Annotated in this window: 52 protein-coding genes, 4 tRNA genes, 1 pseudogene and 1 other annotated feature (2 of these 58 only partly in view); of the genes and pseudogenes, 10 read left to right on the top strand and 47 right to left on the bottom strand. The window is 39.4% G+C overall.

Features of this window, described 5'->3' with window-relative positions; translation table 11 throughout:
- From KFQ09_RS10200 to KFQ09_RS10190, 3 genes are all read left to right on the top strand, one after another.
- Window positions 1–440: the 3' portion of a LacI family DNA-binding transcriptional regulator gene (locus tag KFQ09_RS10200; protein WP_035390058.1), read on the top strand. Its footprint begins 577 nt before the window's first position; 440 of the gene's 1017 nt are visible here — the last part of the coding sequence; its start codon lies beyond the left edge, outside the window; its stop codon occupies window positions 438–440.
- Window positions 441–1088: 648 nt separating this feature from the next.
- Entirely contained in the window at window positions 1089–2270 is a 1182-nt protein-coding gene (locus KFQ09_RS10195) for an MFS transporter (RefSeq protein ID WP_007497314.1), read from the top strand.
- Between the two features lie 18 nt (window positions 2271–2288).
- Window positions 2289–3191 carry a shikimate 5-dehydrogenase gene (locus KFQ09_RS10190; RefSeq protein ID WP_008344408.1) on the top strand — a complete coding sequence of 301 codons (903 nt, stop codon included), beginning with the start codon at window positions 2289–2291 and terminating at the stop codon, window positions 3189–3191.
- A gap of 47 nt (window positions 3192–3238) precedes the next feature.
- On the opposite strand, the gene KFQ09_RS10185 is transcribed toward KFQ09_RS10190, so the two are convergent.
- The 10 genes from KFQ09_RS10185 to KFQ09_RS10135 form a co-directional block, all read right to left on the bottom strand.
- The gene (locus tag KFQ09_RS10185) at window positions 3239–4432 is read right to left on the bottom strand and encodes an MFS transporter (RefSeq protein ID WP_249476663.1); all 1194 of its coding nucleotides are present in this window, start codon (window positions 4430–4432) and stop codon (window positions 3239–3241) included.
- Window positions 4433–4768: 336 nt separating this feature from the next.
- A complete protein-coding gene (locus KFQ09_RS10180) occupies window positions 4769–6238 on the bottom strand; it encodes a glycoside hydrolase family 1 protein (protein WP_255835641.1) in 1470 nt (489 codons plus the stop codon).
- A gap of 13 nt (window positions 6239–6251) precedes the next feature.
- On the bottom strand, window positions 6252–7100 hold the full coding sequence (gene licT / locus KFQ09_RS10175) for a BglG family transcription antiterminator LicT (protein WP_017359941.1): 849 nt from the start codon (window positions 7098–7100) through the stop codon (window positions 6252–6254).
- A 35-nt stretch (window positions 7101–7135) separates the two neighbouring features.
- Entirely contained in the window at window positions 7136–9010 is a 1875-nt protein-coding gene (locus KFQ09_RS10170; protein WP_148779893.1) for a beta-glucoside-specific PTS transporter subunit IIABC, read from the bottom strand.
- Window positions 9011–9423: 413 nt separating this feature from the next.
- On the bottom strand, window positions 9424–9918 hold the full coding sequence (locus KFQ09_RS10165; protein WP_017359943.1) for a YxiF family protein: 495 nt from the start codon (window positions 9916–9918) through the stop codon (window positions 9424–9426).
- Between the two features lie 862 nt (window positions 9919–10780).
- On the bottom strand, window positions 10781–11143 hold the full coding sequence (locus tag KFQ09_RS10160) for a hypothetical protein (protein ID WP_046527526.1): 363 nt from the start codon (window positions 11141–11143) through the stop codon (window positions 10781–10783).
- 30 nt (window positions 11144–11173) lie between these two features.
- Window positions 11174–12793, bottom strand: a complete 1620-nt coding sequence (locus KFQ09_RS10155; RefSeq protein WP_230680563.1) for a ribonuclease YeeF family protein — start codon at window positions 12791–12793, stop codon at window positions 11174–11176.
- Window positions 12794–13033: 240 nt separating this feature from the next.
- Window positions 13034–14269, bottom strand: a complete 1236-nt coding sequence (locus KFQ09_RS10150) for a TerD family protein (RefSeq protein WP_255835640.1) — start codon at window positions 14267–14269, stop codon at window positions 13034–13036.
- A 373-nt stretch (window positions 14270–14642) separates the two neighbouring features.
- Window positions 14643–16082, bottom strand: coding sequence for a 6-phospho-beta-glucosidase BglA (gene bglA, locus KFQ09_RS10140; protein WP_255836242.1), 1440 nt, complete (start codon window positions 16080–16082; stop codon window positions 14643–14645).
- Window positions 16083–16091: 9 nt separating this feature from the next.
- Window positions 16092–17990 carry a beta-glucoside-specific PTS transporter subunit IIABC gene (locus KFQ09_RS10135; protein WP_255835639.1) on the bottom strand — a complete coding sequence of 633 codons (1899 nt, stop codon included), beginning with the start codon at window positions 17988–17990 and terminating at the stop codon, window positions 16092–16094.
- A 153-nt stretch (window positions 17991–18143) separates the two neighbouring features.
- Here KFQ09_RS10135 and KFQ09_RS10130 point away from each other — a divergent pair, with 153 nt between their 5' ends.
- Window positions 18144–18854: a GntR family transcriptional regulator gene (locus tag KFQ09_RS10130; RefSeq protein WP_255835638.1), complete on the top strand. Its 711-nt coding sequence runs from the start codon at window positions 18144–18146 to the stop codon at window positions 18852–18854.
- 49 nt (window positions 18855–18903) lie between these two features.
- Here the strand turns inward: KFQ09_RS10130 and KFQ09_RS10125 are convergent, their stop codons facing one another.
- Both KFQ09_RS10125 and KFQ09_RS10120 read right to left on the bottom strand, forming a co-directional pair.
- Window positions 18904–19773, bottom strand: a complete 870-nt coding sequence (locus KFQ09_RS10125) for a hypothetical protein (protein WP_045034925.1) — start codon at window positions 19771–19773, stop codon at window positions 18904–18906.
- Between the two features lie 259 nt (window positions 19774–20032).
- Window positions 20033–22216, bottom strand: a complete 2184-nt coding sequence (locus tag KFQ09_RS10120; protein WP_255835637.1) for an Ig-like domain-containing protein — start codon at window positions 22214–22216, stop codon at window positions 20033–20035.
- A 253-nt stretch (window positions 22217–22469) separates the two neighbouring features.
- Between KFQ09_RS10120 and KFQ09_RS10115 the strand changes: the two genes are divergently transcribed.
- Complete coding sequence (locus KFQ09_RS10115) at window positions 22470–23366, top strand: PhzF family phenazine biosynthesis protein (RefSeq protein WP_255835636.1); 897 nt, start codon at window positions 22470–22472, stop codon at window positions 23364–23366.
- Between the two features lie 39 nt (window positions 23367–23405).
- On the opposite strand, the gene KFQ09_RS10110 is transcribed toward KFQ09_RS10115, so the two are convergent.
- The 5 genes and pseudogenes from KFQ09_RS10110 to KFQ09_RS10090 form a co-directional block, all read right to left on the bottom strand.
- On the bottom strand, window positions 23406–24266 hold the full coding sequence (locus tag KFQ09_RS10110; RefSeq protein ID WP_255835635.1) for a LysR family transcriptional regulator: 861 nt from the start codon (window positions 24264–24266) through the stop codon (window positions 23406–23408).
- A gap of 13 nt (window positions 24267–24279) precedes the next feature.
- On the bottom strand, window positions 24280–24786 hold the full coding sequence (locus tag KFQ09_RS10105; RefSeq protein WP_142153380.1) for a hypothetical protein: 507 nt from the start codon (window positions 24784–24786) through the stop codon (window positions 24280–24282).
- A gap of 17 nt (window positions 24787–24803) precedes the next feature.
- Window positions 24804–25312, bottom strand: a pseudogene (locus tag KFQ09_RS10100) (LURP-one-related/scramblase family protein).
- A gap of 105 nt (window positions 25313–25417) precedes the next feature.
- Window positions 25418–25759 carry a darcynin family protein gene (locus KFQ09_RS10095; RefSeq protein WP_039165381.1) on the bottom strand — a complete coding sequence of 114 codons (342 nt, stop codon included), beginning with the start codon at window positions 25757–25759 and terminating at the stop codon, window positions 25418–25420.
- A 71-nt stretch (window positions 25760–25830) separates the two neighbouring features.
- Window positions 25831–26421, bottom strand: a complete 591-nt coding sequence (locus KFQ09_RS10090; RefSeq protein WP_255835634.1) for a Crp/Fnr family transcriptional regulator — start codon at window positions 26419–26421, stop codon at window positions 25831–25833.
- A 100-nt stretch (window positions 26422–26521) separates the two neighbouring features.
- Here KFQ09_RS10090 and KFQ09_RS10085 point away from each other — a divergent pair, with 100 nt between their 5' ends.
- Entirely contained in the window at window positions 26522–26770 is a 249-nt protein-coding gene (locus KFQ09_RS10085) for a hypothetical protein (RefSeq protein WP_255835633.1), read from the top strand.
- 14 nt (window positions 26771–26784) lie between these two features.
- Window positions 26785–27027, top strand: coding sequence for a hypothetical protein (locus KFQ09_RS10080; protein ID WP_039164832.1), 243 nt, complete (start codon window positions 26785–26787; stop codon window positions 27025–27027).
- Between the two features lie 54 nt (window positions 27028–27081).
- On the opposite strand, the gene KFQ09_RS10075 is transcribed toward KFQ09_RS10080, so the two are convergent.
- The 16 genes from KFQ09_RS10075 to KFQ09_RS10000 form a co-directional block, all read right to left on the bottom strand.
- A complete protein-coding gene (locus KFQ09_RS10075) occupies window positions 27082–28455 on the bottom strand; it encodes a sensor histidine kinase (RefSeq protein WP_255835632.1) in 1374 nt (457 codons plus the stop codon).
- Window positions 28452–29123, bottom strand: coding sequence for a response regulator transcription factor (locus KFQ09_RS10070; protein WP_024718480.1), 672 nt, complete (start codon window positions 29121–29123; stop codon window positions 28452–28454). Before KFQ09_RS10070 ends, KFQ09_RS10075 begins: the two co-directional genes overlap by 4 nt.
- Entirely contained in the window at window positions 29124–31238 is a 2115-nt protein-coding gene (locus KFQ09_RS10065; protein WP_255835631.1) for an MMPL family transporter, read from the bottom strand.
- A 106-nt stretch (window positions 31239–31344) separates the two neighbouring features.
- A complete protein-coding gene (locus KFQ09_RS10060) occupies window positions 31345–32211 on the bottom strand; it encodes an MBL fold metallo-hydrolase (RefSeq protein WP_047947092.1) in 867 nt (288 codons plus the stop codon).
- Window positions 32212–32270: 59 nt separating this feature from the next.
- On the bottom strand, window positions 32271–34100 hold the full coding sequence (locus KFQ09_RS10055; protein WP_047947091.1) for a hypothetical protein: 1830 nt from the start codon (window positions 34098–34100) through the stop codon (window positions 32271–32273).
- Between the two features lie 138 nt (window positions 34101–34238).
- Window positions 34239–36122, bottom strand: a complete 1884-nt coding sequence (locus KFQ09_RS10050) for a 3'-5' exonuclease (RefSeq protein ID WP_255835630.1) — start codon at window positions 36120–36122, stop codon at window positions 34239–34241.
- A gap of 204 nt (window positions 36123–36326) precedes the next feature.
- A complete protein-coding gene (locus tag KFQ09_RS10045) occupies window positions 36327–36566 on the bottom strand; it encodes a hypothetical protein (RefSeq protein WP_065461447.1) in 240 nt (79 codons plus the stop codon).
- A gap of 40 nt (window positions 36567–36606) precedes the next feature.
- Entirely contained in the window at window positions 36607–37248 is a 642-nt protein-coding gene (locus KFQ09_RS10040) for a hypothetical protein (RefSeq protein ID WP_255835629.1), read from the bottom strand.
- Between the two features lie 314 nt (window positions 37249–37562).
- Entirely contained in the window at window positions 37563–38735 is a 1173-nt protein-coding gene (locus tag KFQ09_RS10035; protein ID WP_144741082.1) for a DUF262 domain-containing protein, read from the bottom strand.
- A gap of 14 nt (window positions 38736–38749) precedes the next feature.
- Complete coding sequence (locus tag KFQ09_RS10030; RefSeq protein ID WP_144741079.1) at window positions 38750–39952, bottom strand: FRG domain-containing protein; 1203 nt, start codon at window positions 39950–39952, stop codon at window positions 38750–38752.
- A 133-nt stretch (window positions 39953–40085) separates the two neighbouring features.
- A complete protein-coding gene (gene rlmH / locus KFQ09_RS10025; RefSeq protein ID WP_144741076.1) occupies window positions 40086–40565 on the bottom strand; it encodes a 23S rRNA (pseudouridine(1915)-N(3))-methyltransferase RlmH in 480 nt (159 codons plus the stop codon).
- An 80-nt stretch (window positions 40566–40645) separates the two neighbouring features.
- Window positions 40646–40816, bottom strand: a complete 171-nt coding sequence (locus tag KFQ09_RS10020; protein WP_008360116.1) for a CxxH/CxxC protein — start codon at window positions 40814–40816, stop codon at window positions 40646–40648.
- Between the two features lie 164 nt (window positions 40817–40980).
- Window positions 40981–41808 (bottom strand): energy-coupling factor transporter transmembrane component T family protein, encoded by an 828-nt coding sequence (locus KFQ09_RS10015; RefSeq protein WP_144741073.1) that lies wholly within the window; start codon window positions 41806–41808, stop codon window positions 40981–40983.
- Window positions 41799–43514, bottom strand: coding sequence for an ABC transporter ATP-binding protein (locus KFQ09_RS10010; RefSeq protein WP_017368436.1), 1716 nt, complete (start codon window positions 43512–43514; stop codon window positions 41799–41801). Before KFQ09_RS10010 ends, KFQ09_RS10015 begins: the two co-directional genes overlap by 10 nt.
- 19 nt (window positions 43515–43533) lie before the next feature.
- Window positions 43534–44091 carry an ECF-type riboflavin transporter substrate-binding protein gene (locus KFQ09_RS10005; protein ID WP_041508071.1) on the bottom strand — a complete coding sequence of 186 codons (558 nt, stop codon included), beginning with the start codon at window positions 44089–44091 and terminating at the stop codon, window positions 43534–43536.
- Between the two features lie 14 nt (window positions 44092–44105).
- Entirely contained in the window at window positions 44106–44966 is an 861-nt protein-coding gene (locus KFQ09_RS10000) for an SAM hydrolase/SAM-dependent halogenase family protein (RefSeq protein ID WP_017368438.1), read from the bottom strand.
- Window positions 44967–45077: 111 nt separating this feature from the next.
- Window positions 45078–45348: a binding site (T-box leader), on the bottom strand.
- Window positions 45349–45540: 192 nt separating this feature from the next.
- Here KFQ09_RS10000 and KFQ09_RS09995 point away from each other — a divergent pair.
- A complete protein-coding gene (locus KFQ09_RS09995; RefSeq protein ID WP_008347476.1) occupies window positions 45541–46230 on the top strand; it encodes an ABC transporter permease in 690 nt (229 codons plus the stop codon).
- The gene (locus tag KFQ09_RS09990) at window positions 46231–47112 is read left to right on the top strand and encodes an ABC transporter ATP-binding protein (RefSeq protein WP_061420779.1); all 882 of its coding nucleotides are present in this window, start codon (window positions 46231–46233) and stop codon (window positions 47110–47112) included.
- Between the two features lie 39 nt (window positions 47113–47151).
- On the opposite strand, the gene KFQ09_RS09985 is transcribed toward KFQ09_RS09990, so the two are convergent.
- From KFQ09_RS09985 to KFQ09_RS09935, 11 genes are all read right to left on the bottom strand, one after another.
- The gene (locus KFQ09_RS09985) at window positions 47152–47616 is read right to left on the bottom strand and encodes a GNAT family N-acetyltransferase (RefSeq protein WP_212357702.1); all 465 of its coding nucleotides are present in this window, start codon (window positions 47614–47616) and stop codon (window positions 47152–47154) included.
- A gap of 68 nt (window positions 47617–47684) precedes the next feature.
- Window positions 47685–48872 (bottom strand): S1C family serine protease, encoded by a 1188-nt coding sequence (locus tag KFQ09_RS09980; protein ID WP_035704177.1) that lies wholly within the window; start codon window positions 48870–48872, stop codon window positions 47685–47687.
- A gap of 81 nt (window positions 48873–48953) precedes the next feature.
- On the bottom strand, window positions 48954–49748 hold the full coding sequence (locus KFQ09_RS09975) for an MBL fold metallo-hydrolase (RefSeq protein ID WP_007497388.1): 795 nt from the start codon (window positions 49746–49748) through the stop codon (window positions 48954–48956).
- A 6-nt stretch (window positions 49749–49754) separates the two neighbouring features.
- A complete protein-coding gene (locus KFQ09_RS09970; protein WP_024718467.1) occupies window positions 49755–50618 on the bottom strand; it encodes a two-component system regulatory protein YycI in 864 nt (287 codons plus the stop codon).
- Entirely contained in the window at window positions 50605–51984 is a 1380-nt protein-coding gene (yycH, locus tag KFQ09_RS09965; protein WP_017359976.1) for a two-component system activity regulator YycH, read from the bottom strand. The genes KFQ09_RS09970 and yycH overlap by 14 nt, the downstream gene beginning before the upstream one ends.
- The gene (walK, locus tag KFQ09_RS09960; protein WP_007497390.1) at window positions 51974–53812 is read right to left on the bottom strand and encodes a cell wall metabolism sensor histidine kinase WalK; all 1839 of its coding nucleotides are present in this window, start codon (window positions 53810–53812) and stop codon (window positions 51974–51976) included. The genes yycH and walK overlap by 11 nt, the downstream gene beginning before the upstream one ends.
- A gap of 7 nt (window positions 53813–53819) precedes the next feature.
- Window positions 53820–54527, bottom strand: coding sequence for a response regulator YycF (yycF, locus tag KFQ09_RS09955; protein WP_017359978.1), 708 nt, complete (start codon window positions 54525–54527; stop codon window positions 53820–53822).
- 347 nt (window positions 54528–54874) lie between these two features.
- A tRNA-Phe gene (locus tag KFQ09_RS09950) sits at window positions 54875–54947 on the bottom strand.
- A gap of 26 nt (window positions 54948–54973) precedes the next feature.
- Window positions 54974–55050 (bottom strand) — tRNA-Asp (locus KFQ09_RS09945).
- Between the two features lie 81 nt (window positions 55051–55131).
- Window positions 55132–55203 (bottom strand) — tRNA-Glu (locus KFQ09_RS09940).
- Between the two features lie 6 nt (window positions 55204–55209).
- A tRNA-Lys gene (locus KFQ09_RS09935) sits at window positions 55210–55285 on the bottom strand.
- Between the two features lie 332 nt (window positions 55286–55617).
- On the opposite strand from KFQ09_RS09935, the gene KFQ09_RS09930 reads away from it, so the two are divergent.
- Window positions 55618–56142: a peroxiredoxin family protein gene (locus KFQ09_RS09930; protein WP_039170410.1), complete on the top strand. Its 525-nt coding sequence runs from the start codon at window positions 55618–55620 to the stop codon at window positions 56140–56142.
- Between the two features lie 29 nt (window positions 56143–56171).
- On the opposite strand, the gene KFQ09_RS09925 is transcribed toward KFQ09_RS09930, so the two are convergent.
- The 3 genes from KFQ09_RS09925 to KFQ09_RS09915 all read right to left on the bottom strand — a co-directional run.
- Window positions 56172–56381 carry a hypothetical protein gene (locus tag KFQ09_RS09925; RefSeq protein ID WP_025208323.1) on the bottom strand — a complete coding sequence of 70 codons (210 nt, stop codon included), beginning with the start codon at window positions 56379–56381 and terminating at the stop codon, window positions 56172–56174.
- 14 nt (window positions 56382–56395) lie between these two features.
- Window positions 56396–57529, bottom strand: coding sequence for a DUF418 domain-containing protein (locus tag KFQ09_RS09920; RefSeq protein WP_255835628.1), 1134 nt, complete (start codon window positions 57527–57529; stop codon window positions 56396–56398).
- Window positions 57530–57661: 132 nt separating this feature from the next.
- Window positions 57662–57671 carry the 3' portion of an adenylosuccinate synthase gene (locus KFQ09_RS09915; RefSeq protein ID WP_007497400.1) on the bottom strand. The gene runs 1286 nt beyond the window's last position, so 10 of the gene's 1296 nt are visible here — the last part of the coding sequence; its start codon lies beyond the right edge, outside the window — the gene reads right to left on this strand; its stop codon occupies window positions 57662–57664.

The following is a 57671-nucleotide window of genomic DNA, read 5'->3' as shown; positions in this document are numbered from 1 at the left end:
TCAAATCCTCCTCAACTTGGATTGAACGGATGAAAGGGTTCAAAAGAGCCCATGATGATGAAGACATAACGATGGATGAATCTCTTATTATTGATATGGTGCCTACCCGTGAAGGCGGGAAAGAAGCCCTTGCCCAAGTGATTGACCTTCCCGAACCACCTACTGCTATTTTTTGCTTCAGTGATTTAGTGGCGTTTGGGGTGATTCAAGAATTGGCAGCGCGTGACATCAAGCCTGGTGAAGACATTGATGTAGTTGGGTTCGATAACATCCCTGAAGCGGAGATGTATCACCCGCCGCTCACCACAGTCTCATCATTTCCACGATCCATTGGAGTCAAAGCAGCCAACCTTTTGTATCATAAAATGAACGAGCAGGATGAAGAACTGCAGCGATTGATATTAAAGCCTCAACTTCATATTCGAGAAACCTCGACATGATCATGAAAAGGAGAATTGCAAAGCGATTTTCCTTTCAGATTGTTGACAAAGGGCTAAAATGAACTTTATTTTAGCCCTTTGTCTTCTTTTCAGCGTGATAGAAAACCTTTGCAGTCTAGGAAGGACGAGCACCGGAGCAGAGCGAATTTGACATTCGTGAGCACCGGAGCGCAGGACTGACAAAGAATGCGAGGGTTTGTCTACACGCTGAAAGGAGAATTGCAAAGCGATTCTCCTTTTTTTATTGAGCAAGTCAACTATTTCTTTATTACATTTTTCTTTTTTTAAATCGCAAAGTCATAAACTTGACACATTTTAAACGCAGGAGTATATTTATCTCGTTGCTTCTTTTAGTATATCGTTATACCTTTTGTGAACATATCGTTATTTATGATATCAACTACAGTTAAAGATGGATCTTTTGATTCTGATCAAATCGAGGAAGTCCATCAACTTATGATAACTGTTATTATTTTTAATTATTTAGTAGAACGATGTACTTATTTGAAGAACAGATGAATATTCATTATTTTTTCATCAATCACACAAGGGGTGTTGTGATGGACTTAATATTATTTACGTTTAAGGAAATAACAAAGGGTAACAAGAATTTGGCCCGAACAGGGTTTCAAATATAGGAGTGGGAACATGAAAAATCCATACATTAAATCATCACTTGGCATGTACTTAAACTATTTCATGCTAGGCATGATCAATATTATTGTGGCATCAAACATGGAAAGCTTATCTGAACGCTACCATGTAGATATTCCAAAAATCAGCTTGCTTGTATCAGCAATCGGTATCGGTAAATTAATTGCTCTCTTTTTCTCTGGCCGGCTGGCAGACAGCTGGGGGCGAAAACCTGTCATTATTACAGGTAACTTTCTCTACTTATTATTCTTAATTGGGATTCCAACGACGACCAATTATACATTGGCTTTCATTTTTGCCATTTCCGCAGGGATTGCAAACTCATTGCTTGATTCAGGGACATATCCTGCTTTGACAGAGTCATTTCCTAAAAAAGCAAGTTCAGCTTCTGTATTAGTGAAGGCGTCTGTATCAATTGGTGCGACTGTTCTTCCATTTATCTTGGCATTCCTTATCGCACATGACATCTTCTGGGGCTGGGCATTCTTTGGTCTAGGACTTCTTTATTTACTTGTAGGCATTTACTTGATCTTTATGCCGTTCCCAAATCATAAGCAAACGGCTTCTCAAAACGATCTTCCCGTTCAAGAGCAAATGAAGGAAGAACCGAAAATGTTTGGTGAAGGTTTAGCTGTTGTACTTATGGGATTCACGTCTACTGCATTATTTGTCGTATGGCAAACTTGGCTTCCACAGCTCGGGTTGAAATTGATTGGGCTTGGCTCAGGACAAGCGACACAGCTTCTTTCTTATTTTAGTATTGGTGCACTCGTATCTGTTCTATTGCTTTCAATCGTATTAGATAAATTCATTTCACCAATTATGGTCGCTATTATTTACCCAATCGGGGCATTCCTTGCCATGCTTTCACTATTTCAAATCGAAACATACGGCATTGTCATTGTTAGTACCTTTTTCTTAGGATTATTTACAGCCGGCATTTTCCAGTTGGCGATGAGTATTATGATGAAATTATTCCCTACAAACAAAGCAACAGCTTCATCATATGTCAACATTGCGGCAAGCTCAGCGTTTATCCTTGTTCCGCTTATTACAAGCGGACTCGTTAGCACGTACGATATTAAAATGACTTTATTCTTCGATATGATCATTGCGGTCATCAGCGTATTGTTAGCAGTCTTTGTTTTACGACGCATGAAAAAATTGTTTAGATAATTAAAGGAGATGTCAATCATGACAAACATACATGAACGTAATATTGATGGAAAAACAAAATTAGTCGGTCTTCTTGCAACACCAATCGGGCACAGCCTGTCACCACGGATGCACAACCTTGGCTATACACTAACAGGAATCAACTATGCTTACCTTGCTTTTGAGGTAGGAAATGATGAACTAGAAGCAGCAGTAAACGGGATGAAAGCAATGGGTGCAGCTGGATTTAACGTATCCATGCCGAACAAAATGAAAGTGCTCGATTACTTAGATGAACTAGATGATTCTGCAAAATATACTCGCGCAAGCAACACAGTTGTGAACAAAGATGGCAAGCTGGTTGGCTACAACACAGATGGTCTTGGTTACGTAAGAAACTTAATTGAACATGGCGTTGAATTAGCTGGACAAAAGGTTACACTTGTTGGATCTGGCGGCGCTGCAACTCCGATTGCCATTCAGCTTGCACAATCAGGTATTCGTGAAATTAGTATTTTTGCTCGTAATGACCAATACTTTGTTCAAGCAGAAGAAAATGTAAATTACATCAACAACGAAATGAAATCATTCGGTGTCAAAGCGAATATCTTCCCACTTGAAGACAAAGACGCTTTCCGTCGTGAAGTAGCTGAAAGTGCGATCTTAGCAAACGGGACAAGCCTTGGCATGAAACCATTAGATGAGCTCAGCATTATTGACGATACCCTTGATGTATTACGCAAAGACTTAATCGTGACAGATGTCGTCTACAACCCGCAAAAAACAAAACTTCTTGCTCAAGCACAAGAAGCTGGTGCCAAAACGATTAACGGTCTTGGCATGATGCTATGGCAAGGTGCCCTTGCGTACAAACTGTTTACTGGCGAGGATATGCCAGTTGAACAAGTGAAACAAATTCTATTTGAAAATGACCGTTTCTAAACGAAACACAGAAAAAAGACGACCTCCGCTTTGGAAGTCGTCTTTTTTTATTCGTGTATCATAATCCGGCGATATCGATTGAGGATATACATCGCCCCGATGATCGCAACAACAGCGACACCCGCATCAAATATAAAGATTTGCAAAATCGTAGCGTGGGTTTCGATCAAACCAGTGACAACCGGAATCACAATGGCGGACACTCCGCCTGCAGTTGAGATAATTCCTGTCATCGTCCCTTTGTTTTTCCAGAAGAACTCAGCCATTACGGTTAACGTCAGCTGAAAGACACCAGCTGTTGAAAAGCCCAATACAAATGCATTGACGGTTCCGATGACTGGAGACTTCACGACCAATAGCACACAGATAGAGGCTAATGTAATGATCGGATAGAGTAGCAGCACGGTGACCGGACGAACAATGCGGCGCAAAAGAAATGCGAGCAATAAGACAGACAGCAAACCGCCCATGCTATAGTAACTAAGCAGCTTCACAGCACTGCCAGAAGCCATCCCCAAAATTTCCTCACCGTACGTAGGCAGCCAAATCTGTGGCAAGGCGTACAGACCATTTGATGTAAAACTGATCACAATCAGTGCGACCCCTTCTCTCCATAACGTAGGCTCTGATGAGAAACGTGGAAGTCCATCATGCTCCGTCACCTGAACTTGCTCCACCTTGCGATGATTCGGAAATGGCAATGTCCACAGCATGATCACATTCACTAAATAGATAAAAGCAGGTACAAAAAACGCAAATCCATAAAACAGATCATGCTCTGCTAAAAAGAAAATAGCGAGCGGCAGAATGGTCGCCCCAATCGAAATAAACGCCTTCACCATCACATTTGCAGATCCCGAGTTTTGAGGAAAAGCTTCCATTAAAGCCGGATACGTCCCTGCATCCATCGCCGAATTCGCCACCCCTGCCAAAATCGCAAACGCAAACGCGATTTGATAATTCGGAGACAATGGGATTCCGATGAGGAACACCGCCATCAGCACCCCCGAAACCAAAATGACCGGCTTTCGTCCAAAACGATCTGACAGTACGCCCGATAAACCATACGTGAGCACCCTGCCAATACCGAGTGCAGATATCATATAACTTATCCCCGCACTATTTGTATCTAATTGTTTGATCAAAAATGGCATATTAGAAGCCAAAATAATATTGACCATACCTAATAAAAAATAATTGATATAAAGACTAGAAGCCGTTCTCAAATACGGATTCCTCATGCTGACACACCCTCAACACATTGCAATGAAGTGACAAATAATGGTTACGCTTACAAGATTCATGCGTGAGGAGAAACAGCTTTGCAACCTTCACGTACTTGAAACATCTCATCATTTCATGCGGCTCACAGCTTACATGCCCTTCATTTATCAAGCATCTCTTCAAATTTTCACTAGCTCTTATTTTATATGAATGTGAAAGGTAATGATAGTGAATTGCTTAAATTTGAGGGAAATGCATATCCATATGCATATCTTTTCTTTTACGAGCTGAAACATTCATCAATAAAAAATAGGAGTGGGTATACACCACTCCTTAAAAGATTTCTGACACATCTATTCGTTCATTTCCAGTCCATTTTGACGAATCACATTCTGGTACCAGTAAAAACTTTTCTTAGGTGTGCGATTTAATGTTCCATTTCCATCGTTATCTTGATCAACATGGATAAACCCATAACGTTTTTCCATTTCTGACGATGAATAGCTGATTAAATCAAGAATCCCCCAGCTCGTGTACCCCATCAATTCGACTCCATCCTCAATCGCTTCTAACATCTGCTGGAAATGCTGTTCATGATAACTAATACGATAATCATCATTGATCGTTCCATCCTGCTCCACCTGATCGTTTGCTCCTAATCCGTTTTCAACAATAAATAGCGGTAATTGATAGCGGTCGTATAGATCATTTAAAGAAATACGAATACCAATAGGATCGATCTGCCATCCCCACTCACTCACTTCTAAATAAGGATTCTTTACGCCACCTATCGTATTTCCGCTGACCGTTTCCATCCCTTCACTGTTTTCAGTAGCAACAAGTGAATTGTAATAACTAAAAGAAATAAAATCGACGGTATGAACCTTTAATAACTCGTCATCTCCTAGCTGTTTCTCAATGTGAATGTTTTTTTCTTTGAACAGTCGATGGATAAAACGTGGATACTCCCCGCGCACCTGTACATCTGTGAAGAACATATTAAATTGATTGTTCTTCGATGCCTTTAAAACATCTTTTGGATTACAAGAATAAGGATACGTTGTTAATTTCGTCAGCATACAGCCAATTTTTGAACCCGGGATCATTTCATGGCAATACTTCACTGCCAGAGCACTTGCAACAAATTGATGATGTAGCGCTTGATAAACAGCCTGCTCTACATTATCAAAACGCTCTGACACGATTCCTCCACTTGTAAACGGATGGCGAACAATGCTATCAATTTCATTGAAAGTCAGCCAATACTTGACTTTATCTTTGTATCGATCAAAGACCACTCGACTAAATTTCACAAAGAAATCAACAACAATGCGGTGAGACCATCCACCATATTGATTGACTAAGTATAGCGGCATTTCATAATGAGATAGCGTAACGAGTGGTTCAATATCATGTTTCTTCATTTCATCGAATAAGCGGTCGTAAAACAATAATCCCGCTTCATTCGGCTCTTCTTCATCTCCATTTGGAAAAATACGTGTCCAGGCAATCGAGACACGCAACGTCTTTAATCCCATCTCTTTGAAGAGCGCCATGTCTTCTGGATAACGATGATAAAAATCGACACCTCTTCGTTTCGGATAACCTTCAGCGGTATCTGCACGCATCGCTTGTTGAATTTGTTCTTCATCCACTTTATTGTGCTTTTTATAGTCAGACTTGCTGAGGCCTTTTTTAAAAATCGACACATCAGCAGTCGATAGCCCTTTTCCGTCTACATTCCATGCACCTTCTGCTTGATTAGCCGCAATAGCGCCACCCCATAAAAAACCTTCTGGAAACTTTCTAACTTGATTAGACATCTCTCTTCCTCCCTTAAGACGATCCATTATTTCTTAAAACCACTCGATTGACATGAATAATTAAATACATTTTTTCGTCATTGGATATGGTGTAATCCACATTTGTTTTAATATATTTCTCGATTTTCTCCACACATTTCACTTCTTCAGGGTATTTCCTCATGATTTGATCGATTAAATCATGGTCATCTGTTTCAAGCATTTTGTTCTCCAGCAACCGCTGAACAAAGAACTGTAAATGTGTTAAAAACCTGGAGTAATTAATCGTATCTGTTGGAATATCGATCTTATAATGCATTTTAATGATGTTTAGAATATCTTTGACCATATTGGTCATCATCACGATTTGATTCAAATTGTCTTCTGTCTGCTGCGCATTTACTAGATGAAAAGCAATATTCGCTGCTTCTTCTTCCGGTAATTGAATACCTAGTTGTTTTTTTATTAGATCGAGTGCGTGCATACCAATGCTAAATTCCTCGGGGTAAAATTTCTTCACTTCCCAAAGCAGGCGATTTTGTATCGTGAGATGTTCCTTAAAGCGCTTTGTAGCCATAAAAAGGTGATCTGTTAGAGAAATATAAAGATGCTCATTTAAGTGTGTGGATAATCGATGCTTCGCATAGGAAATAATCTCATCCGTTATGATTAAAAATTCCTCTGGAGTCTCTCTCATGAGCTCAGCTAAATCATTTGACGTGCTTTGATCTTCTAGCACATAAATCTTTTGTATATCTTCCTCTTGAATAAGACTGCCAGGCTTATTTTTAAACCCGATCGCCTTCCCCATTACGATGATTTCCTTTCCATCATCTCGTTTAGCGAGAACCACACTGGTATTCAGCACTTTTATAATTTCCATACCATATCACCTTCCTGGTTACATTCAAAATCTATTTATAAGACAGTTAAAAGTGGCTGCTGATGACCAGAAGGATTGGTTTTTCCCTCTTGGGTTAAAATTTCTAAATAATCAGCCGAATTTGTAATGATCACTGGTGTTGTTGTGTCATAACCAGCCTTTTGTATACTCTGATCATCAAATTCAATTAAAAGCTGGCCTTGCTTTACTGTATCACCTTTTTGAACATGTGAAGTAAAATATTGTCCATTTAAGTTAACGGTATCAATCCCAATATGAATAAGAACTTCAACACCTAAGTCTGACTTTAGACCAATCGCATGATTTGTATGGAAAATCATTTCTACTTGCCCATCAAATGGAGCTACTACTTTTCCATCGCTAGGTTGGATCGCTGCCCCCTTACCCATCACTTCTTCAGAAAATACTTTATCATTTACTTTCGCTAATGGGATGACAGCTCCTTTGATCGGTGCATAAATGACCTCACGATTTCTTGTGTTTTCTGTTGTAGAGATAGGCTCATTGCTCTTCTGGACGACTTCATTTTCTGCATCTTTAAAGCCAATGACGTAAACAGCAATAAATGCGACTACCGCTGAAATGACTGCACCAATAATGGCAAACGTAAAGTTTGAAGTCCCTTTTTCAATGAAAATCGGCATAGTGGCAATTCCAGGTGAAACCATGACAAACGCTTTCAGTTTAATTAATCCAACAAATATACCTGAAACCCCTGCTCCAATCATACATGCGAGTAATGTTTTCTTAAGCTTTAAATGGACACCGTATAATGCAGGTTCTGTGATGCCAAATAAAGCAGAAATGCCTCCGGACATCGCAATTTGTTTTAACTTAGGATCTTTTGTTTTAAATGAAACTGCCAAAGCACCTCCACCTTGTGCAAAATTCGCCGCTAACATGGCTACTCCAATGAGCGCATCATATCCAGGCGAAGCAAGGGAAGCGATAACAACTGGATAGAACACCTTCTGCATGCCAAACATCACGATAAAAGGTAAGAAAACAGCTAAAATTGCAACAGCCGCCCATCCCGCAGTTTGTTGTATCCATAGCACTCCCGCTGCTAACCCTGCGCCCAGATACATACCGAGCGGCCCTAGAAACAGTAAACCAATCGGCGCGACAATGATCATTGTGATTAAAGGAACCATAAAAATTTTGACGGGTCCCGGTGATAATTTATCCGCAAGCCTTTCAACATAGGACATAAGCCAAACAATCAATATAATTGGAATAACCGATGCGCCATAAGATACAGCTTTCAAGGGTATTCCAGCAAAAGCAACTGGATCGCCACTGCTAAACAAAGCTGTTAAGTTAGGATGTAATAAAACCCCAGCCAAAGCCATGGATACCATAGGGTTTGTGCCAAATTTTTGCGAGCTTGTATAGGCTAACAAAATCGGCAAGAAGAAGAACGCCGCATCTGAAATGATTTTCAACACCAAATAGGTCTGGCTATCTTCTTTCATCAAATTCAGCATCGGCAACAAAATCAACAAAGCCTTCAACATACCAGCACCGGCAATTGCAGGGATAATTGGTGCAAAAATGCCAGTGATTAAATTGGCAAAACGATTGAAGTATCCTTTGAAGCTATGATCTTTATTCTGGACAATTTGCCCGCTTGCTTCTGGGTTGTGATCAATAAGCTTTGCAAATTCTTTATAGACATAACCTACATCATTTCCAATAATAATTTGATACTGACCTGCTGTATCCGCTACTTGAATAACGCCATCAAGACGACTAATTTCTTCAGAGTTTGCACGTGAAGAGTCTTTTAATGTCAGCCTTAATCTCGTCATACAGTGGATCGCATTTTGAACATTTTCACTTCCACCAATATGCTTTAGAATGTCTTGAGCTAAGTCTTTATGGTTCATCAAAGTCACCGCTTTCATTTTTAATTATAGGAGCTCAGGCAACAAAAAAAGACCTGGATTGGGTGGGAATATACAAATACAGATATCCCATCCAATCTAGGTCTTGCCTGCCGAACAGTAACACGCCTTATTGAATGTACGCATTATTCTATTTTTAGCTTTTCATCGTTTCATGAAACCGCTTTTAACATGTTAATATCACTATAGTAAGTAATTTTTTAAACAAAAGCAACATTTTTCTTAAAAATCAAATAAAAAATGAATAAATATAGATCAAAGAGTCTGTTTTTATCAACCAAATGTACCTTTTCAGATGACTGATAGAGTGAGAAAGAATAAAACAAACTAAAAACGATGTCAACCTGACACCATTGAGAAACCCTGACTATCAAGAAAACCTTATCTCTTCGTCTCTACATCCCACTTTTAATCTCACAGCCCCAAATACTAAACTCATAAAAATATTCTGTACGCTCTATGCATAATCCAAAATGAAAATCCTCTGCTATTAAAATGAAATCTCCGTATCCACTTAAAAATTTGGTTTGCTCAAGAAGTTGATTTAAATGATGAAACACTTCATCCACATTTACTAAAAGCGCTTCAATTTCATGATCTCGGAAAAAAAGCAATCTCCCTTGTTTAGGAGTCTCTTTTATCCTCCCGACCATTTCATTTAACATTTGTGTAGACTTTTCAATATGCTCTAGATCGTTGTCTCCATGTATTTGACTTTTATGTTCTCTCGATTGCAGGAAAGTAAATACCTTCTGACAAAAAAATTGATTCTCTTCGACCTCCAAAAAAGGGGGTTCTGGAAGTGTCATATAACTTAATTCGTTTATTAAGTGCTTTCTTCTGCTTTTTCTTTTTAAGGTTTCGATTTTTGTTTTTCCTTTATTATTCATAGGAGCACCTCCACAAGGCGTATAAACATTGCTCTCTAGACATCTCCCCCTTGAAAATTCCACCAGGCTACACGGTGGAATGAACTGATTTCTAGATAACTATGCTTTTTTTCAAAATTTCCGGATATAAATCTAGGAAATCAATATAAATGGGGACTTTGTATAATTACATGTACGTAATAATGAATCTTATGTTGTTTAAAATCCCGAATAAATACATTCCTACTTACTCTTTTTACAATGTGACATTTTTCATCAGTGTAAATTAAATAATCTTGATCAGTATAAAACCAATCAAGATCTTATTTCATCATTAAATTTCAGCAATAACGGACTAATTTGAATGTATTTTTGAAATGAAATCTCGAAGAACTGTCTTTGCTGGTAGGTTCGCAGTAGTAGTCAACATTTGATTTATACGTTCTGTAATCTGAGGATGTTTCAGTACTATTTTTTTACCCTCTTCAATAGGATAACTTCTTAATGTATCAATACAAATCTCAAATAATTCCGCATCATTAGTATTCAGCAAATCCAATAAAATATGAAACTCATATTCATTGCACTCATTATCGAGACAGTACGCAATTTTTCGCTGCCACTCTATTAGTTTATTGAGTACCTGTTTTGATAGTTCTCCCCAATCGTTTAGGCTAAAATACAAGAGTATCTCACTTACTAGTATTTATCAGCGGATAAAATTTTATCCAGTTCTATATACATTTTTAATGCTCCAATGATGGTTCCACATATTTTGCTTTTTAAGCATTGTTTGGTTTTTATTCATTATAAGACCACCACCATAGAAACGGCAAAACAGAGAAGCAATAGCCTTATTAACCTCGTAGAAATACATACAGTTTTATTTCCACCAGTTATATGTAATTTCTTTTAAATGAAATTCTATAAAATCTATCACTTTGCTATAGTCATCAGAGCTAAACTCCTGAATAGGATTGTCCCAATCTGTATTTTTAACTATTAGAACAAGATAGTTGCCATCTGAAGATAAATCGGGATACCAACCTAAGTCCAATGTTATTGATGATTTCTCATGATAAAGCTGTAACAAACTTTCAGTGAACATAAACCATCTTTCATCTTCTGTTTCTAACTTTCTAGGGTCAATTTCCCAAAAATGATTATAACGGACATTCCAACCTTCAGTTATCCTCAAGGGATGAATGTTTACTTCCGGAATATCAAGTTTCACATGCTTTCTCATCTTTATCCGACCTCTTTGTTAATTTTATAGTTATTTTATTCCTAATTTGTTTAAATACTTATTTAATCTATCACCAGCTATTGGATGACCGTGATACACATTACCACTCGTTAGTTCTCCTCTAATCCAACTAGTAGATTTTCCATTATCATAACCAACAACTTTACCAGTATCATAAATGAAGTAAAAATTATTATTGCCATTATCAATGATATGCCCTCTTTGAAGAGCTTCTTTTTCTATCACTTTATTATTTATTTCAGGTAGGTATTGAGCATTTCGTCTTCCGGTTTCACTAAAACGTTTCGCTTCTTCGGCAGTTCTAGCCTTTAAATGCTTATTATCATGATGAGAATATACTGCACTATTTATCTTTATTCTAAAATCTTTTCTACCATAATAACTTTTATGAGCAATTTCATCATGCCTTTTTGAAATATTAGGTATACCTGAACTCTTTACACCCATCTTCCCATGAAACCCTTTTGCCCCAAACGGCAAAAGCATCCCAAGCGCTGCATTCATACTCGCTTCCTGCTGTTCTTTCGAGATCTTATTTCCAAACATATCTCGACCCGTAATCGCTTCGCTGAAGCCGTTTGTTGCGGTGAGGCCATATAAGCCTTTTTGTGATGTTTTCAGGGCGTCAAAAGACTTCTGTGATGTCTTGTAAATGTCTACTGCTCTGACTGCGGCGGACGTGGCTTGAGTCGTTTTATAAACGGCTTTACCGCCTTTGAAAATACGTCCTGCCCAGCCGACGATCGGGATGTATCCTGCTGCAGCCATGCCTCCTGCGGCGACTCGCTGTCCTGCGGTGAGTTCTTCACCTGTGATCGGATCGACACCTGTTGCAGCACGTTTTGCATCGTTCACGCCTGTCAATTCATTGACAATATTTCCTCCGTAATCAAGAGCTTTTTCATACCACGGACGGTTGGCGAGCGCTTCTTGTTCCTTTGCGATCTTGCGGGCTTCTTCTTGATCTTTTTTGATTTTTAGATATTCAGAAGTTTGCTTCTCAATATCGCTTTTTGCCTTGTAGATTTCGCTATTTTGATACGCTTTCTTGTCAAAATTCATAGGCGAAATGGATTTTCCGTCATTTGTGGCATTGATCATTTCTGCGTACAATGCCATTGTAGCCTTCTCCTCAGTCTCTGACAAAGCATATTCATCTTTTAGATTTTGATCAAGTTCTATTAAATCTTTAACCGTTTTCTTGCGTTCATCTTCCGCATCTGCAATCTTTTCGTCAAAGGTTTTACTATCAAATACCTCCAGAGAAATGAGGTCATCAATATCTTGAAAAATCGTTTTGAGTGCCTTTTTTTGATCCTTTACAATGCTTTTGGCGTTTTTGATGCCCATATGTACAGCGTTGTCTAAAAAGTGTTCTTCTACAAAGGTATCGCCGCCAAAGTTTGTATCATCAAGCGTTCCAGAAACACCTTCATGAAAGGCTTTTTGTTTATCAATGAAGCTAATAAACATGTCCACATTTCCTGCGAGCTCTTTGTAGAAGCTTTTAATGTTATCGGCACCTTTTCCAGTGAAGTCGTCACCGAGGTTGGCAACACCTTGTAATGCCTTTTTTAAATCTATCATTTGTTCGCGGAGTTCCTGATAGTGTTTTGCCCTTGTATCCATGGCACTGGTTAGTGCTTTTGCATCAAGTATCTTGCCCAGAAGAAGCCACTCCCTCCATTATTGATCATAAAGTCTATTTTACCGTGACCTCCAAAACTGAAAAATAGGCTAAATGACATAAAAAATGGAATGGACTTTCTATTCAATTTACCCTCTAATTTGGATAAACGAGTTTATCCATTGTAGAGATATAGAAAAGGCCAGACAGTTCATTATACTCTGTCTAGCCACATGTTCACGTCACTTATAGTCATTGATTGGTCCTTTATCCATCAAAACATCAATTTCATTTGAAGACTTCATTTTTAATTTAGGTCTGCGCTCGGAATTCGGCTTGCTGTAAAGCTCTAGTGGACGGATGATCACGCCATCATTTGTGTTTTGAAGTATACCAGGAACACAAGAATAAATTCGATCATTGTCATTTGCATGTTTTGCATAAATCGTGACAGACGTTCCTTGATGATTATCGATACTCATAGACACTCTATATCTATAGAAAGAACCTGTTCCATTTGATTGAGCAGAGTAAACAACGGGTACCACCGCAAGGATATCATCATTTAACCTTAGTTTAATGACTTCTGTTTTCATTGATTCACGATCTCTACCGACATCTCCCATATGCTCAACAGCCCCGTTACCGTAACTTTTGAGAGCGGGAACACCTTTTGCGCCAAACATGGCCACATCTATTTGTTTTCCTGACTTCGTATAGATCAACGCGTAAATATCATAATCGGTACCAGACTCCCAAGATACTGTAGCCGTAATCTCTGGTGTTTTGTCAATGATGATCGGTTTATGACCTTTGTCTAGACTAATTTTACCTTGAACTTTCTCTAAGCTAATAGGTGCAGAGACTTTCTCTTTAGCGGCTGTGTTCATTGGAGCAGGCTCATTAATTTGTTTTTCAGAAACCATTGGAGGAGGTGTAGAAACATCCTGTTCATCAGGTTCAACCTCAACCCCATAAAGCTTGCATAGCCCTTCCAATCCAGAATCGAAGCCACGCCAGATGGATCGTGCTTTCGTTTCACTATTTCTTATGTATAGCTCTACTACGACAATACCCTTTTCATTTGTAAAGCTTACTGGTGTTAGGTATAGCACCTCATCACCTGTTCGAATTTCTGCTTGCAGATTCTTCACATGAGAAAAGCCGATTCCTCGATCCTCTGTTAGTGTAATAGCCATCTTTGTGATTCCGACAGGCACTTTGCTCATATCAAAATTCAATTGATGTCTTTTCAACTGATCTGATATCTCTGCTGGTAAAAGTGTTGCGACACCCGTAGTACTCTCCGGCTGATTGTAAAAAATAATGCCATTATCTCCTTGAACTAGATTTGAATCTGTTAAGAGAAACGCCGTTAAAGAAATATCAATTGCAGATGACACTTCATAACTGATGGATAATTGCCCCTTTGGAGAGTTTAGTACGGTATTGGCACCCATTTGCAGAGTTTGATTCATTTCAACAACTCCTATTCTTTATCTACCATTTATCGTTTTTATAGACCAATTATACCAAATAGTGCAATAGAACCTATTAATATCTTTCTCTCTTTTCATCTCTGCAATGATATGAGACAATGCCACCTAAAAACAAACTACTCTCGAAAGGAGAATCAATGTGTATAAAAAAATCATCCCAGCTGTTACAGTGATATTCGGTTTTTGGATTCTTCTTCAATTAGCATTTAGTATCAATGTCTTCCACAATCCAATGAATTATTTTATTGTGATCACTCTCTTTTTTCTTTGTATTCAGGCTACATTGAAGCATAGGAAATAAAAAAACCCGAACAAGCGAATCCCACGCTCATCCGGGCCAGTCATTTCTTTATTACACTTCTTCACCATTCGTTGCGATGACGTTTTGATACCAAGTAAACGAATCTTTTTTAAGACGATTCATTGAACCATTACCTTCGTTATCGCGGTCAACATAAATCATGCCGTAGCGTTTTTTCATTTCACCGGTTGTGAATGACACGATATCAATGATGCCCCAAGGTGTGTAGCCGATGAGGTCCACACCGTCATATTCAACCGCTTTTTTCAGTGCTTGAATATGAGAAGCGAGATATTGAATTCGCTCTGGGTCATGAATAGAGCCGTCTTCTTCCACTTGATCAATGGCACCAAAGCCATTTTCCACAATGAATAGCGGGATTTGATAGCGATCGTAAAAACGATTTAATGTATATCTTAAGCCTGTCGGATCAATGGGCCAGCCCCAGTCGCTTGATTTGATATACGGATTTTCTACACCATGTGGCAGTGCTCCATTGACAATGTCTCCGTTGTGATCAGATACTGCATCGCTTTTGACCGTTGTTGACATGTAGTAGCTAAAGCCAAGGTAATCTACTTTTCCTTTTCTTAAACTTTCTTCATCGCCTTCTTCAAATGGAATGTGATAGCCTTCGCGCTCAAATTCTTTTAACGCGTAGCTTGGATAGTAGCCACGCACTTGGACATCTGGGAAGAAATAGCGCTGTCTCATATATTCTTCTGCCAGCATGACATCCTCTGGGTTTGAGGAATATGGATAAATTGGCACGTGGGACACCATCGCTCCAATTTGAAAGGACGGATTGATCTCTTTTCCTTTTGCCACTGCCCATGCACTTGCAAGCAATTCATGATGGCCCGCTTGATACATGACTTCTTTGGCATTTTCGCCTTCTTTGACAGATACCCCTGAATTTGTCCAAAGGAACAACGGGTTGTTGACGTCCATTTTGTTATTGATTTCATTAAATGTCATCCAGTACGTGACCTTGTTCTTGTAACGATTGAAGCATACTTCCGCGAATTTCGCGAAATATTCAGCGACTTTTCTGCTTCGGAATCCGCCGTATTCTCTTGCCAAATGAAGGGGCATTTCAAAGTGAGACAACGTAATGACAGGCTCGATTCCATGTTTAATCAGCTCATCAAACACATCATCATAAAACTGTAAGCCTGCTTCATTCGGCTCTTCTTCATCCCCTTTAGGGAAAATTCGGCTCCAGCCGATCGATGTTCGCAAGCATTTTAATCCCATTTCAGCAAACATGGCGATATCTTCTTTGTAACGATGGTAGAAATCAATGGCTTCATGGTTTGGATAAAAAGTTCCTTCTTCTATCGTTTCCGTGATCTGTCTTGGTACACCATGAGCACCTGCTGTCATCACATCTACAACACTCGGCCCTTTGCCAGCTGCATTCCATCCACCTTCGAATTGATGAGCGGCTAATGCCCCGCCCCATAAGAAATCTTTTGGTAAAGTCATTATCTATTCCTCCTATTTCACAATTGTCATCATGACGTCAGTTGGCTGACATGTCGAATGTTTCTCTACAATCACATCTTCGTATGCTTGGGTATTGGTAATGATAACAGGTGTGATTGTTTGTAATCCTTTGCTTTCAATTGCTTCCTGATCAAATGTCATCAACAAGTCACCCTTTTTCACCTTGTCGCCTTCTTTGATATCGAGTGTAAATGCCGATCCATCTAGAGAGACCGTATCAATTCCTACATGAACAAGTAACTCTACACCAAATTCAGAACGCAGACCAATCGCATGTTTTGTTGGTGCAAGCATGACGACACTGCCATCAAACGGTGCAAACAGTTTGTTATCGGTCGGATGAATGGCAAAGCCTTTCCCCATCGCCCCAGAGCTAAATACGGCATCTGGCACTTCAGATAACGGAAGCACTTTTCCTGTAAGTGGAGCCGTGATTATTTCTTCATTGTTCATAGAAGTATTTGCCGTTTCTCCGTCTTGATCTTTAACAGGTGTTTCACCAGCTGACTGTTCTACTGTATCTTCTCCATATCCGAACATTTGAATAAGCACAACTGGTAAAATCAGCGCAATGGCCACACCAATCAAAATACCAATGATAGACGTTGGATAATCTGCACTGATTCCGTTCACAATGGTCAGCGGGCCAGGTAGTCCTGCATATGCAAAGTAATAAGGCGTAAAGAAGCTGGCCACAACGGCACCGACCGCTCCAGAAATACACCCGAAAATAAACGGCTTTTTAAAACGTAAGGTGACACCGTAAATCGCAGGCTCCGTAATACCGAAGAGTCCTGTGATTCCAGCTGAAACCCCAACTTTCCGTGTTTCCCGATTTCTTGCTTTTAAAATAACTCCCAGCACCGCACCGACTTGAGCGATAACAGCGATGGTTTGATATGCCTGAAAAGAGTCACGTCCATATTGTTCAAAGTTCGCAAGCACCATTGGCGTGATGCCCCAGTGAACACCGAAAATCACGAGTACTTGCCAGAAACCGCCGATAATGGCCCCTGCCAGAGCTGGTACATTTTCAGCTAAAACATTGTATCCGTTTGCAATCCCATTTGCACCTGCTGTCGAAAGAGGACCGATTAATAGAATGGTTAACGGAACCATGACGACCATACATAGAAATGGGACAAATAGCGGTTTGACAACCTCATGAATTCGTTTGTTTAAGAATTTTTCTACATAGGAAAGAATCCATACTAAGAAAAGCGGTGGCAAGACGGATGATGTATAAACCGTTTCAGATAACGCAATCCCTAAAAAGGTCACACCTTCCCCTGATGCTACACGTCCGGCAATCTCTGTCCAAGAAGGACTGACAAGCGCTGCTGTACAAGCAACCGCGATATACATATTCGTTTTGAAATGCTTGGCTGCAGTTATCGCAATAAAAATGGGCAAGAACGTAAACGGTGCCCAAGAAATAAAGCTAAACACTTCATAAGTGCCTGTTTTCGAGAAGCTTGGAAATATCAAATTTATTAAGATAAGTGCACCTTGCAAAATACCAGCTGCGGCTAAAATATACACAAATGGCGCAAACACAGCGGACATGGTCGCAATGACCCGATTCAGTATCGTTCCTTTGTTTTCATTCGGCTGGTCATCATCCGACGTTTGGAGCTGAACAAGGTTGGAAAAATGCTCATATACCTCACCTACATGCTGACCGATCACAACCTGAAACTGACCACCGTTTTCCACCACTGTAATGACGCCAGGCATGGCGTTGACTGCTTCTTTTGCCTTTGGATTAGAACGCTTCAGCACCAAACGCAGCCTCGTGGCGCATCTTGCGGCACTCACCACATTTTCTTCTCCGCCAACTGCTTCTAAGATGTCTTCTGCAAGCTTTTGATAATCCCTCACTTTTGACATATAACCCCCCTTTATCACTACTAGTATACGTACATTATAATTATACCGGTACAATTTATCAATACATATATAATTTGAGTTTGCATATCAAAGAGAAATCGGGATGTGCTATAATACAAAGACAATAAATCGTGAAAACAAAGAGGAATGGCTATGTTAAAGTATCAACAAATTGCGAGCGATATTGAAAAATATATTGTCACACATGAGCTGCAGCAAGGAGACAAACTCCCTGTGCTTGAGACGCTCATGAATCAATTTGCTGTGAGCAAAAGTACAATTATCAAATCATTAGATTTACTCGAAAGAAAAGGGATTGTCTATCAGGTGAGGGGCAGCGGCATCTTTGTGAGAAGGCATAGACGCAAAGGCTATATTAGCCTATTATCCAACCAAGGTTTTAAAAAAGATTTAGAGGAATTTCAACTGACATCAGAAGTTCTCACGTTAGATATCGTCAAACCGCCAGAAGAAGCTGCGCTAAATTTAAATATTGAACTAGATGAGGATGTTTTCTACCTTAAACGCATTCGTTACATCAATGGACAAACTTTATGTTTAGAAGAGTCCTATTACCGGAAAACCATTATTCCTTACCTCAACACAGAAATTGCAGCCGATTCTGTATTTAAATTCATTAGTGAAGGCCTTGGGCTCAAAGTTGGCTTCTCGGATATGTACTTACAAGTAGGCAAACTAAACGAAACTGAAGCGAAGCACCTCGGACTTAAGCAAAATGATCCTGCTCTTCGCGTCGAAACCGTCTTTCATCTCACAAACGGCCAGCCCTTCGACTTCTCGAAAATCACATATAACTACATGCAATCCCAATTTTTTATTCAGGCGAATAATTATTATGGGTGATGAAAGGAAAAAGCCCCTCATTTTTGAGGAGCTTTTTTTAATGCTGGCATCATTTGTAGTAGTTATAGTCATTGAATGTTGCGATCATATCTTCTTGTGTCCCTTTTTTCCCACGATTCGTATTAAAATATAACGTTCCGTCATCGAAATCAACAGCTTCTATCTCAAAAAGAGTAAATGCACTACTCGTTATTCGGAAAGATAGGTCATTTCTAGTAAACAACTCTTTTGAAAAATCTTTTGTTGTTGTTCCCTTTTGCTCTTTGATCATTTGGTTGATATTTAACGGATACGTGAGAATAACACTCACATTAGAAGCCCCTCCGTTGGTATCTGGCTTAGATAAAGGGACATATAATGTTCCTTGGTAAAAAGAAATTCCTTGAAGAATGTACTTCGAAACATCTACCACTGACTGATTGATCACTGCTTTTGTATAATTTAATGTAAATGTGGCCTCATACTCAAATTTTCCTGTTTGATCATTAAAATTTCCAATGAAAAAGCGATTGCCAGACCTCACAATAAATTTGTCTGCTCCAACAGAATACGTGATGCCGCTAATTGATAAATTCGTTCCTTGGTACTGAAGGACATAGGCTTTAGCCACTTTGTATGTACTTTTTTTCGTGTTCACTTGTAGCTTCACGATCTTTTTTACATACTTGACACCATCGGTCATAGGGGCTACATAAATACTAACTTGCTCATCTCCTTTTTGGGCTTTGACAGCTAAGTCATTGGCATGTCCTAAATCATAGCTAGTACTATTCGTATCAGAGTTTTTAAGAAGCTTCACTGTTCTGTTGCTTGACGAGCTGTTCATTTTAATAGAGTACAATTGTGTCAGCTGGGTTGAAGTATTTATTTTTGCAGCATAAATCATGTTATTGTTACGGTCGACACACATACCTTGCATAGAGGTGTAGAATCCAGAGCCTGACATTCCAGTATACGTTGTATATGTGTTGAAATAACCGGATTGAGCTTGAACACTAGAAGACCACATACTGCAACAAAAGATAATAGCCGTTAGGACGACATATTTTATTTTTTCAAGATTGGCACCATCCTATGATTAGAGTTATTAAAAAAATACGATCTGAACATAAAATCGTCACCCATAAAACGAATGACGATTGTTATAGAAATGAAGTGTTACAAATTATTGGGAAAATCTACTTCTCAGCCTTAAACGACTTTACCGTCTTACTACTCTCTGACATGCCTTTTCTTGTAACCGTGACGTAAATCTTTCCGCCCTTAGCGCCTAGTTGTTTGATGGTCACCTTCACAACCTTACCTTTAGAAACCGTTGACTGACCAATTAATTTTCCTGATTGGTTATAGATTTTAACAAGATCCTGTTTCGCTAATTGACTAACGGTGATCACGTCATTTTTCTTCTTGTTGTTGACGATGTTAATTTGGTTGCCTTTTAATGCAGAGGTTGGCTCACCTTTAAAAGAAACAGCCTGTTTGCCGCTTTCCAACATCTTGTCACTGCTTCGTGTAACAAATACTTTGCCGCTCTTAGCCCCAACTTGTTTGACGTACAATTTGATGGATGAACTGTTCGCCGGTTTTGATGTGGCAAGTAATTTACCGTTTGTTGAGTAGACTTTGATGACGTCTTTTTTCTTAATCTTACTCACTGTAATGACGTCTTTTTTATTTTTAAGATTATTGATTTTGACCTGGTTGACTTTTAGAGCATCTGATTTTTCACCCTGATAGCGAATTGGTACTCGATTTCCCTCTTTTAGACCAGGCTCTTTCATGCTGATATAAAGCGTTCCACTTGTTTGACCCAATTGTTTCACGGAAATCGTCATGTTCGAGCTCGATGCAGTTTGCTGAGCAATCGCTGTTCCACCAGAAGCTTGTTTAAAGATTTTGATGACGGATTGTTTTTTGATTCCTTTTATCGTTACCGTATCGTTTTTCCCTTTATTGTTCGTCACCTTCACTTGAGATGCTGCAAGCGGAGATGTGACGATTTTTTTGACGGTTACAGCAGGCAGGGAGACCTGTCTATTTCCACTTAGCAACGTGATCGTCACTTTAGATCCCTGTCTTAATTTTCCTGTTTTTAATTTGAAGTTTTTTCCTGGCGTAATGGCAAATGGTCCATATTTCTTTTTCGTGGAACTTGTGCTGAGCTTGGACATCGCTTTAATTGTGTTATTCGATGAATCAGATTGCACTTCTACAACAGCTTTATCCCCAAAAGTACTGATACCATTAATGGTATCACTTGAGTCATCGATTTCTTCCACAAATACTTTCTGTACATCTTCTTGAGATTGATTTGCTTCAGTCGGGTTATCAGCCATGAACGATTTTACGGTCATTAAGTCGCCACCGATTAGCTTTGAAACAGGAACTTCATAAAACCCTTTAGCGTCTGTCTGACCTTCTCCAATGATTTGGCCCTCTCCATTTAGAATATGGACGATACTTTCTGGAGTTGCGGTTCCACTAATTGATGTTGATAGCTGGGTAAATGGGTTGATTGTTGGAGCCGTCGATTTGATACGAAAAAATTTTTCATTCAAAACATTGTCATATGCTGGTTCCATGACTTGTAATTTATTTTGGTCTAAGAGCTTTATGGTATCTTTGTCTACACTAAATTCAAAATTTCCATCTCCATCTGCTGTCACCGATTGATTAATGACACCAGATTTCTCGTTTTTAAAGACGATCTTTGCGTAAGGGATTCCCGTTTGGCCTTTCACTGATTTAGACCATTTTGTCGTAGGAATAAGTGAGATTTTATTAGGGTTAACAATTTTTTTGTAAATGTCGATATTGCTTCCAGTCGTCATTTTCACTGTTAGGAATGTGCCTGCATTTAGGACAGGAAGCTTTAAATGAATGGCATCATTAAATGTTCCTGAGGCAATCACTTTACCATCTTTCATGACCTCTACTTTTGTGTTCTTCACAGTTTTCCCAGTTAGCTCCTGAGAAGTATCATATATCGGATCTAATGAGGTAAACGATTCCTTGAAAATATACACTTTGTTTGAAGAAAGCTTTGTCCCATTTTGGTCATACGTATCTAACTCCACCGTTTGGCCTGAACTAAAGTTCTGAGAAAACAACTTAAAGTTTCCGTTACTATCTGCTTTTGCGTAGTGCATATATCTAGATTTCCAGTTACTCGGAACACCCCAATCTACGAAAGCAACGATTGCGTTTGGCGCTGTTTTACCCGTCAGATAATTATCACCATATTGATAACGATCAACTGTTGTTATTGTTCCACCCTCTGCGGCACTCACATTTTCTTGTATATGAAAACTCAACATCATCATACAAAGAATAGAAGCTACTACTTTCAGGACTATTTTCATAAATATATCCTCTCTTTTCCTATTAATGTGTTTATATACAAATATTATACATTTTAACCAATATAGGTACAAGGTTTAATGTTGAGCCTAAAGACTTATATAAAATCGATATTCATAGATATAGAGAGTGATGTCGATCGATTTTTCATTTTGCATGAATCATACAAATTCATCACATCAAAAAAATTCATTTTACGAATGTATCCTACACACTTATGATGAACATAACAACATGTTTAGGAGGATTCGTCAGATGAAAGATATTAGGGTGTATCATGTCGATGCGTTTACAACTGAGAAATTTGGAGGTAATGCCGCTGGGGTGGTGTTGGATGGGGAATGGTTAACGGAGGATGAGATGCAGAATATCGCCAAGGAGTTGAACTTACCCGAGTCCGTTTTCTTGCTGCCGGCACATGATGAGAAAGCCGATTATCGAGTGAAATATTTCACTCCAACGGAAGAGGTCAATTTCTGCGGGCATGCGACGGTTGGGTTGACTTGGCTTTTAGCGACGGAGCTAGGGATGGCTAAAGAAAAATCAGGGGTGGTGTTAGAAACAAAGATCGGCCATGTCCCCGTTGTATGGCACGAAGAGAATGGTAAAGTTGTGGATGTGGAGATGACACAGGTCACGCCAAAGACGCGAGATTTTATCATCGATGTAGAAGAGCTTAGTGATATTCTCGGTATAAGCAGTGACAGGATTGATCCATCCTATCCTATAAAATTAGCAAACACCGGAAACTGGCATCTTCTGGTTCCGCTGAAACACCAGCATGACATTGATCAAGCGGCACCAAACTTAGCAGCTTTAGGGAAAATGAATAAAGCGCAGGGTATCACAACGACTCATCTTTATACGTTTCAAACCACAAAGGACTGTGATCTTTATACAAGGGATTTTGCACCTGGCATTGGTATACCCGAAGATCCTGTAACCGGAGCAGCAAACGGAGCATTAGCCGGATATCTGTATTTGGAAGGGATCATTCCTCAGCAAGAAACCACTCATCTGCGCATTGCTCAAGGTGATGCCATCGGCAGACCAGGATTGCTTCGTATCACGGTCATTCCGAATGAAGCAAAGCCGGTGATTAAAGTTGCAGGTGCAGCGGTTATTACCATTCGCGGGGTAATCACGCTATAAATTGATCAGCTTGAATAGAGACTCTCGTTCAAGCTGAATCTATTTAAAATGATCTTTGACCGCTTCAATCCATCTTTTAGTAGAGGGAGAGGCTGCGTTAAAAGATTTAAACGCCATATTGATTTCGCGATAAACACGGGTCTCAAGTGGAATTACGTTCGCATGAGGCACCTGAGGCGGCAAAATCAACTTCGGAATGATCGTGAGCCCAAGACCTTCCTGAACCATAGAGATGATCGTATTGTTGTCCCCAATCTCAAACAAAACATGGGGCTTCACGCCTCTTTCTTTTAATAATTTCTTAATGAGTTGATCACAGCCCGCTTTTGGCATAATAAATGGTTCATCTTGGAACGAAGCCACTTCCATCACCTTCTTTGTATGGAAACGATGACCCTCTTGCATGAGCACCACCAATTCATCTTGAAACAGTGGAACAGTTTCCAAATCTCTAGATGGCTGTGTTAAAAACCCAAGATCAACTGTGCCAGACGCGATCCACTCTTCAATCTCTTCATAGCCGCCTTCGTATAATTCCAATTGGATATTGGGATAACTTTTCGTAAAACGATGAATGAGCTGCGGAAGCATTTTTGAAGAAAAACTAGAGAACGTGCCGATCTTGATACTCCCCACTTCCACCCCTTGAATCAACGCCGCCTCCTGCTCAAGCAATGACGCATGATGAATGATTTGGCGAATATGGGGCATCACTCGCTCACCTGCATCTGTCAGCGACAGCCCGTTTCGATTCCGATGAAGCAGCACAATCCCAAGCTCTGACTCAAGCTTCGCCATATTATGACTCACCCCAGACTGCGTCAGCCCAAGCTTCTCACCAGCTTTTGTAAAGCTACCGCATTCGACGACTGTTTGAAATACTTTGTATGGGAATGTCATTCGTTTGCTCACCTCACTTTAGATCTTGGCAAAACCTACTGTTAGACATGTCTGTGATTTTTCGATTTAATTGTTGTTCGACCAATTGAAAACATGCCTGCTGAATCCATAAACGTTTAAATGTATAGAGTTGTTCTTTTTCATCGCCATGCATCTCTTCATCTTTTTCTAACTGAAAATCTGTCAATTCGATTTTGTCATGAACATGCATATGAATAAAAACATGCGCATTGTGAAAATCATGCATATGCTCTACTAAAGCTGAGATATTGGTGATAAAGTCATCAAATATATCTTCTTCTAGCGTTTTCTTGAGATCTAGATGGCTGTGCACATCCATTGATATGTAATTATCTCTTTCATCCAGTTCTTCTTGAGTAGCCAGAGGGTTATCATGAATCGTTGCTTTTCTATTTAAATCTGTAATCGAGAAATAGACGATGATGTCTTTATTATCGAGAAATTCATACGCCCATATCTCTGCATCTCTTAATCTTAAAATGCGGGTGAGGTTGTCCAACTTTTTAAAACCTCCAATTAATTATTGATTGTCGTCGTCGACGAAGACCTAGACGCCGCTTCATCCGCTTTCACACAATCAATCGCAACAACCAATGCAATCATCACAGGCTCCATCTCTTCTTTCAAAATATCCACCTTGTAACTATCCCCCAAGTAAACCATTCCTTCTTTACCTGACCGATTACTTCGCCGCTTTGCAACACTTGGAAATTCATATCCCACCAGTTCCCTTGTACTTCGATACCAGCAGCATCAATTGAATATTTTGCTTTGAAGAACGTAAACTCTTTTTTGATCGTCAATACCTCTTGCCCACCGACTTCTACTAAAAACTTCGGTAAAAAGCTAAACATTTTCTTCGTAATTACAGCGATGACTTCTCGTTCTGTATTCAAAATGGTAAACGTCTTTGGCACCTTCATAAAGCTGCCTTCGACCACATATACATCATTCTCCTGTTGGTCCTTTACCGTAAACCTGCCGCTCAGACTAAATACCTTTTGCTTCATATACAGCTGCTTCATAAGTACCTCCGATTCAGTTCAAAAATTTATCCGTTCTTCCCTTACCCCTGATTATACCAAAAGATAGAATGTGCAAAAAACCACCTGATAGCAGGTGGTTTTCGATTACTGATCCATTTTCAGAGATTCTTTTTCATATGTTTGAAAAGCATCTTCCATTCCCATGATGACCTCTTTCATTTTGACATAACCACTTGTGTAAGGAATAGAATCTCTAATCTCTTCCCACATAAAATGATAGAACTTCAGGTCATCTGTTTCACACATCACAAAATCTGTGTAATCCTTACCTGGAAGAGCTTCAGCATCAAAAAAGCGCACCGTCACATGTTCCTCATATTTCTGCATCAACTCTTGCAGCGAAGCCGCATGGGTTCTACGCTCCTCTCGTGGTAAAGCAAGCCAAGATGGATAGAACTCTAATAAAACAACCATCATATATTTCATCATCAAGCCCCTCGATTCTTCTATGATGTGATGATTGTACGCCAGATCTAGAGAATGTGCATTAACATAGGTTAATGTTCAGCAGGATGCAGCAGCCTGCTCAGCGAAACCGGAGAAATACCGATATATGAGGCAATATGATATTGAGCGATACGCTGATGTAACCCGGGATATTTCAATAAAAACGCCTGATATCGCTCAATGGCTGGCAAATATAGCAGTTCCCTCTCACGCTCTTCCTTTCTCGTATACAGCCTTTCAACACTCACCCGAACAAACCGCTCCCACATATGACTTCTGTCCATCAACATTTGAAGTAGATCATACGGAATTTCAATCACGATAGAATCCTCCATCGCTTCAATCGAATAAGGAGAAGGCTGCCCGTTGATCATGCTTGCATAAGAAGTAGCAAAATCATCTTCCAACGTAAAAGCCACGTTGTACTCCCTGCCATCCGGTAACAAATAGAAGAGACGGAAGAGACCTGTTATGCAGAAATAGGCATGCTTCACTGGATCGCCAGCCTTGATCACGCATGTACCCACTTTTAATTGTTTAATCGTTGTTCCATCTTTAAAGGCTTGCCAATGATTTTGTTCAATTGGATATTTCGATATTTTGGTTTTGAACGTGTCGTATGGGTTAGTTATTTTATCCATCTGTAAGTTACCTCTCTAGTAATGGAAGACTTGATAAAAAATTGTATCAGGAAACACTCAAGTTATAATGGAAATATAAGCGATGATGAGGGGAGAAACAATGAAAAAAATCACTTTTTTTGACTGGACCATCCATTTACAAGCGGACTTAACAGCGATTACAGATCATTATGAAAAGAAAATGGTCATTTTAGAGCCATCCATTGAACTAAATAGCATCATATGGATGGATGACAACAACGAGCTACAAATCAAACCTACTTGGGATTGTGTCATTTCAATTGATCCAACCAATAAATCACTGACAATCCGGCAAACAAAAGAAGTATTCGGAGATCTGTACGAATGAAAATAGGAGGAACTATGAAGAAAACCGCTTTTTATGATTGGACGATTCACTATCCTGACCATTTAACAGCAGTCAAAGATGATACAGAAAAGAAAATGGTTTTTCTAGAACAAACGGTTGAATTTAAAGGAATGATCCGTATTGATGAGAGTGACGAACTGCAAATAAAGCCGACATGGGATTGTGTCATTATTGTAAATGCAAAACAGATGTCTATGACAGTTCGTGATGCAGAAGACTTTGTAGGTTTACCATAAACATTAAAAAGAAAAGTCTCATTTGACACACGCAAACGAGACTTTTCTCAAATACTATTTCTTTGGAAAAACCGTCGTAAAAGTCGTTCCTTCTTTTTCATTGCTTTCTACTTCAATAGAAGCATTGTGATACGACAGGACTTCTTGCACAATGGATAATCCAAGACCCATTCCCTCTTTATTTCGTGCCTGATCTACCCGGTAAAAGCGTTCAAATATTTTTTCTAATGTGTGTTGTTCTATGCCAATCCCCGTATCTCTAATCGTCACAACCGCTTTCGATTCATTTTCATTACAATGAATACTGATTTCCCCAAACTCGTTGTTGTACTTAATGGCATTGCCAATTAAATTCTCCCAAACATTGATCAACAAAGTCCGATCCGCATATACCGAAACAGGCTGTAGATCCAACTTAATTTCTAGACCTTTCTCTTCTATCCGCCATAGCATCGAATGGACCACTTGATGAAGCTGCTCATCCACCCTGACGATTTGTTTATTCGTTGGATATGTCCCTTGATCAATAGAGGTTAAAATGAGAAGTTGTTTCGTTAAGTTAGATAATCGCTTTGCTTCTGTTTGAATAATGTGGTTGTATTTTTTCCCTTCGCTTGATGAAATCTCCTCATTTAGTAATTCAGAATACCCTCGTATATTTAATAGTGGTGACTGAAAATCGTGCGAGACGTTATTCACAAATTTCTTCCTTGCTTGATCGGTATTCTCTAACTTCTGCTGCATCATCCGAAAACGATCAGCAAGCTGACCAATTTCATCTTTTCGATTGATCATTAATGGATACTGAAAATTATGGTTTGCCATCTCTTGCGTCGCACTCGTCAATTCTGAAAGAGATTGGGTGACCTTTCGAGACATGAATAAAATGCCAATGATACTGCTCACAAAAACGGCGAAGATAAATCCAAAAATAATCAAATGGAACTCTGTAAAGAAACTGATATTATTCGGGCGTAAAAATAAGCCCCATTCTTCCCCGTCAATTTCTATTTTCGTCCCCACTGTATTTTGTATATCATTTGCGAAATGACTCATGATTAAGTATGAATTTTTAAAGGATTTAATCCCGTTGTACGCTTTACCGCCTTCAAATAAGGCGTGCATTTGGTCATTCCATTTTTTCGTTTTAAATGGTTCGCCAAACATCTTCATCTCCCCATCTTCTTTAACCAAAGCGATTTGGTACCCTAGATCGCTCATGGTTTGCAAAAAATCAGAAGAGGCCCGCAAGGTAATTTCATGTTCTTTGATTTGTTTAGATAACTGCTCGGCAATGGCTAAATATCGATCATTCATTTGCTCTTTGACAACATGATTGTAAATCAAGTTAGAACAAATAAATCCAATGAAGATACTAATCAAAACAATCAAACACGTATATAGCATAAAACGTTGTTGTAGTTTCATTCTTTTACCTCAAGTTGATAGCCGAAACCACGTATTGTGACAATTTCAATCGTCGCTTCCGCCCTTTTTAAACGTTCTCGTATGCGGTTAATATGCGTGTTTAATGTGAATTCGGGTTGATCTAACGTATCCCCCCAAATGTCATCAATTAAATCCCAGCGGCTTACATTGCGGTTTGCCCGCTGCAGCAGATAATACAGAATTTCTAATTCACGCATGGGCCAGATATATTGCTGATTCGCAATCGTTAATTCCCAACGGTTCGTATCAATTTGAACATTTCCCGCAGTCGTTAAAGCTTCTATGGATTTACGATATCGTCGTAAAATTGCATTTACACGGAATAGCAGTTCTTTCGTTTCAAATGGTTTGACGATATAATCATCAATCCCTTGTTCAAATCCTTGCTGCTTATCTTCAATCTGCCCTTTCGCTGTCAACATAATGACCGGCAGTTCATATTGTTTCGTCACAATGTTCGCCAGCTGAAAGCCATCCATCCCAGGCATCATCACATCAATAATCATGAGATCAAATGACTGATGTTGCAAAAAAGCAAGCGCTGCCTCAGCATTGCTTGCTTTTGTCACTTGGTACCCCGCCTGCTCTAAATGGATGGACACTAATTGCAAAATGGCTTCATCATCATCCACAACCAATACATGCAATTATCCTTCCTCCTTTATTTCCTTAGCTTTGTCTTTTTCAAAGAATAATATGAGTGCCGGCAGCAACATTCCTCGCACGAAAAATGTATCGATGATAATCCCAATAGCGACAATAAATCCAAAGATAAATAAATCCGTAATCGGCATGGTCATTAATGCGGCAAATGTTGCAGCAAGAATGATCCCCGCTGAAGAAATCACCCCGCCTGTATTTCGTATCGCTACTTCTAATGCAGCTTTGACGTGTAACGTTTGGCGTTCTTCTAAGAAACGGCTCACAAGGATGATGTTATAATCTATTCCTAATGCCACGAGAAAGATAAAGGCATACACAGGGGCGCGAGTTGAAATCGCATCATATCCAAATAACACATCGACTAAGAAAATACCTAAGCCTAATGCAGACACAAATGAGATTAAAATCGTCGCCATCATATAAATCGACATTTTCATGGAACGTGTCAAAACGAGTAATAAGATCAGAATGAGTAATGTTTCCAGTAATACGATCTTTTTAATATCGGATTGATTCACCTGTTGCTCATCCACTAATTTAGCCGTTGTGCCAGCAAAAGATAACTGAACCTTTTGACCATCTGATAAACGATAGGTGGCTTGATCTGTACGGAAATCTCCTAAAAATTCAATGGCCTCTATACTGTATGGATTCACTTTTAATGATATCGTCATTTTGCCGTGCTCTCCATCTTTGGTTACCCCCGAAGGACGAGCCGATCCTATCTCTTCATTTTCTGAGAATTGGGCCGAGATTTCTTGTAAATGTTCCTGAGTTAGCTTTTGACCAGTCACAAGTACTGTTGTCTGGGCTAGATCACCTTTATTAAATTTTTCCTCAACGATTTCAAATGCAACACGAGAAGGTAAATCCTTCGGGAAATTTTTCACCGAGTTAAATTCATAATGTAAATTAAAAATATTCGCACCTGTCACAAGTAAAAATAGTAAGACCGCACCACCAATTAATCCTGGTTTTCGAACCACGAATTTGGCAAGAGGTCCCCATATGCCATGTTTTGCTTCTTTTGCTTCACCATATGTCGGCACTTTCGGCCAAAATGCTTTGCGGCCAAATAATGCAAACAAGGCTGGAATCAGTGTGACAGAAGCCAACATAATGACCACCATCGCAGCACCAAAGATTGGCGCAAAGTTTTGATAATCACGGAAATCCGCCACAAATAAAATGATCATCGCCGCAAATACTGTACCGCCTGCAAATAAGACCGGTTTGGCTGTTGAACGCATCGCCACTTTCATCGCTTCAAATTGATTTTCATGATGTTGTAACTCCTCACGATAACGCGAGAAAACAAACAATGAATAATCAATCACAGCAGCAAATAACAAAATACTCATAATCGAGGTGGTCGAGTTATTGATTTCAAGTCCACCCACACCAAGTAAAGCCACAACTTGATTCACCACTTGATAGACAATGACCGTTGCGAACAATGGAATGATCGCTAATAACGGAGAACGGTAAATGACGATCAATAAAACCAAAATGATTGCAACAGTAGCTAATAGCAGTTTCAAGTCGGCAGATTCAAACAGCTTCACCGTATCCCCCGCTATACCTGCTGGACCCGTAATATAAAAATCAGCATCTAGCCCTTTCGCTATGTTTGTACCGACATCCGTTGTCTCATCATTAATCTTTGCATAATCAGCATTGCCTAATCCCGCTTTCAAATTCATTGGCACAATCATGGTCGTTTCATCTTCTGATAAAAAAGCGGATAACGCTTGAGGAGGCAATGCGGACACATCGACAATATCTTCAATCCCCTCAATCTTTGCCTCTTTGATTCCTTGAATGATCGTTTTTACATCTTGAATAGCCAGCTTTCCATTAGGGTTATGGAACACATATAATCCCGGAGTCCCTTTATCATTTGGGAAATACTGATCTAACTTCTTTTGTGTCACGATGGACTGAGCATCACTAGGTAAAGATTGAAAATTACTCACTTTATAATCGCCCAGTTTAGGCCCAGCACTCAACCCGATCATGAAAACAAGCCAAATGATAACAGTCAGCCAAGCTCCTTTTTTTGTAGACATTTTATCAATAAATGATCTGAATACTTTCATTAATCGTTCTCCTCCTTTTCTCACCGGTTCGAGTATATCGCCTGTATATAAACTTGATATAAACTCAGGGAAAAGGACGAGCCATGAAAATAAAAAAAGCAGAGGTTTATCCCTCTGCTAATCCTTCATAACCATTTACAAAATATGCGATCGTCTCTAACTCATTTTCTTTTAGTTCTCTGTTCACATGTGTTTGATATTCACTCTTGATTTTCTCCTGATCTCCCCCATAAAGATCAGTGTATTTCGCCATCATTCGAAGCTTGTCTGTTTCCTGACGAAACTCCTCTTTTGTCCACGGTCTTTGGTGCGATGGAATATATGTCTCCGCATCAAAAGCATCTAACTCATCTAGAAGACGCAAAATTTCTTTTACCGTATAATGTACTTTTTCTGCATACATTTTCGGATAAATGCAATCACCAAGAAACAGGATTTTCTCTTCTTTCACATACACGATCACTGAATCAGCAGCATGATCGCCCCCAACATGCTGCACAACACAAGTGACCCCGCCAAGATCAATCTCCATCCGACGGTCAAATGTGACATCCGGTAAAACCACCTGAATCTCTCGATGATTCTTATATTCTTCTTTGATGGCCTTCGCGCAAAAATCAATCTCCGTTCCTTCCCTCACCCGCTCATCAATCGCCTCATCTGACCAAGAAAACGGAAGAAGCTTCTCCATTTCCTTTCTGGTTTTTGCAGAAGCAATTGAAATCGCACGAGACAACGCCGGCAGACCAAAAATATGATCCCAATGCCAATGCGTGAGGACTACCAGATCAGGTGTAGCGTTCTCTTGTTTTAAGGTCTTTTGGATAAAATAGTTCGCATGATCTTCCGAGTTACCAGCATCGATCATTAATGTTTTGTTATTGCCTACGACCATGCCTAGGATAGGGCGGTCGGTGAGTGATACTGGTGTGATGTAGGAGAAGGTGTTGCCTATTTTTTTGATTGTGTGCATGGTGTGCCTGCTTTCTAATATTCAGATTTTATTTTCGTAGTGCGAAGGTAAACCGAATCCTATTTCTTTAATAAGTATTTGGCTAACTTTCGATCTTCTTTATCCTTTGTCTTCACGGCAATATGTTCAATCAATTCTCTTGTGGCCGCTTGCTGCGAATACGAAGGAGACCATTCTTTTAATACACTTAAAGCATGATACTGTAAATTTCCATCATTTGATCTAAGTGCAGCTTGAATCAATGGTAATCCTACACCGTCGTGTTCATATAAATCTTGCACAATATATTGTAGACAAGCCACTTCATCATCTGAGAGGTTTGATAACGATAAATGTGTTTCTGCAAATGTACAAAGCTCTCTAATATGCTGGTGATGATTTGTGTCCATCACAGCAAAGTATATTTCACTATTTGTCGGATCTTTCTCAAGTAAAGCAAATAGATGCTCAATCACATCTAAACGATAAAAGAGAGCGATTTCAAGTGCTTGGGAGCTAAAACCCTGTTGTAACGAATCGGTTGCAAGCTTTGGCCATCTACTGTCATTGATAAACGGTTGAACAGCTTCCTGGATAGCCTTATAATCGTCCTGTTTCCATGAAGCATTCAATCGGTCTTCCCAAATCTCTTGTTCATCATTTAAAAACTCATTTATTTTCAATATTGGATAAAAGTCCTCAATTGTTTGGCAGTGCTTATGAGCATGGTGAATAAATCGGCAGAGAACTGAGCTTGCATATGAATACTCATCGATTCCGTAGATAGAAACCTCATCTTCTAATAATGCTTGAATGATGAGACTCGCTCCATCGTATAATTCTTTGGAAATTTCATCTTCTGATAAAGCGGTTTCTAAATCACCATTAAGAGCGCAAGTATAAGCTGAGTATTCATTCATGATTGTATTTTCGCAGCCCTTTGTTAGTAGCCATCGTTTTATTTCTGGCGTCGATGCTTCCAATTGCTCAACAGCCGAAATCTTCCCCCATCCATCGACGGACTTTGCAAGACGCCAAACATGTTCGTTTCCTTGAATTGTGCCATTCTTCAATGCAATCACGACATAAGAAGTAAATTCTTCATGCATACCTATTGTGAATAAGAGCTCTTTGTATTTTTCACAGTTCGTACATCCCAGTATCATAACTGCAAATTTGACGACCTCCCGATGTGCCGCATGTTCAAGAAGCCATAACGCTTCTTGCTGTACACCGGATTCATCCCATTGTGTTTGCTGAAATCGTTCGATTAACTCACTGTTGCGACTCGCCATATTGTTAGAAATGATTTTTTCATATGTTTTTTTTCTAGTTTCGTTTGTAGGATGATTCAGTTGTATTTCAAAAAGCTTCAATAGTTTCTTCACATAAAAAGGGGCAGGTCGTTCATCTACATAATAATCAGATAAACCGGGAGCCAATCGTGGTTCATTTTCGTCAAATAAATAATCTTCATCGGGTAAACGGTCGTCTACTATTTTATGATGTGATTGAATTTGTTGTTGAATAAAGGGAACAATTCTCTCTTTATGATCCCATGGTAGAAGGTCTATCTTCATTGATTCATCTAAAACCGTTTCATGATCTACTTTCACAATACAACGAAATCGTACATACCCACCAAGTTTAACGGACACTTTGTGTTTTGTACCATCTTGAAGCTCCAATATCCCTGACAATTTTGAATAAGGGATCATATGAGTCAATAAACTTTTTCGTTGTTTTTTATCAACTGTCACACCATCAATGATTAGTTGCTCTTCTTTTATTTGGTTTGTAATTTCTATAGAATGCCCTTTATATTCAATTTTCCATGTTTTATTTATTTCTTTTTCTACATCTTTTATTACGTTACGTATTTCATGTTTAAAGTCAGCTTTGAAACCCATGAAAGTCTCCTTTGAGTAATTGTAGATTGGATATGTCATTATATATAATACGATATTTATTAAGAAGAGTCTTCTTTTCTTCTTACATGAAAAAAGGTATGAGAAATGAATAATTCCCGTACCTTTTACTATTTAAAATTATTGATTAAATGTCGGCTCTTTTTGCTTTGCATCCTCAAAATACTGAGTAAACGAAGAAACACCTGAATAAGATATTGATAGGTACTCTTTAGCACGAGTCATTCCTATATACATTAAAGACACTTCTTTTTCTTGATCCTCTTCATACTTTAATGGCATCAGATCAGCTTTCACAATAAAAACTGAGTGGAAGTCAAGACCTTTACTACTATCGAGAGAACAAATTTTGACTGTCTCTTCCTCTGGATTGAACTTATGTTTGGTTGCACCATTTTCAGTTATCCAATTGTAAGGAATATTCTTTGTTTGAAATTCAGATTGAATCGCTGATATATAATGGTTATTATATCCCTTTATACGATATAAAATAGCCATTTCAGAGTAAGGTATGTTCTTTTCATTATGTTGATCCACTATTTGTTTAGTAATCTCTTCTATTTCTTCTTTAAAGGTATTACATCTTAAAAGTTCTACTTCTGGCCCTTTACGTTTCGTCTTTTTTGGAGGGATGATTTCGATTGTCTCTGTCTGTTCTTGTTTTAATTTAAGATCTAAAGCTCTATGGCTATCGTAAAATTTCCATCCAAAATCCACAATTTGTGACGTATTACGATAATTTATATTTAAGATTCTAGATCTACCTCTAAAATCAAGGCCCGTATCTTTCACATAGCTTCTACTTTTCCGATAGATATCTTGCGCTCTATCTTCTACTAAAAGTAAAGATTGCGTCTCTTGATCTAAGCATAAGCTGATGAGATGCAGCCAGCTCCCTTCAAAGTCCTGCCCTTCATCAATTAAAATGGCATCATACTTTACAGGAGTTAAAGCATCATTTTCTATTTTTTCAATGTAATCATCAATTTCAAGTTCTGAAATACCATGATCTTTTTTAATCCAGTGATGAAAATTTAATATTTGTATATTATTTAAATTTGGTGTTTTTCTATGATCAAATGTCAGAAAATCATCTGGTTCTGTAAATTTAGAATGAATCATTTGTTTAATATTTTGTTTCAAAGCTACATTGTAACAGAGTATTAATATCTTCCAATTCGGATGTTGTTCAGCTAACATTTTTGCTCGAGTCGCTAAGATTAAGGTTTTACCACTTCCTGCTACTCCTCTAATTAGCCGATGTTTATCACCAATCTGTTTAGCCAAGTTTTCTTGATGCAGATCCATCGTTTTGATGTTTCGAAAAGATAATAACAGTTTTTCTTGGTATGGGACTGGTTCAACATCTGCTCCAACGCGTATTTCTTTGTATAGATGATAACGAATCCTTTCTAATTCGTCAGATGATAGTGGCGTATTTAACTTGAAAGGCACATGAAACATATCAAACAATTTTTCTATTAAGATCTCAGGATCAAAATGGTCATTATCCGGATCAATCTGATCACGCGATAAAATAAAATGTGGATCAATAACCTCATATACTTTATTTTTTAAAAGTTGTTCTTCATGAAGCCGAGTGAAGACGACACCATAACCATAAGGAAACTTTAATTTAAACTGATATTTCCCTTCTGTATTGATTAAATCAATGTCTTTCTCAAGCATATCTTTTATTTTAAATGCATACTCTCTTGATTGAACTAGGGGACTCTTCACTCTATGTAAATCACCAGAAGAATTTAAAATGCCCCAGGTATTATCGTTTAGCTCTCTTATTGTATTTTTGGTGTAATCTTTTACTTCCAAAACTAATACTCCTAGATCTGGACCGATTATCACAAAGTCTGGTCTAAACCCATTGATATTAGGCTCATAATGTACAATATACTCTTCGGGTAGATATTCCTTTAATGTTCGAAATAAAATTCGTTCTCCTGCAGTAGCAGTACTTTTAATACTTTCTGGTAAAGTAATTGCCATTTATACTAACACCCCTCTATTATCCTTATACATCATATATCGGAATAATTTGGGTGTTTTAAATGATGTATAATACAATATATAGGATTATTTCAGCAATGGTCAGGATGTTTGTTATAAATATAGATGACAACTCAAAAAAGCTCTTAAATTATTAATTTAAGAGCTTTTTGTTAAAATTTCGCTTTGTATCTGTATATATTTTTAGTGACTTTTATTTTTATTGAATTTGTGAATGATCGCTTTATATACAATATACACCAGATACATTACATAGCCTAAAACAAATGTAATTACTAAATCTTTAAATGCCAAGCTTGTGCCTTTTTGTGTAATGATACTCCATATTAGGGGTAGTATTTCTACAGTGAATGCCAATGCAGCTCCTAATATTGAAGGTAATACGATAAAAGTAATAACAAATGATTTAAAAGATTTAAACATACTAATCTCCTTTAAGATTTTTAACAAGAGCAAGTCATTACTAGATTATCTCTTTTACTCCACATTTAGCAACAATAAAAGCAAATTTCATTGGCAATCCCCCAGGTAAAGCTACGCCAGCTAATTTTTTAATTAAAAATTTAGTAGCACTTTTACCAAGATATTTCTTAATGTTGTTATACATGATTGAAGAAGCTTTTTTCCAAGCATGTGATTTTAATGCTTTTTTGACTTGTTTGTTGTATGCCCGTTTTACTACATCTAATCCTATTGCACTTCCTGTAGAATTAACAATACATACTCCAAAAGATGCGACACTAAGTGAACTAGCTATCATTGCTTCTTGATTATTTGGCTCAGGTGAACCATATTCTGCTTCTACTTTATCAACATCCACTTTTATTATTTCACCTTGTTTATTTACAGTAGCAGCTTCTGTATATAAAAATTTAAGCTGTTCTGCCATTTCATTAATAATTTCTTCTTCGGTTAAATCCTCATCAGTTTCATCGTTATCGTTGTCATCTCTTTCTATATTATCTTGTGAACCCACATTCTCAATACTCATTACTTGGAAATCTTTTTGTCCTTCAATATTGAATATTTCTTTTGCCTCAGAAAAAGGGGCAAAAATAGTTAATGTTAGTACGAATGCCAAAATAGTTAAAATAGCCTTTTTCAATCCAAATACCTCCATAAAATAAACACTAGATTTCATTCACCCGCATTATATCGGCGCTATATGTCTATATTTATATTAAAATAAGCTTAAAATTTATAATCCAAAAGTATTTCCAGGAAATGTTCGTGTAGTTTTTTCATAATAAATTTGCTGTTTATATGAATTAAATGTTCATAAGTTAAAAACAATTAGAATGAAAAAAGAGTAGGTAATAGCAATAAATTGCTATTACCTACTCTTGCACTTTTATATGTCAAAAAAAGCTACCTACTTATGATAAGGCTCACCGAGATAGATCTATATGAGGTTTTCATTCATTTTAGCTTCAAGGATTCAAAATCCCAATTCTTTATATCATTCTTTTCAAATAAATAACTAACCAAATTTTTTGTATTTGTACTAGAGGCATTGTACTCCACATCACCTAACGGGCTTGCTTTAATTATTTGTTGTATTTCGTCTATTAATACTGGACTTTCAATATTAATATCAAAAAAGTAAGCTATTGTAGCTAGGACCATTGATATACCTACATGGTATTTAGACATACGCTTTTCAGTAAGTTTATATATACTGCTCGAGAATGGATATTCTACTTTTTCTGAGATTTTAAGCATCAACAAATTAAATTCCTCAAATTTCTGTTTTAATACCTCTAGATTCTCATTTTCATTATTTTTAAACTGGGCTGCTTTACCTTGTAAAAAATTATTTGCAATTTCGACCCCATCTTTAGCAGACAAGTCTGGTCCATCTGTTAATATACTCAACAAAATACAAAGTTCTTGATGGTTTTTTTGCTTATCTTTTCTATCTTTTGTAACATTATATATTTTAATTAATCTATCACTTAAAATATCTTTCTCTTTGTTATCCATATGTTTATTCAAAAAGTTCGTAATAAACTGACTTGTACTTGAATAATATGTTGCCATAGCAATTTCATGTTTTTCTAGTGGTTTGGTATTTCTGTTATATCTCTTAAATAATTCAATTTCTATTTTGTCATCTTCAAAAGGGTAGAATTCCAATATTGATAAGTGACTACCTAAGATTTTTATCTTATTTTCCCTAGAAAGTTCGGAAAACCTACAATTGGTAAAATCCCCTTTATCTCCTAGTATTTCTAAGTGCTTCAATGGGAATTTGTCTTTAACATACCTATAAATAGCAGTAAGTCGATGTTGGCCATCCATTACATGCCTTAGTTGTATTCCTCTATTACTAGTTCTCACTAAAAATATTTCAGGAATTGGTATTCCTAATATTATAGATTCAATTATTGAAGCCTCTTCAGTCGGAGAAGATCTATATTCTCTTTGATAATCAGGACTTAAAACTATTCCATGCAATACTTCCATTTGTTCCTCATCTGTTAGATTATCAAAACCGTTTTTTATATATTTTTCACCTTTATCTATAAAATTAACTAAATCTTGAACAGAGATTAAGGGTCTTTGATACTCAATTCTTGAATTAATTTTCATAAAATAGCACCTACCTAATCTTCATCATTTAAAAGTTTTATAAACTTAATAGTCTTTACCATATTATCCTTATCAGGATAGATGTTCTCAAAAGTAATACCTAAATTAAATAATTCAGATAATATCTTTTGCTTAGATTCTTTATCTATTATTGCAACTTTAGTATAGTTGTTTAACATGGAATCTAATGAATCATTAGGCTCCACCTTCAAAAAGCACCCTTTTTGAAAATGTATTCTTTCATTAGAGTTCCCCACCCTTATAAAATAAGACTTATCTGAGTATGTTCTCTCTTTAGTAGCCTTTAATTCCTTATCTGAGAAATCAACCAATTTAATATCATCTTTAATTACTTCTCTATTATAGGAAAGTGCATCAATAAAATATACTATTGAATGGTTTTCTAAGTAATCAAACTCTTCTACCGCAAATAATAAAGATATGAGATGTGCCTCTGTAAAATCTAGGTAATTGGTAGGTAACCCAAAATGTTGTGCATAAGCCCGAATCTCTTCTTCATCTTTTTTTTCAATTGTATTATCATAAAATGCAACTTTTTGTTTAAAAAAAGATTCATACTTTGAAGAATGACTTTTGAAACTATCTTTATGCATTCTATGCAATGAGGGTAATAAAGTATAGCTACAATCTTTTTGTCCTCTCGAGACGTAATTTAAATTTTCGAAAGATGTAATGAAATCTATGTATGAAGAAACACTGTTAATTAATACACAGTTCTCTGGTGGAATCTTATTTTTTTTTGATACAGTATCTATAACGTGTTCCTTTTCCCATGATTCAATTTTTTTCATTTCATTCTTTAGTTTGCTATCATCTTCATATACATATTCGATAATAACCTTCCTATCCTGAAATGTAATTGAATCAGGCTCAATCAATTTAGAGAATACTTTCTTTATTTTTAATTCATCTTGTACAATTTGCTCTTTTTCATTACTATGGTCAATAATGTCTACAGAAAAATCTAATTTGATTAACTTAATCACATCGAACCATTTACTATGGTTATCTGGATGGGGAAATTCTTCTTTTAGAAAATCCTCTATTTCCTGATCGCTTATATTAGAGATTTCTTTATATTTTATTTTTTCTCTAATAAATATGTCTTTGAACTGTTTAAATTCTGTGGTTTTTAAGTCTATAGCCTGAATATCAATATCATTATTAACTTCTTCTATTATTTCTTTAAGAATCATATTGATTCCCCCTATTCAATTACGGACTCTATAATAACTTTTAGTAATTTTTACCAATATATTCATTATCTATTTAATATAAAAAAAGTAAACAGACTTATCTTCTTTTTACTTAGAAACTAAAAAACCTCATTTACTTATGATAAGGCTCCCCCCGCACAATCCGAAACACCCGATAAATCTGCTCCACCAAAACCAACCTCATCAACTGATGCGGAAACGTCATCCTCGAAAACGATAACTTCTCATTTGCACGCTGCATCACAGCATCACTTAATCCAAGGGATCCACCTATGACAAAACACACCTTACTTTTTCCGTATGTTGCCAGCTTATCTATTGTATCGGCTAATTCTTCGGAAGTTTTCATTTTTCCTTCGATGGCGAGGGCGATGACGTGGGCGTCTGGGTTGATTTTGCTTAGGATGCGTTCGCCTTCTTTGTCTTTGATGATTTTCATGTCTTGCTCGCTGAGATTCTCGGGTGCTTTTTCGTCTGCGAGCTCAATGATCTCAATTTTCGCATAGGCTTGTAATCGTTTTGTGTATTCGGCTATGCCTTGCTTTAAATATTTCTCTTTTAGTTTTCCTACTGTGATAATTGATATATTCACAGGTCATCCCCACCTTAAGAACAAGTTATTCATATAAGTTATCAACAATTGTGGATAAAATTTGTGTATTTTGTGTCCGATCATTCGTTCCCCACTATATATATTGCAGGTTCATCGCACAATTCACAGGTTGTGGATAAGCTGTGTGTATGTTCGATTTTTCTGAATTCTGGCGGCGTTTCGTGATCATCTATGTACATGTCTAATACGGTTTCTATGTGTTCTGCACAAGCATAAAGTGATTTGTTCATAAGTTTCTAATTCCTCCAATATGTTGTCTCGTTATTCACAAGTGTTTCGCTCATTGTTCAATATAACCGATTTATTCACATGTTAATAGTCTTTTACCATTTTCCACACCTTTTATCCACAAACCAAATAAAAAAGCCTCCACTCCTGTGAAGGCTTCCTTCTATCAAAACGGATTGTAAAATCTCGTTCCTCTAACAAATGTAATCACTAGCGACACAATCAGTACCGCTCCAACAAAGATTAACGCCGCATAATCTGCTTTTTGAAAGTCTTTCGCCGTAAACCATGTGCGCTTTTTATGCTTTCCAAACCCGCGCAGTTCCATCGCATTGCTGATCGTATCAATCCGCTCTAGGCTGGAGAAAATCAGCGGCATCACAATCGACAGCGCATTTTTGATCCGTTTTCCCAGCTTTTCATTCTTTGATAAATCAATGCCTCTTGCTTGCTGAGAAATCGCGATCGTACGAAAATCTCGCTGAATATCTGGAATATAGCGCAGAGCAATCGCTACAGCATACGAAATCCGGTAGCTGACCCCGATTCTGCTGAGCGATGAGGCGAATTCACTTGGATTTGTTGTTACGATAAATAAAAGCGCTGCTGGCATCACAGTCACGTATTTCAGTGTAATGTTCAATTGATAGAAAAGCTGTTCAAGTGTGACATTATACCAGCCTGCAATGTGAAACAGCTCGTGCTTCGCTCCATAGATGGCGACACCTTGCTGAGGCGCAAAGACGTAAATGGCGATGTTATTGATGACAAGAAAAATCGCCAAGACAATCACTACGAAAGAGATATCACGAAATCGCACATTCGACAGTTGAAAGAACACGATACTGGCAACTAGCATAAACACTAATACGCCTGTATCATATGTGAGCATCGCTGCGGATGACCAGAGGATAAAGCAAATGAGTTTGGTTGCCCCTGTCAGCCGGTGAATTGGCGACGGGCGATCGATATAAGACAGCATGTCTACAGCCATGTCATTCGTTCCTTTCTGTCAACCTCAATGAAGCGATCCACGAGTTCATTTGGATTTGGCCAGTCTGCTTTTAGCGCCAGTTCATACAGCGACGTTTCCTTTAAGCTCGCCTTTTGGACTAGAAGCTGATCTGTCAGCACTTTGGCTGGTGTATCATCTGCGATTTTTTCTCCATCTGAAATGACGATGGTTCTTGTTGTGTATTCGAGCATGAGATGCATATCATGGGTGATCATCAAAATCGTGACGCCCTGCTGATTTAATTGCTCTAAAAACGTCATCATCTCTGTGTAATGTCTAAAATCTTGACCGGCCGTTGGCTCATCTAAAATGATGATTTCTGGCTCTAACACAAGAATCGATGCGATGGTGACGCGCTTTTTCTGTCCAAAACTAAGGGCTGAGATCGGCCAGTTCCGAAATGGATACAGCCCGCATACTTTTAAAACCCGCTCTACACGATCCTTAATGTCGTCTTCTTTTACGCCTCTTAAAACGAGACCGAGGGCGACTTCATCAAAAATCATTTGTTTCGAAATCATTTGATTTGGGTTTTGCATGACGACACCGATTCGTTCGGAGCGCTGTTTGATGGTGTCTCCTGTGATGTCATCGCCATTTAGATGAATTGTCCCTTTTGTTGGCTTTTCAAATGCGCAGAGCACCTTGGATAGTGTCGTCTTGCCTGCGCCATTGGCACCGGCGATGCTGATCATTTCTCCTTTTTTGACGGTAAAAGAGATGTTGTTCAGTGTGTTAGGTCTTGTCGGATAATCAAAGCTCAGCTCACGCACTTCTAGTAAATCCGGCGCTTCATTCTGCTCGACTGATGGCTCAGATGCTTCCATCCATTGCTCGATTTTCTCTTTTGCCTCGTCATTTAAGGTGAGATGCTGTAAATTAGCGATTTGATCTCCTGCTGCAATCGGAATGCCTGCATATTTCATCGCTCTCACATATAAAGGCTCACGTAAATACGCCGCTTCTAATACATTCGAGGCGAGCAATTCATCTGGTGTCATATCCGCTGCAATCGTGCCGTCATTGACAACGATGATGCGGTCGACATGGCGGAAGAGGACGTCTTCCAATCGATGTTCCACCATCACGACCGTTTTTTTCGTTTCTTTTTGCAGACGGTCAATGAGATCGATCACTTCTTTGCCTGTTGCGGGATCAAGGCTTGCCAGTGGTTCATCAAACAGCAAAATGTCGACATCGTTGACAAGTACGCCTGCAATAGCGACACGTTGTTTTTGACCGCCTGACAGCTCATGCACGGATGATGCCAGTTTGCCGTCTACCTCTGTTAATTTTGCCGCTTTCTCGACACGTGTTTTCATTTCTTCGCGTGTGACTTGATCATTTTCAAGTGTGAACGCGATATCTTCTCCTACAGTCAGCCCGATAAATTGTCCATCAGGATCTTGCAGCACCGTTCCGACGAGCTGTGAAAGAGAGAAAATGTTCTCTTTCTCTGCATTTTTCCCGCCGATGTGGAGACTTCCTTCCATAGAACCTTTATAAGACGCAGGAACTAGCCCATTGATACAATGGGCTAGTGTGCTTTTTCCCGATCCAGACGGGCCTGCGATGAGGACTTTTTCTCCTTCATAGATGGTCAGGTTGACATCTTTCAATGTTGGTTCTGCCTGACTGCGATACTTGAATCCGAAATGTTCGAATTGAATCATCGGTTTCTTCATTTATGTGTTCCACCTTGCTTCATGATGTTTCTTTCGATAGACTGCCGCTTTTGCTTCTTGTTTTCGCATAAGCCGCAATGATGATGGTGCCTAGTACACCGACTGTGATGATGTTTGAGATTCCTGCCACGATACCTTGAACAAACACTTTATTTGCAGGTTCTGCATAGATCACAATGTCGAGTACCGGCGCAATGACAAACCAGCCTAATGCTTGTGCGCCGGCTTGGACGGCGTTGAAGAGCGTGATTTTTTTCCAGCCAAAGTCGCCCTCTTCTACTTTTAAACGGTTCGAAATGAGGCCGATCAATAAACCAACCACACCCGAAACGATAATCCAGCTCCACCAAGGTCCAAATGTGGTGGCATCTTTAATGAGATGACCAATAAATCCAATCAATGCGCCTGCAACAGGACCAAATAGCACGGCCATTAACGCAAGGAACGCGTACGATGTTTCAATTTGTGTATTCGGAATCCCAGTTGGAATGGAGACGAAGCGTCCTAAAATGACAAAGACGGCTGCGCCAATTCCGATGGCAACGACAGTTTTCGTTGAAAGTTGTTTACCTGCCATGATGTTTCCTCCTCTTATTCGTATATAATGCGCGGAGCTTTGCGAATCGAAAGGCGCCAGCCTGTGCCTGTACCGATGTTATAAGCCTTTGCAAATGACCCTTGATTGATCGCCACGCCTAAATGATCGAGTGAATTGACATATACGAGTGGTTCGCCTACCTTTAAATCGGCAAAAGATCGTCCATAGGTCATGATATTTTTATACACATTTTTTGGCCCGTTGGCAATGGTAACTTCTATTGCATCCCCATAATTGATTGAAAGCTGTTCAAATAACGTATGATGAATGTTTGTCCATAGGTTTCCGAACCGCACATCTAAAATATCAATCGTCCCTGTGATCACTTCTTCTTCCGCATAAGCTTGTACGACTGGAAGGTGAATAATGTCCTCTATATTCGCCTTTGGCCCGACCTCTTCAAAAGAAATCACACCTGAAGCAATTCTCGCGCCTGTATAGGCGTAAATGTCTCTACCATGGAATGTATGTGATTTTCCTGACTTCGGCAAACGGTTGATGGTTTCATCTAAATACCGAGCCTCCACGATGCCAATATCCTGTGCGACATGCGTAAGTGTCCCATTATCAGGTGTGATGATGTAGTGTGAGCTTGTTGTTTTGACGACGAGGCTCTTTCGCTCTGATCCAACGCCTGGATCAACAACGGAGACAAATACCGTTTCTTCCGGCCAATATGTGACCGTCTGAAGCAACCGATAAGACGCTTCCCAAATGTCGTATTGGGGAATGTTGTGAGTTAAATCAAAAATGCGGATGCCGCTTCTCACTGTATTGGCTACGCCGTACATTGCGCTGACCGCTCCATCATCAATACCGAAATCTGATTGTAAAACCAATGCATGTTCACTCATGTTAATCTCCCTTTCATTTGAAAAAATGGTTGTGGTGTTTCACGTGGAACATTTGAACATTTGTATGAAAAAAAGTGGACAATAAAAAATACCCCATCCTTATCTATGAATCATAAGGACGAGGTATTTGTCTCGTGGTACCACCTTTATTTACTGTTTGCTCGCGCTAAACAGCCTCTACAAGTACAAAGCTCCAATTTGGCTCATATACTGTGGTTTTGATAACGAGTACCAACTCTCGTCGTCACCTACTAATATCATGGATATGTTCAGCACGAGGCTCAGAGACCATTTTTCGAATCATTATTTTTGCTTCTTTTCAGCTGCCGAAGCTCTCTGTGGAAAAATTGATGATTGTACTTTCTCTCGTCATTGCCTGTTTAACTATCTTGAATTAAAGCTATCATACATGATGTTTTTTGATAAATCAAGATATTTTTCTGAACATTTTCAAAAATGAGTTAACTGTTCTGGAAGAGTCTTCTTTTTTATAAAATTTAAGCAAATGTTAAAGAGCGAGATATGGTGTCTTTCTTTTCTAGCGGTATAATAAAGATGAAGGGAGGTACAGTGTGTGTGGACCATCTGTATGAATGAATTTAAGCAGCTCTTCAAAAGCACAAAATCCATCTTAACAATTGTTATTATTTTCATTTTATCTACTTTTGTATCAAGTCTTCCATTTATAGCTGCTTATCAAGGGAAGTGGGAACAGGCAAAGGACCCTTATTCCATTGGGAATGAACTAGTGATTTCGTTATTTGGTTTCTTCCTTATTTTTTTATTATCTCATGATATTTTGAGCCGCGAAATTCATTTGAAAACCATTCGTTTTCTCGTCAGCAAGACGACCCGTTTAAACATTGTCATCGGGAAATATCTTGGGCTGATGCTGTTTTGGCTCAGTTGCATTATGACCACATATATTTTAAATATGGTGATTTCACATCGTTTTCTGTTCTCTGATGCCTTAAAAATATTAACGTTTATCAGTGTCGGCATCTCCTGTGCTTTGTTTTTGTCCATGCTCTTTCCAACACCACAGAAATCGATGTTTGTTGGCATGTTGTTTTCCTTTCTATTTCCAATCATGAGCATGATGTCTGTTCTTTCTTCAGAACGGTTGATTCACTGGTTCCAATACGTGACGCCTTATTATTATGCGCGCTGGAGTGAACCGCTGACCTATGTGCTGATGAATGCCGCATTGACTGTTGTCTTACTCGTTGGAACGGCACTACTGTTTCAGAGGAGGGATGTCTAAGTGCTTCACACAAAAGGGCTGACAAAAAAATATCGGACAAAAGTCGCAATAAATCATATTGATCTTGATATCCATCAAGGGGATATCTTCGGCCTCATTGGACCGAAGGGTGCTGGTAAGACAACCTTTTTTAATATCATTACAGGGATCTCCCGCCCCACCTCTGGCACGTTTATCATGATGAACATGACGTCGTTAAAAAAAGTACGTCATCATATCGGTGTTCTGCCTGAATATACAGATTTATATGAAGGGCTGACTGCTATTGAGCATATTGCCTATTTATCGAAAATTACGGGTACTCGCCAGAAAACGAGCTATTATGAAGAATTACTCGAATTTGTTGGCTTACATCGTTATCATCAAGAGAAAGTCGGTGCCTTTACACCTGGGATGAAGAAACGGCTCGGAATGGCTCAGGCCATCGCTCATCGGCCTGACTTTATTTTACTTGATGAGCCTTTTGCGGATATTGATGCAGATTCTATCTTACATATCCAGCGGGTGATTGAATCGTTAAAATTCGAAGGAAAAACCGTCTTTTTAACAGCAGACGAGCCAAGGTTCACCCAGCCTATTTGTACCAAAACAGCTTTCATATCTGAAGGAAAAATCGTGTCCTCAAGTACTCATCCTCAAGAGAAAACCATCACGTCCTCAACCATTCGTGCCACCTTCAAGCATGCATGGATTGATGATGAGGTGAAGCCTGTTCTCACGCAGTACTTACAAAGTGTGGGAACAGACCTTGTGATCAGAGATGACGAGACCTCATTGTTGATTCGTTCAGAAGCTCAAGTCCCAGCCATCATCCGTGCGTTTGTGAAATGCAAAGTCGACCTATACCGAGTCACGGCGCAAGATGCCATGATGTCCACATAAAAAAGTACCGTACGCTCACTGCACGGTACTTCTCTTTTTTTATAAAGGCTTGCTCATGTAAATCCCAGTCTCAGCAAATCCCGTTTTCTCATAAAGTGAGCGGGCGATTTGATTATGGGCAAAGACATGCAGCGATAGTTTCTTCACACCTAATGACTTTGCCTGCTCTTCTAATGCCGTCATGGCCTGTTTTGCCAATCCTTTTCCTCGATACTCTTCAAACAAAATAAAATTATAAATAAATCCTTCATGCTGGGGATGATCTGGATCATAGCAAAGCCATACCCATCCAATGGCTTCTTCTCCATGTAAGATGTTCCACAACTCATGATCTTCTGTCTGAAGTCCTTCAGGAAGCAGCCGGTCAAATTGTTCCTCTGCGTTCTTTTGCGCTTCTTCCTGATTCCATGTCCCTGCGTGTACCTTTTCTTCTGCGTACCGCTTAATGGCCTTCTCTATCAAGACGTCATAATCTGTTTGCGACATTGGTAGTAATGTGACCAATCGTATCTCCCCCTTTTCTTTATCATATGCCGGGCATGTAAAAAAAGCCAGTGCCTTATAGGAACTGGCTAGCCACCGAACTGATCGGTTTGGGAGAGTTTGATCTCGACTGATTTTTTCTTTCCGCTTCGGTAAAATTGCACCTTTACCTTGTCGCCTACTTTCTTTTGATAAAGATATTTACGCAGATCGACGATGTTTTGTACTTCCTTGCCGTCAAACGACGTCACGACATCCAGCTCTTTTAACCCTGCTTTCCCTGCTGGAGACAAAGGCTCGACACTCATCACGACGACTCCGGTTGTGACCTTTGATGGCAGTTTTAACGTTTCCTGCCAATGATAGCTCGCAATATCTGCTAGTGATTTCATCCCAACACCAAGGTACGGACGCTTCACCTCTCCATAGCGCTCTAAATCCTCTATGACAGGGATCACCAGATTCGCAGGAATAGACAGCCCAATCCCTTCCACCTCTGACTCAGCAATCTTCATTGAATTGATGCCGATCACTTTGCCGTCCATATTGATCAAGGCTCCGCCGCTGTTCCCAGGATTAATGGCGGCATCCGTTTGCAAAACTTCCGCATTCCAATCCGTCTGTCCATCCCCATTAGAATCAACAGGGATCGCACGCTCCGTTCCAGAAATCACACCTTGTGTGACGGAGCCAGCAAATTCAAGGCCTAATGGATTTCCAATGGCGATGACAGGCTCACCTGGTTTGACATGGTCTGAATTGCCGAAGGCGGCGGTTTTCTTGATCTTATCACTTTTGACCGTGAGTACCGCTAAATCCATAAGCTGATCACTGCCGACAAGATTTGCCCCGATCCTTGTCCCGTCCTGAAGGCTCACTTCAAGCTGGTTTGCGCCTTTGATGACATGATGGTTGGTCACAATATAAAAGGTGTCACCCTTTTTTTTATAAATCACACCTGACCCGCTGCCTGCTTCACCGCCTTCTTCCCAAAAGCTCGACTTTTGAATGTTAATGACGCCGACAACCGTATCCGACATACTCGATACCACTTTTGTGACCGCATCATTCACGTTCACATTGACGGTCTTTAAAGGGCCATCTGATGCCTGTTGATCTCCAGCTGACTGCCAGCCAAAGGGGCTGCCGCTTTGTCCAGACACATAGGGGAAAAAGAATCCCATTAAAAAAGCTCCTACCAATACACCGATCAGACCAGATAGGAAATATCCTTTTCTGCTTCGTCTCGGCTTCCACTCTACATCGCGATAATCCACTATGTTTCCTTCCTTTCAGTGAATAGATGATGTATATAGTGTTGGTAAGAAGCTCTTATCTTAATCATACGATTGTAAAAATCATACGGCGCAAAGCGGGGTTGCTTTTTTCGGGTCCGTATCATATAAATCAAAGCCGTCCCCTACAACAAAGCCCTTCATTTCAAGCGTCTGCTGGACCGCCATACGGGCTAAGTCCTTCATGTTGTTGTCTTGACTCAAGTGGGCCAAATAAATGCGTGAGGTGGCGTCTCCAATCACGTCTGTCATAGCAAGAGCTGCATCTTCATTGGATACGTGTCCGACATCGCTCAAAATTCTGCGTTTAATACTCCATGGGTAGCGCCCCATTTGCAGCATGCCGACATCATGGTTGCTCTCAAATACGAACGTATTGGCTGATTTAATAATCCCCTTCATCCGGTCACTCACATAGCCTGTATCCGTCATAAGGGCAAGTTTACGCCCGCCATAATGGAATACGTAAAACATGGGCTCTGCCGCATCATGTGATACGCCAAATGATTCAACATCGAGTCCGCCGAATGATTGAACCGTCTCCATATCAAAGTGGAATTTCTGCTCCGTATCCACTTTCCCTATATGTGACTCCATCGCCTTCCATGTTTTCGCATTTGCATAGACAGGAAGCTTGTACTTTCTTGCCATCACACCGAGTCCTTTAATATGATCTGAGTGCTCGTGTGTGACAAAAATTCCGTCCAAGTCTTCTGGCTTTCGGTCGATTTGACCAAGCAGCTCTACCATCTGTTTGCCGCTTAAGCCCGCATCTACTAAAAAAGCATGCTCGTCTGTTTCTAAATAAAAAGCGTTCCCCGTACTTCCGCTCGCTAGTACACTGAACTGCAAGCTCATGTTCTCTCACTCCAATGAAGATTTGTCTTCTTTCTCTATATGATCAAGGGTTGAGCCATCAATGGCATTGATCAAATATTCTTCCTCTGTCTTTTTCTTTGAACCAGTTGCCACGCCTTCAATCTCTACTCGCCATACAGGAACCATGACTTGAGTGCTTGCACCTGGGTATTGCGTGTAGTAGCCAAGCTCCACTTTTTTCACTGTCGTGTTTTGGCTCAGCATATTTTGTGTATATAAGTCCTTCACCGTTTCAAGCGCCGGGACAAGGGTTTCTTTTCTCACTTCATTAATCGATGTCACCATCGACTGCCGATACGAGACGACCTCGTTTTGATCGTTCACATCCAATGTGATCTTCCCGATGGTTTCGGTGTCATCAAGACCTTCTTGGAAGATGTATTTTCCTTTATACGTTTGGAAAAAGACGATTTCACCTGTTTCTTCATCGATGCTCCAGAGCTTATAATTCTTGCCATCCAGCAAACGCTGGCTCACAAGATTGGTCGCTGCTGTTTTCATATCTTTTTTCGGCAATGCGACTGGTTTATTGAAGGTCATTTCAAGCAGGGTGACAGGATCATCTTTCTCGGTTTTCGGGAATGTGCTTTTCGTCTTTTGATCAGCTAATCCGTCGACATCCTTTTTCGTATATTGCTTTTTCTCAGCTGTAATGCGGTATCCAATCTTCGCTTCATCTGATAGATTGCCATATTTGATTCCGTCTGCCTTCATTTCTTCCAGCGTATCTGTTTTTTCGATAATCGCAAAATGATCGGTCGATCGCTTTTCAAAGTATTGAAAACCTAGAAAGATATCGAGAACGAGAAAGGCTAGGATAAAGATCGTTTTGGTCTTATTCCACTCCATGATTCTCGCTCCCCTCTGTCAGCAAATCATTCGATAAAATGACGGTTTTTCCGTTATATTTCATACACCATACCGGCTCTAGCCAGACAAACATCGCTTGATCCTGATCTGATGCCGTGGATGTCGCTTGATAGGCAGGGAAAATCTGTTCAATTTTCTCTAAATCATCATACTTCGTCTGCTTGATGATCAAGTTTTTCAGCTCTGTCCCATTCATCAGTTTGACCTGTTCACTCTGACTCGCTTTGTTGCCGAGAATGTAGTTTGGACGCTTATAACTCAAGATGTCATCATTCGCCCATTGTACTTCAAGTGATGTCATACCAAATGGATGTTTTGTGCTGTTGACGATCGGCAGTCCATCCATAAACATATTAAAGGACAGCTGCTGGTTGCTGTTAATGCCGAAGTATTGATAATTATCGGTAAAACTTCCGGTATCATTGAAATACTTCACGCTTCGCTTGATCAGATCTCCCGTTTGGAATACGGTACTAGAATTGATATTACGATGCTGATATTGGATGCGGTGGTCTTTTTGATTTGCTTCAAGACGACTCGTTCCATCTGTATACACCGTCCGGTTTAAATTAGACTCCTCCCCAACTAGACTTGGGTCTGTAAACAAAGCGTCCTTGAATTTGCTTGTCTTAATCGTTTCGATAAAGAACATTTTCGCTTCAAGCTGCTTTTGCTTCTGCGGCAGAAGGAAATCTCGTTTTGAATTCGTAGAGAAAGTATATAGATCATAGCGCGGCATCTCGTTTTGAGCGGCTGCAATACTATCCATCAGATTACGATAGTTGGCTGATTCAATCGTCAGCTCAAGCACCGTTTCCTTGCTGTATGAAACCAAATAGACTTTCTTATTGGCCTTATCCGGCTGAGCGAACGGCACAATCATCCGGTCAAATGAGTTGTATTCAATGGATTTATTTGGCCATTTAAACAGCGCTTGGAAAATATCAATCGGAATCGGATCATTGAACACAAGATCCAATGTTTTGCCTTGCCCCTCGCGTCCATAGAAGAAATTCTTAAATTTCTGCTCGGAATATTGGTCCGACACATCGGCAATCTCTTTGACATCCCACAGGCTCACATCATTCCAAAAGTTTTGGAAGAGTTCCTTTTGATCCACTTTGAAATGCTCTCCATTGGAATGGATGAACATCTCACGCGGTTTCACGACATCAATGAGACTCCGAGGCTCGTCGCTTGAAATCTTCTTCGTTTCCACGACCTGTGTACCGGCATCCGCCTGATCCTGCATGACGGGCTGGAACATCCAAATATTCCACGTAAACACAAGACTGATCGCAATTAGGATTGTCAATATAATGGTTTTAAAGGTCTCACGCTTCATCCCAATCATCCTCTTGTTCTTCATTGTACGGAAGGGTAAAGGTTACCGTTGTTCCTTTTCCTTCAATGCTGTCAGCCCAAATATCTCCGCCATGAGCCTGAACCATTTCTTTTGCAATCGCAAGACCTAGGCCGGTTCCGCCAAGTTTTCTTGTTCTTGCCTTATCCACTCGATAAAAACGTTCAAAGATTTTATCCATATCCTTCTTCGGAATACCGATTCCTTCATCTTTGACACTGAATAACACAAGACCTTGCTCCTCATCCAAATCGACAGTGAACGTAATGTGTCCACCCTCTGGCGAGTATTTCATAGCATTGGAAATGATATTATCGAGCACCTGAGTGATTTTATCTTGATCAATTTCCACATATATTTCACGCTGCGGCAAGTTGCGGATGAAATCGACATGCTGCTCCTTCGTCATTTCAAAACGATCAATGACGAGCGAGATAAACCTGATAAAATTCGTCCACTCACGATTGAATTGATAATCCTTGCTGTCAAACTTAGACAGCTGAAGCAGGTCATTCACAAGTCTAATCATGCGCTCTGTTTCATTTTGCGTGACACTGAGGAACCTTGGCGCAAGCTCTTTATCACCAATCGCACCTTCAGCGAGTGCCTCCAGATAGCTTCGCATTGTCGTAAGCGGTGTGCGCAGCTCATGCGATACGTTCGCCACGAATTCACGACGTTCCGCATCAATTTTTTCCTGCTCGGTTACGTCATAAATGACCGCGATCAAGCCATCAATCTTCCCATGCTCTTTCTGAATCACTGAGAAATTCACACGCAAAACAGACAACTGATCTTCTCGTTCAATTTCTAGCAGCATGGAGTCTTGATTTTCGACTAAATCTTCAAATGTATGAGTTTCTTCTAATCCAAGCAAGGACGTAATCGGCATCTCTAGAGCTGTTTCACGTGAAACATTCAACAGCTCTAGTGCTGGGCTGTTTAATAGAATAATGGCACCATTTTGATTCGTGGCAATGACGCCATCGGTCATATAGGCGATAACAGAAGAAAGCTTTTTCCTCTCACCCTCTGTCATCAGCTGCGCTTCCTCCAGCTCTCTCGTCAGATGGTTAAATGTCGTCGCTAGCTGACCAATCTCATCATGTCCATACTTTCGGACCTTTCTGGAAAAGTTCCCTTTGGCGAGCTCTATCGCTTGCTTTCTCATATCCGAAATTGGGTGTGTAATGGTTCTGAATATGAATATACCAAGTAGAGCGGTCGTCCCAAGTGCGATGAGTGTACCCGTCGCCAAAATGGTGTTGATCGTTCGCATTTGGTTAAAAACACTTTCCATGGATGAGACCACATAAATGACACCAACGGTTTCTTGGTTCTCATTTTTCACGGCTGTCGCTGATATGCGGACTCGTTTATTCGATTCTGGGTCATAGAATTTTTTCTCGTAGTCTTTGCCAACCGCAAAAATACGGCTAATGATTTGATCTGTGATTTTCTTCCCGGCAATCTCTTGACTGCCATTATTCACAGAGGCAATGACCTCTCTGCTTTCGTCAATATAGCTGACTTCAGAAATTTCATTAGACTCATCTTTGTTGTTAAAATCGTTTAATATCTTTTGAGCATCCTCTTTTAATTCTGCCTTGCTTTTCGATGAATCTTGTTCTAGGTAATACGATAACGAGTAGATTCGCTGATTCAAGGAATTATCATAGGAATTAATTAAGGACTGCTCTAGCTGCTTCACAAAGTACACGCCAATGATCTGCATGGCGACAATGATCAGCAGCACATAAATCAAGGTCAATTTAAAGTGAATCGAGCGAAAAAAACCTACTTTACTCATAAGAATCTTAGTCCTGCTCTGGGTTTCTTAAATAGTAGCCGACGCCTCGTCTTGTCACGATCCAGCTCGGGTGGCTAGGGTTGTCTTCAATTTTTTCACGAAGACGGCGGACTGTCACGTCTACTGTACGGACATCTCCGAAGTAATCGTAGCCCCAAACCGTTTGCAGTAAGTGCTCACGTGTCATGACTTGTCCAATATGTTTCGCTAAGTAATGAAGCAATTCGAACTCACGATGCGTTAGCTCAATCGTTTCGTCACGCTTAGACACGACATACGCATCTGGGTAGATCACAAGCGAACCAATCTCGATATCATTTGATTCAGATTCTTCCTCTGATTGCGGAGCAGCCGTCTGTCTTCTTAAATTTGCTTTTACACGTGCAAGCAGCTCGCGTGTACTGAATGGCTTTGTGACATAATCGTCCGCGCCAAGCTCAAGACCAATGACTTTATCGATTTCAGAGTCTTTTGCTGTCAGCATGATAATCGGCATATCATATTTCTTTCTCACTTCACGGCATACTTCAACGCCATCTTTGTTCGGCAGCATAATGTCGAGCAAAATAATGTCTGGCTTAATTTCTTCTACCATCTCAAGGGCTTCATTTCCGTCATACGCACAATGAACCTCGTAGCCCTCTTTTCTTAAGTTAAATTCCAATATATCCGCAATCGGCTTTTCATCATCTACGACAAGAATCTTTTTTTCCATTGTGATTTCCTCCTGCATTTTTAGCATCTATGTCATTCCATTTTGCATGTCTCATTACGCCTTTTTCATTTACGAAAAAAAGGCTCACTGTCTATTATAACGTTTTACGAGGCAAAGATAAAAATAATAACGGCTTTCTTTGCTAGTAAACGTTGGATAGAAGAACTTCACCCAAAAGATTTGATGACTTTTTCCTTTTTTATTGAAACTTTTCCAGTCACCAAACGTCTATATACATGTAACGTCTTCTTCTTATGGAGCCGGGCCCTACCTAGGTCCGGCTTCTCCCTTTTTATGCCTTCTTTTCATAATAAAAACGCACCTGCGATTGCAGATGCGTTTGGAAGTGGCTCGGGACGGAATCGAACCGCCGACACACGGATTTTCAGTCCGTTGCTCTACCAACTGAGCTACCGAGCCATCATCAAAAGATGAATATGTATAAATGGCGGTCCGGACGGGACTCGAACCCGCGACCTCCTGCGTGACAGGCAGGCATTCTAACCAACTGAACTACCGGACCTCAGTAACTTGCCCGAAAAAGCAATCGTGGTGCTCCTTCAAGCAAGTGAGGAAAAATTAGCTTAACGCTAAAGTAAATCAATGACCCGTACGGGATTCGAACCCGTGTTACCGCCGTGAAAGGGCGGTGTCTTAACCGCTTGACCAACGGGCCAAAACATGGTGAGCCATGAAGGACTCGAACCTTCGACCCTCTGATTAAAAGTCAGATGCTCTACCAACTGAGCTAATGGCTCTCGGTTTGTGAAAAGTAATTCTGAAGAAGTTGTACTGCGTCAAACCAATCGCTTTAAAAGCTGGAAAATCGCATCTTAACAAGTTTCAGAGACCTTTGCAACAACGAGATTTATAATATCATAGAGTAATTACATATGGCAATACGTTTTTCGACATTTTTTTAAAAAAAGTGTCGGATTTGATATCTTCTGTTAAACCGCCTAATCCTGCAAACGCCTTCATTCAATCATTGGCTACTGCCCAATCCAGCACACAGAAACGTTTGATTCCGATCAATATTGGTTATACAAGAAACAAACAGCATGGTGATTGAAAAAGGAGGAAGCATAGGATGAGTTCATTTAAATTAGGAGATAAAATGCCCGATTTTTCACTGCCAACAGTGCAGGGCGATCACATTGAGTTTTACAAACATTTAGAGGAGCATCAAAGCTGGCACCTCATCGTTTTCTTTAGAGGATCATGGTGCCCAGTATGTGTCGAGGAATTAAAAGAGCTGGAAAAACAGCAATCCTATTTTCAAGAAAAGGATATTCACTTAATGACGATCTCAACAGATAACCCTGAAGACTTGAAAGAATTTGCAGACAAAGAGGGACTTTCTTTCCCCATCATGTCTGACCAAGACCTCACATCATTGAAAGCCTATGAAGTCTTCTATCACGGGGAAGATGCCCCATATGAAGATCACGGGGTGCACGGAGAACCCGCCTACTTCTTATTAAATGAAAAAGGCCAAGTCCTCTATCAACAAAGACAAACAAGTCCATTTGGCAGACCGCACGCCAACGAACTGCGCAAAATCATTCAATACATTCGTAAAAATTTAAAAGGCCAATATAAAAGCCTGAAGTAAGGAAAAAGCCCTCGTGATGAGGGCTTTTTTTATGAATGCCTTTTATTATATAGCCAATCTGCGGTAAAAAAAACAAAGAGACCCGCCATGAGAATGATAAAAGTGACAGGTGGTTTATTACCCTGGAAATACATGTACAGCGCATGTCCTCCTAATGCGAGAAGATAAAAGACAAATGCTGTTACAGCTGCTTTATGTGTATTCGCTTGTTCTCTTTTCGTCATTTTTTTAAAAAACATTGTGTCTATCCCCTTTATGATGCTTTTTTCATCGTCACCCGGCGAAGTGCCCGTGAACGAATATATTCCATTGGCCCGATTCCCCAGACGTTTAAGCAGCATGCTGAAATGGCGATTTGCAGCAGGGAGATCAACAACCATGACAAGACGATAAGGGGGGCGTTGATTTGACCGCCAAGACCCAATCCCCAGCTGTAAAAAAGAAGCGAGCAGATGACATTTTGCAGGATATAGCAGCTAAGCGCCATTTTCCCTACATATTCAAACCAAGTCCACATGAACCATGACTCCGTGCGTGCTAGAAGCTTCGCCACGACAGCAATATAGAAAATAGAGAGGAATGGCGAAAACACATAGCGCACCACGAATTCCACTATGTCATTTGGTACAAAGACGAGCGCATTCAGCGGCAGTCCAATCCACAAACCCATTCGGAACAATGTTTTCCGTAGAGTTTGCCCACGCTCATTTGCATAAAATACACCGGCTCTCATCATCCGCACACCTAATAAAAACAAAAAGGTATTCATTGGGATAATAAAGATTGCTTCTTCTCGGTACATCAAAAAGTACTGTAATCGGTCTTGAACTTGAGATATCCATGTCTCCGGCAGTTGTTCTTCGTACGCTGGTTCACTGCTCTCGTCATAGGATTCATTTTCCAATTCAGAGAAAGAAAATACAACGAGAAAAGCCGTCACCAACAAATGAATGACACCCGAGACAATCATGCCTTTTTTGATGCGCCGACTTCCTCCACGGACAATAAACGCCACAAGCAAACCCGTGACGGCGTAACTCATGAGCACATCATATTCCATCACTAGCGCAAAATGGACAAAGCCTTCAATAAATAAAAATAAAAGAATCCATAAATATGTACCCGGCCAAGTCATATTTTTTCTTTTCGCCTGCTGGTATTTCAGCTCTAGCCCTACGCCAAACATGATTGTGAGCAGCGATAGCATTTTGCCATAAACGAACATAGAGACAAGACTTTCAAGAAAACTGCCATTTTCATATTCATCCGCAATCTGATCTGTCGCAAAGGTATCCCCTGCGTATGCAAAAAACCAGACGTTTGTACCCAATGTACCTAATATCGCAAAACCTCGTAAAATATCTAATAATCGTATTCTTTCTTTCACTAGAACGCTCCTTCCCTTTTATACAGTTATCATATTTTGGTAATATCGGGAAGTCAGTTCCGTAGAAATTAAGGAATATTTAAACAAAAAAAACACCAGTAAAATGTGTAATTTTACTGGTGTCTGATCAGTCTATAATGAT

The sequence above is a fragment of the Bacillus sp. FS02 genome, assembly GCF_024398395.1.
In the GTDB taxonomy this organism is placed as follows: Bacteria; Bacillota; Bacilli; order Bacillales; family Bacillaceae; genus Bacillus; species Bacillus altitudinis.
Note: the sequence above shows the minus strand (reverse complement) of the source record. Positions and strands in the feature narration are given on the sequence as shown.

Bases quoted from the DNA above. Each gene is read 5' to 3' on its own strand.
- licT (WP_017359941.1), bottom strand. From the start codon at position 7,100: ATGGAAATTATAAAAGTGCTGAATACCAGTGTGGTTCTCGCTAAACGA.
- KFQ09_RS10155 (WP_230680563.1), bottom strand. From the start codon at position 12,793: ATGGATACAAGGGCAAAACACTATCAGGAACTCCGCGAACAAATGATA.
- KFQ09_RS10135 (WP_255835639.1), bottom strand. From the start codon at position 17,990: ATGTCAAAAGTGAGGGATTATCAAAAGCTTGCAGAAGACATCTTAGAA.
- KFQ09_RS10050 (WP_255835630.1), bottom strand. From the start codon at position 36,122: ATGGCAATTACTTTACCAGAAAGTATTAAAAGTACTGCTACTGCAGGA.
- KFQ09_RS10195 (WP_007497314.1), top strand. From the start codon at position 1,089: ATGAAAAATCCATACATTAAATCATCACTTGGCATGTACTTAAACTAT.
- walK (WP_007497390.1), bottom strand. From the start codon at position 53,812: ATGAGTAAAGTAGGTTTTTTTCGCTCGATTCACTTTAAATTGACCTTG.
- KFQ09_RS10160 (WP_046527526.1), bottom strand. From the start codon at position 11,143: ATGAGAAAGCATGTGAAACTTGATATTCCGGAAGTAAACATTCATCCC.
- KFQ09_RS10080 (WP_039164832.1), top strand. From the start codon at position 26,785: ATGAAGAAAACCGCTTTTTATGATTGGACGATTCACTATCCTGACCAT.
- KFQ09_RS10180 (WP_255835641.1), bottom strand. From the start codon at position 6,238: ATGTCTAATCAAGTTAGAAAGTTTCCAGAAGGTTTTTTATGGGGTGGC.
- KFQ09_RS10020 (WP_008360116.1), bottom strand. From the start codon at position 40,816: ATGAACAAATCACTTTATGCTTGTGCAGAACACATAGAAACCGTATTA.
- KFQ09_RS10090 (WP_255835634.1), bottom strand. From the start codon at position 26,421: ATGGATAAAATAACTAACCCATACGACACGTTCAAAACCAAAATATCG.
- KFQ09_RS10035 (WP_144741082.1), bottom strand. From the start codon at position 38,735: ATGAAAATTAATTCAAGAATTGAGTATCAAAGACCCTTAATCTCTGTT.
- KFQ09_RS10170 (WP_148779893.1), bottom strand. From the start codon at position 9,010: ATGAACCATAAAGACTTAGCTCAAGACATTCTAAAGCATATTGGTGGA.
- KFQ09_RS10010 (WP_017368436.1), bottom strand. From the start codon at position 43,514: ATGAAGAAACCGATGATTCAATTCGAACATTTCGGATTCAAGTATCGC.
- KFQ09_RS10190 (WP_008344408.1), top strand. From the start codon at position 2,289: ATGACAAACATACATGAACGTAATATTGATGGAAAAACAAAATTAGTC.
- KFQ09_RS10030 (WP_144741079.1), bottom strand. From the start codon at position 39,952: ATGATTCTTAAAGAAATAATAGAAGAAGTTAATAATGATATTGATATT.
- KFQ09_RS10060 (WP_047947092.1), bottom strand. From the start codon at position 32,211: ATGCACACAATCAAAAAAATAGGCAACACCTTCTCCTACATCACACCA.
- yycH (WP_017359976.1), bottom strand. From the start codon at position 51,984: ATGAAGCGTGAGACCTTTAAAACCATTATATTGACAATCCTAATTGCG.
- KFQ09_RS10045 (WP_065461447.1), bottom strand. From the start codon at position 36,566: ATGTTTAAATCTTTTAAATCATTTGTTATTACTTTTATCGTATTACCT.
- KFQ09_RS10150 (WP_255835640.1), bottom strand. From the start codon at position 14,269: ATGAATCAAACTCTGCAAATGGGTGCCAATACCGTACTAAACTCTCCA.
- KFQ09_RS10075 (WP_255835632.1), bottom strand. From the start codon at position 28,455: ATGAAACTACAACAACGTTTTATGCTATATACGTGTTTGATTGTTTTG.
- KFQ09_RS10125 (WP_045034925.1), bottom strand. From the start codon at position 19,773: ATGCAAGGTATGTGTGTCGACCGTAACAATAACATGATTTATGCTGCA.
- KFQ09_RS09930 (WP_039170410.1), top strand. From the start codon at position 55,618: ATGAGTTCATTTAAATTAGGAGATAAAATGCCCGATTTTTCACTGCCA.
- KFQ09_RS10185 (WP_249476663.1), bottom strand. From the start codon at position 4,432: ATGAGGAATCCGTATTTGAGAACGGCTTCTAGTCTTTATATCAATTAT.
- KFQ09_RS10000 (WP_017368438.1), bottom strand. From the start codon at position 44,966: ATGAGTGAACATGCATTGGTTTTACAATCAGATTTCGGTATTGATGAT.
- KFQ09_RS09970 (WP_024718467.1), bottom strand. From the start codon at position 50,618: ATGGAGTGGAATAAGACCAAAACGATCTTTATCCTAGCCTTTCTCGTT.
- KFQ09_RS10120 (WP_255835637.1), bottom strand. From the start codon at position 22,216: ATGAAAATAGTCCTGAAAGTAGTAGCTTCTATTCTTTGTATGATGATG.
- KFQ09_RS10110 (WP_255835635.1), bottom strand. From the start codon at position 24,266: ATGACATTCCCATACAAAGTATTTCAAACAGTCGTCGAATGCGGTAGC.
- yycF (WP_017359978.1), bottom strand. From the start codon at position 54,527: ATGGAAAAAAAGATTCTTGTCGTAGATGATGAAAAGCCGATTGCGGAT.
- KFQ09_RS09975 (WP_007497388.1), bottom strand. From the start codon at position 49,748: ATGAGCTTGCAGTTCAGTGTACTAGCGAGCGGAAGTACGGGGAACGCT.
- KFQ09_RS10005 (WP_041508071.1), bottom strand. From the start codon at position 44,091: ATGGCAGGTAAACAACTTTCAACGAAAACTGTCGTTGCCATCGGAATT.
- KFQ09_RS10055 (WP_047947091.1), bottom strand. From the start codon at position 34,100: ATGGGTTTCAAAGCTGACTTTAAACATGAAATACGTAACGTAATAAAA.
- KFQ09_RS10085 (WP_255835633.1), top strand. From the start codon at position 26,522: ATGAAAAAAATCACTTTTTTTGACTGGACCATCCATTTACAAGCGGAC.
- KFQ09_RS10115 (WP_255835636.1), top strand. From the start codon at position 22,470: ATGAAAGATATTAGGGTGTATCATGTCGATGCGTTTACAACTGAGAAA.
- KFQ09_RS10165 (WP_017359943.1), bottom strand. From the start codon at position 9,918: ATGAATAATAAAGGAAAAACAAAAATCGAAACCTTAAAAAGAAAAAGC.
- KFQ09_RS10015 (WP_144741073.1), bottom strand. From the start codon at position 41,808: ATGGCTGTAGACATGCTGTCTTATATCGATCGCCCGTCGCCAATTCAC.
- KFQ09_RS10095 (WP_039165381.1), bottom strand. From the start codon at position 25,759: ATGAAATATATGATGGTTGTTTTATTAGAGTTCTATCCATCTTGGCTT.
- KFQ09_RS10065 (WP_255835631.1), bottom strand. From the start codon at position 31,238: ATGAAAGTATTCAGATCATTTATTGATAAAATGTCTACAAAAAAAGGA.
- KFQ09_RS09925 (WP_025208323.1), bottom strand. From the start codon at position 56,381: ATGTTTTTTAAAAAAATGACGAAAAGAGAACAAGCGAATACACATAAA.
- KFQ09_RS10130 (WP_255835638.1), top strand. From the start codon at position 18,144: ATGTTAAAGTATCAACAAATTGCGAGCGATATTGAAAAATATATTGTC.